Raw genomic sequence first — 57671 nt, 5'->3', positions numbered from 1 at the left:
GTCAGATGAACGAATACGACTCTCAGAAAATGGCTGAACTTTTAGATGCCACCAACGGCTACCAGCTAACTGAAGATGCAACAGATGCCGACGTAATCTTACTTAACACCTGTTCAATTCGTGAGAAAGCACAAGAAAAAGTATTTCACCAATTAGGTCGCTGGAAGTTATTAAAAGACGACAAGCCAGATTTAATCATTGGTGTAGGTGGTTGTGTTGCCTCACAAGAAGGTGACTCTATTCGCCAACGTGCGCCATTTGTAGATGTTATTTTTGGACCGCAAACGCTACACCGTTTACCAGAAATGATTAAACAAGTGCAAGGCGACAAAGGCTCATCGGTTGTTGATATTTCATTCCCAGAGATTGAAAAATTTGACCGCCTGCCAGAGCCAAAAGCAGATGGCCCATCTGCGTTTGTATCAATTATGGAAGGCTGTTCTAAGTACTGTACTTTTTGTGTTGTACCTTATACCCGCGGTGAAGAAGTTAGTCGCCCAGTAGATGACGTACTACTTGAAGTTGCACAACTTGCAGAGCAAGGCGTACGTGAAGTAAATCTTTTAGGTCAAAACGTAAACGCATACCGCGGCGATACGCACGATGGCGAAATTTGTTACTTCTCTGATTTAATTCGTCTTATTGCAGCTATTGATGGTATTGACCGTATTCGTTACACCACATCGCACCCGGTAGAATTTACCCCAGATATAATCGACGTTTACGCCGATGTACCAGAGCTTGTAGATCACTTACATTTACCAGTACAAAGTGGTTCAGACCGTATATTAAACCTAATGAAACGTGGTCATACGGCAATTGAATACAAATCGACAATTCGTAAGTTACGTAAAATTCGTCCTAACTTAAGCATGTCGTCAGATTTCATTATTGGTTTCCCAGGCGAAAGCAAAGAAGACTTTGAAGCAACCATGAAGCTTATTAGCGACATAGGTTTTGATATGAGCTTTAGCTTTATTTACAGCGCACGCCCAGGTACGCCAGCGGCAGATTTGCCGGATGACGTAACAGAGCAAGAGAAAAAAGAACGCTTATACTTACTACAAAACCGTATTACACAAATGGCGCAGCAAATTAGTCGTCAAATGTTCGATACAGAGCAACGTATACTTGTTGAAGGTCCTTCTAAGAAGAACCCTATGGAATTACGTGGCCGTACCGAAAACAACCGTGTAGTAAACTTTGTTGGCCCGCACACAGTGATCGGACAGTTTGTTGATGTACGTATTACCGAAGCATTACCTAACTCTTTACGTGGTGACTTAATTCGTACAGAATCAGAAATGAATTTACGACGTGAAGTCGCTCCTTCAGCTATTTTAACTAAAGCTGCAGCTGCAGAGCCAAAACCAGACACTGTTAACGAAATTGGCGTAGCTACTTTCGTTCCTTAGTCACACAATTAGCGCCAGTTAACGCTGGCGCAGTACTATAGGAAGCAATTTTGAGTAATCAGTTAAAAACATTAGAGATTTATTTAGAACCTGCCGATAACAAACGCCTATCTTCTTTATGTGGCCCGTTTGACGAAAACATCAAACAAATTGAACGCCACCTGGCTGTTGAAATAATTCACCGTGACAACTTTTTTAAAGTAACCGGTAAACTACACAACTGCGCCGGCGCTGTAGAAATCTTAAAAAACCTTTATGTTGATACTCAGCCAGTTCGTGGTGTTTTAGGCGAAATAGAACCCGACGCCGTTCATTTAGCTATTACCGAATCAAAAGCCTTAGAGCAAGATGCATCCAGCAGCGCTTATGGCAAAGAAATGGTTATTAAAACCCGCCGTGGTGTTATTAAACCACGTAACGACAACCAAGGTGTTTATGTGGCTAATATTTTAAACCACGACATTACCTTTGGTATTGGCCCTGCAGGTACTGGTAAAACTTACCTTGCAGTTGCTGCCGCCGTCGACGCTCTTGAGCGCCAAGAAATACGCCGTATATTACTAACGCGCCCTGCTGTAGAAGCTGGCGAAAAGCTTGGCTTTTTACCTGGCGATTTAAGTCAAAAAATAGACCCATACCTGCGCCCTCTTTACGATGCTCTTTTTGAAATGCTAGGTTTTGAAAAAGTAGAAAAGCTCATCGAAAAAAATATCATCGAAGTCGCACCGCTTGCTTACATGCGCGGACGTACTTTAAACGATGCCTTTATTATTTTAGATGAAAGCCAAAATACCACCGCCGAGCAAATGAAAATGTTTTTAACCCGTATAGGGTTTAACTCAAAAGCGGTGATTACAGGCGATATTACACAGGTCGATTTACCTCGTGGCACACGCTCAGGCCTTCGCCATGCAATTGAAGTACTTGATGGCGTAAACGAAATTAGCTTTAACTACTTCAAAGCCCACGACGTAGTACGTCACCCTGTTGTAGCACGCATAGTTGAAGCCTACGAGCGTAACGACGAAAGCGAGCGACTTAAGCGCATTGAAAAGCAAAATGCAAAAGACGCACTCGCTGCTCTTCAACAGCCTACTACTAAAGAGTAATACTTTGACAACCGAACTTGATTTACAAATAGCCTGTGAGTTTGACAACCTCCCAAGCGAAGAACAATTTGCACTATGGGCCGACAAAGCCCTTAGCCAATACCGTGACGAGTCCGAACTCAGTATCGTTATTAGCGACGAAGCGCAATCGCAACAACTTAATAACGACTATCGCGGTAAAAATAAACCGACCAACGTACTGTCGTTCGAATTTGAAGCACCACCAGGAATAGATATTCCTTTGGTTGGTGATTTAATTATTTGCCCAGCCATTGTATTAGCTGAAGCAATTGAGCAAGAGAAGTCATTTCATGACCACTTTGCTCACATGGTTATTCACGGATGCTTGCATTTGCTTGGATTTGACCATATAAAGAGTGACGATGCTTTAGAGATGGAAAGCATCGAAAAGCAATTACTTGCAGAGCTAAACATAGCAGACCCATACCGGGACGATATTTAAATTAACGGAGCAATTAGACGCAATGAGCGACGGTAACTCGCAATCTAGCCAGGGTTCTTCTGGCAAAACGTGGTTGGGCAGAATAGCCCAAATGTTGCAAGGGGAACCCCAGAATAGAGAAGAGCTGGTCGAAGTTATTGCCGATGCGCAAGAACGAGACGTAATCGATCCAGAAACAAAAGAGATGATAGAAGGTGTGCTTGGCGTGTCTGAGCTTAAAGTGCGAGACATAATGGTTCCGCGCTCACAAATGATCACTCTTGAGATCGACAGCCCGCTTGAAGAACTAATTCCAATGATGGTTGACTCAACTCACTCACGTTTTCCAGTGGTGATTGAAGACAAAGATCATGTAGAAGGTTTTTTACTCGCTAAAGATTTATTGCCACTGATCTTAAATAAAGACGAGCATTTACCATCAATACGCGATTATTTACGCCCAGCAATGGTAGTACCTGAAAGCAAACGTGTTGATACATTGCTAAACGAATTCCGTCAGCAACGCTACCATATGGCTGTTGTTATTGACGAATACGGCGGCGTATCGGGCTTAGTAACGATTGAAGATATTCTTGAAATAATTGTTGGCGAAATCGAAGATGAGCACGACGAAGAAGAAGAACATCAAGATATTCGTCAACTTGCTAAACATGTCCACGTAGTGCAAGCACTCACTCCTGTAGATGACTTTAACGAGCATTTTAAAACAGGCTACAGCACAGACGAAGCCGATACTATTGGCGGAACTGTACTGCACGCATTTGGCCATATGCCAAGCCGTGGTGAAACGATTGACATAGAAGGTTACCAATTTAAAGTAACCAACGCCGACAATCGTCGTATTTTGCAACTGCAAGTCACCGTTCCTAAGGCTGATGATAACGACAGTGAAGAAACTGCTAACTAGACTTACCCTATTAGCAAAAGATAAAAAAGCATGGCTCGCACTCGTTGCGGGCCTTGTTTTAACTTTTGGCTATGCCCCTTTTGAAATTTGGCCCATCGTATTTATTAGTCTTGGCGCCATAATTTTTTGCATTAATCCCAATAATACAGGTAAAGCACACGCAAAAACCGCCGCTAAATATGGCTTTATATTTGGCCTAGGCTGGTTTGGTGCAGGTATAAGCTGGGTACATGTTTCTATTGCCACCTTTGGCGGTATGCCGCTTGTAGCGTCGCTCTCGTTAATGGCTTTTTTGTGCTCATACTTAGCATTATTTCCCGCACTTGCCTTTTGGGCAACTACACGCTTTGCCAGTGGCCCTAAAAGCTTTGGCGCATTATTAATTGCCTGCTTTGCAATTAGTGAGTATTTACGTGGCACCGTACTTACCGGTTTCCCGTGGTTAAGTTTTGGCTACACACAAACCGACGGACCTTTAAGGCTGCTTGCCCCTTATATTGGCGAGTTTGGCTTAACACTAACGTGTGTGGCTATTGGCTTTGCACTATATAGACTTACCCAAAAAGATTTTAAAACCCCGGCGGTTACTGCGACAGCTGTTGCGCTTATTTTTACAGGCGCAAATACCACAGGCAGCATTCATTACACAGATAAAAACATGTCAGTATTGCTCGTACAAGGTAACATACAGCAACACCTGCGCTTTGAGCCAAGTGAGTTTTGGACCACAATGAGCAAATACCAAGACATGACACGTCCACATTGGGATGCCGACTTAATAGTATGGCCAGAAGCCGCAGTGCCTGAAATAGAAATGCTTGCCGATTCCTACCTAGCCAATTTAGACAGTGCCGCCTCGTTTAATCAAACCGCCCTTGTAACCGGTATTGTTGACTACCAGCGAGATACCAAAAATATATTTAACACACTTATTGTGGTCGGTAATAAAGAACGCGGCGACGAGCATGGGCATTACCATTACCTTGATAAAAACCGCTATCAAAAACATCAGCTACTACCTATTGGCGAATTTGTACCGTTTCAGGACTTTTTGCGCCCTATTGCCCCATTATTCGATTTGCCTATGTCATCGTTTACCCGTGGCGACAAAGTGCAAAACAACTTGCGCGCCAATGGCTATAACTTACTCCCTGCTATTTGCTACGAAATTGTTTTTGCCGACTTAGTGCGCGGTAATTACAAAAGCAATTCCGACCTACTCTTTACTGTAAGTAACGATGCCTGGTTTGGCGACTCTATTGGGCCTTTGCAACACATGCAAATAGCCCGTATGCGCGCGCTCGAACTACAACGCCCTCTAGTGCGTGTTACTAACAATGGTGTAAGCGCCGTATACGACCCTATAAGCCACACTCAACAAACCATGCCTCAGTTTGAAGCTACCATATTGAAAGCCAAAATTAAGCTTATAAAAGGCGACAGCGTGTACAGCCAATACGGCAATGTGTTTGTGTGGGGATTTGTGTTGTTGATGGGAGTTGTTGGGTTTGGGGTTAGGTTGAGAAAGTGAATTAAAATTAATAGCTGTCGGTGGACAGCTATTTAAAAAAGTGTTTATTGTTGGGTTTCGCTTCGCTCTACCCAACCTACGCAAATTTACTTTTTAATCTAGCCTATGCTAAAAATATAACGAGCTTTGTTCTATTTTTAATGCTTGGTGTTGCTCAATATCAGGTTTAAAAAGTTAAACTCGACTGTAATTTATAATTGGATTTTCACAGATAAACTCACCACCTTTAACGGCATACATCAATACAATATTGAGATTGAGCCTAAATGCCGACCGACTTTAACTTTATCGGTATGCGACTTTATTTCACTTACTTGCGGGAGTTTAATTAAGTATCAAATTTAAATGAAGTTAGCATACAGCATAGTAACATTTTATCGTAACCCGACTATTGGCGTCCTCGCTCCCAACTAAATAACTTTTTAGTCATAACTACTCGTTATGCTTTTTGCTTTCTATGGGGGTAGTTTACAGCAACTATCAAAACCACTTAAACTTTAGCTTTGCTGAGTGTACTCTGCTCACCTGTGGCCTCAGTAGATTACAATGAATATCAATATAGCTACTTTTATTTGGTTCTATAAAAATGTCATCACTTTTACCTAAACAATTACCAACAAACTTTCCGTTTTTATCGAATGTAGATGCTATAACACCACCTGCATATATGCTTTCATTGGTGATATTTTTTAACTCGGCAGTTATTCTTACTCGCCCATTTTCTTTAAAGATATCAGAAAGGGTAAGTTTATAATCACTATTTAAGTCGTCAGTGCCCTCCAATGCTTTATTTGATACCTGCTCTTTAAAGCCACTATCAACTTCTGCAGCTATTGTTAGCGCGTACACACTGATACCACCGAGTGTTGCTATTACAAACCCTATCCCCCAAAAAAAGCCCTTTATAGCCTCATTAAAATTATTACTCATTTAATTCCCTTTTAATTTTTCACTACTAAATTTCGTTAACAATATACCCAAAATCACTCCTTTCACTAACCTAGTATATAAATTAAAACTTATTTTTGTAATAAGCTTTTTAAACCATAGTACCAACTAAGCGCTGCCACCGTGCCATGAGTTTCTTCTTCAAAGTAACGTTGATTTATATATAAACTATTACTCGGGTGCGCTTTTAGTTTTTTAGCAAGCTCTAAGCCCCATTTATAATTAGTCTCTCCAATTTCACCAAAAGCTGCATTATTAGCAAAAGTAAAATATACATTGCCTTTAAGTTGCTTATTTATAAGTTGTTGTTCGTCAAAATAACGATTGAGATAATTATTATCCCAAAGGTAGGTTGCATCAATAATTAAGTAATCAGTAAATAAAGAGTGATTTGTAAGTAAAACATAACTTGCGAACAAGCCGCCGAAAGATTCCCCAATTAATACCCGCTTATTTGATGTACGGTAATTTTTATTAATGAAGGGAATAAGTTCTTTTTCAAAGAAAGCGGTGTAGTTTGCGGCATTGCCAATGTTTTCAAATTTTTCTAGTAGCTTGCCGTTAAAAGTCCAATCGACATTGGTAGGGGTAAAGTCGCGCTCTCTTATCGCATTTTTACTGTTTGGAACAGCGACAATAATTGCTTGTTGAATTTGTTTTTCTAGCCGCTCAGTACTGAGTGCTTCAACAAGCCCCGCTAAGGCTTTTAAATGGGTTGGGTCGCCATCAAGCAGGTAAATAACAGGATATACTCGCTCGAGGTTTTGCTTGTAGCTTGGCGGTAAATAAACACTATAACTGCGCTGCTCACCTAAAATAATAGACTTAAGCTGATGTTTTTTTGCTAACACAATATTTTCTGACGCATACGAAGCTGTAATAAAATACAGATAACTAAACGCCATTAATAAAGCTTTCATAACCATCCTTGTAATTAATAAGAGCAAACTTAACTTTTTACAGTCTCTTCTACCGTTTCAACATTTACAACTTGATTCAAGTTACCTTTAATAACCACAGTCGCTGATATTTTATCTTGAATGGCTTGTCTATTTGGGTCCCAATATATTTGTAAAAACCCTAACAAGCCTGTGGCAAAGCCTGCGCCGTAGCCGCCGTAGCGACCAAAGCAATCTAATAAACCTAATGGCTCGCCGCTTAGGGCTACAACACGGATATTACAAACCTTTTTACCCGGTGTTTGGCCGCGCCAAAGTAACGAGAACAAGGTAAAGTAAACAGCAGCCCAGCCAAAACCTAAGCCCAAGTCTTGAATAATGCCTTTGCTCCACTGCAAAATACTATTTGTGCTTGTTTGTGCAGGTTTTTCTTCTATTAACTGTGCAGGCTTTATTTCGTTATTTTCACTGAGCACCAATAGCTGTAAAAGTACGGTAGCAAGTTGTGGGTTTTGCAGGTCATCCATTTCTGCTAATTTGGGAACTTGCCCAATTAAATTATCAAACGCGTTTTGTTGGCAAGGTTGCTCACAGCTTTCATCAGCTGTTTGCGCTAAATAAGTATTTACCTGTTGTTTTTCTGTGGCGGTAAGCTGAATTTCATCTTGTATTTTTACGCCCTGAACAGCTAAACCTTGATCAGCGTTATCGTCTTCTAGGTAATCTATGCCAATTGAAAGCACAGTCAGTGCGCTTACAAATAAAATACTTGCTGCCGTTATTTTTAAGATTCTTCGCCACACATTCGACATTTTTGGAAGGTATTGCTGTGCCGTACCTTTATAAAAAGCCATTGCAGCAACAAACGCTATTAAAGCCGCGCTGAGTTTGGCTGCTAAAAATATCAGTGCAACATCAATAATAATCGCTAGTGCACGCCGAATTGGCGTAGCTAAAGGCAAGCCCAGTAAAGCACTGTCAATTTTAAAAGCGTAGGGTGTAATAACTTCTCGGGTTTCAGAATTTGATAATTCTAATTGTTCTATTTCTGTGGCTTTCATTTATTTTCTTGTTATTAAAATAGGTAACCCGGTTAACTTACGCGTTTTTTATTTTTTGCTCAAGATAAAGCTAATAGAATCAGTGCACAAAAAAGGGCTGCATAAAATGCAGCCCTTCATGTTTTTACTCAATGTTTATTACTTACTAGCAATTATACCGTTGGATAATCGGTATAGCCTTGCTCTGCACCACCAAACAAAGTGTCGGGGTTGTGGCTGTTAAGAGGCTTGCCTTGCTTTAAGCGTGCTGGTAAGTCTGGGTTTGATACAAACGGGCGACCAAAACCAATCATGTCGGCCCAGCCTTCGCTAAGTGCTTTGTCTGCGCGCTCTTTTGTGTACTTGCCTGCGTAAATTAATACACCACTGTAGGCTTTGCGAATCGATTTTTTAAATTCAACACTCATTAAAGGTGCGTCATCCCAATCGGCTTCGGCTATATGCATGTAACCTACACCGGCTTTATTTAATGCCTCAGAAACCGCTAAGTAAGTTTCCTCAGGGTTTTCGTCTACTGTGCCATTAAGAGTTGTTAACGGGGCAAGTCTTACGCCTACTTTGCTGCTACCAATTTCGTCGCTAACAGCATGTACCACTTCAATTAAAAAGCGCATTCGGTTTTGCACACTGCCACCATATTCATCGGTGCGAGCATTTGACTCTGAGTCTAAAAATTGATTAATAAGGTAACCATTTGCAGCATGAAGCTCTATGCCATCAAACCCTGCATTAACTGCATTTTTAGCTGCTTGGCGAAATTCGCCTATGACATGCGCAATATCTTGTTTGCTCATTTCGCGTGGGAGTTGGGTGTCTACAAACGCCGGTGCGCCGTTTGTATCTACAAATACTTTTACGTCTTTTGCAGCAATGGCCGATGCTGAAATAGGCTGCACGCCACCGGTGTTGTCACTGTGGGTAACACGGCCAACATGCCAAAGCTGAGCAAACATAACTCCACCAGCGCTATGTACTGCGCTTGTTACTTTACTCCAGCCTGCAACTTGCTCATTTGAATAAATACCCGGAGTCCAAGCGTAACCTTTACCAAGCTCACTAATTTGTGTGCCTTCGCTTACAATTAGTCCGGCACTTGCGCGCTGTGCGTAATATGTTGCCATTAAGTCGTTAGCTATATCGCCAGGCTGCGTTGAACGCGAGCGAGTCATTGGGGGCATAACAATACGGTTTTTTAATGTTTTACCTGCAAGTTCTATTGGTTCAAAAAGTAATGTCATAATGCCTCCTAAGTTTGATTGCGCTCATAATAACGTAACCAAGCACATGCAAAAACAACAAAAACTGCAAAATAGTTTTGTTGTATCTGCAATAAAGCCACAAAGTAAAACACATTAACTTTAGGTGAACTAAATGTATTTTATTGACTCTTAACAGCACTATTAAGTTGAGGGTTTGATGTGAATAAAGGGAATGCATGGCCGTGGGTTAGCTCGTTGTGTATACACGCTATTGTGTTGTACTTTTTGTTTTCGCAATCTATTAAAGTTGCACCGCCAAAGGAGGAAAAAAACGCAATAATACAGGCCTATGTTACGGTTAATTTAGCAAGCCTACCTAAGCCAAGCTCAGTTGTTACAACAACCAATGCGCCTGATATAAAACCTGTAAACACTAAAACTGATGCACCAAATTCAGCGACTTCTAACACTACACCTATAAAAAAAGATTCTACAAAAGCCAAAGTAAGGGTAACTAAAAAAACGCAAGCCAAAACCATCACGTTACCAAAGGCACAAACAGAGCTTAAAAAAGACCCTGTAAAACCTGTTGCTCCCCAGGTAGCCGAGCCTTCAGAGCCTACAACAAAAGCCTCTCAAACATTTAAAAAGCTAAATCCATACGCGCCGCTATTTGGCTCTCCTGTAAATAATATGACTCATAAAAAAATGGTCTCCTTTGGTGAAGATAAAAACTCTGAAAATGAAGAGATAAACAATAAGCCTACAGTTAAAACACCAGTAAAATCTGATAATTCAGAAGTTATTAGCCAAAATACAACAGGCACACGACGATTAGAAAAATTTAACGGTAAATGCTATTTAATTGATACTTCCACCGTATTTGGTAGTAATGGCATGCCTCAAGGTAGCGGTAAACCATGCCCTGAGGATAAAACTGATAAAGAAATTATGTTTGAAAAAATCATGAAAAAATGGAGCCGTAAAAATAATTAGCTTTAAATAAGTGAACAAATAATATGTTTATCCATATTGATAAGCTTAAAGTACTTAGGAGTAAGCCATGATCACCAAACAACTATCATCACTTTTTGTATTTAATTTATTAGTTGTAAGTGCACAAGCGAATGCAAACCAGCGCTGGTACGTTGTTAACGACTCAGTAATGGGCGGTGTATCTAATAGCCAAGTAACACAAACTCAAGAAAGTTTGCTTTTTACAGGCAATGTTTCGCTTGATAATAACGGCGGTTTTGCATCAATACGTACAGAGCTAAATACACAAAGCCAAAACACTAAAGCTATAGCACTGCGTGTTAAAGGCGATGGACAAACCTATCAGCTTAGACTCAGAACTACCAATTACCTTGATGGCGCAGCGTACACCCACTCATTTAAAACAGTAAAAAATGAATGGGTAGATATAAACTTTGCTCCGAGTGATTTTACTTTAACGTATCGCGGTCGCGTGCTTGAGCAACAACCGATTATTGATTTTGATGATATAAAGCACCTAGGCTTTATGATTGCAGGCAAGCAAGAAGGTAAGTTTAAACTTGAAGTGGGTAAAATTGAGTTTAAAAGCTAGCCCACCAGCATGTTGGTGGCGCTAAATAGTATAGTCGTCGCCCCGCCTCTTTAGTTCACTAATAACCAGCTCAACCATTTGTTGTTTTATTGCTGCTTGCTCTGACTTTAACTCCCCTAATTGCAGCTCTAACATATCTATCTGCTCTTGTTGCTGCGTGCTTTTATATTTTTTAGAGCCTAGGTGCTCTGCATCTAAAGTTAAACTCGCATCACTTTTATTTAGCTCATTTGCAGAAGTATTTATAGTTAAACTACGTTGTACGGGGCTTTGTTTAAGTTTATTAATTTGCTCTTGCAGCGCAATAACTCGCCCAGTGAAGTGCTTGTATACTTTTTCTAGGTTTTTATACTGATTGCTAAACGTTGCGTTATCTTCACTGTATTCTTGTGCTTTGGTATCTAAAAACTTTGATAACACATATTTTGGCTCTTCCTCATTCTCTTCCTCGCTCTTTTCTTCACTCGCTTTTTCAACAGTTAGTTTATCTGATTGCGCTAAAGGTTGAGTATTTGAGCTGTGTACTTGGTATGGAATGGAAGCCGCTAAAATCTTCATTATTTTATCCCTAAAATAGCTTTGTAACTATTATGGGTATCGACCTCGTATTAAAATCCTTGAGTAAATTTTATTGTTAGCTAAAAGCAAAAAACCCCACTTTAGTAAAGTAGGGCTTATACCAATTTATTAAACTAACTCGTTGCTTACTTAGTGCTTTGGTTATCTTGTGAGAGCGCAATAAGAGCAAGGGCTGCATTTAGACGAGTATTTAAATTATTATAAATAGTCATTCCAAACACACCGATAATACAAACTATTAAACCCATTTGTAGGTTAACGCTCATCTCTAGTAAAAAAACAGCTGCAACGAGTAAGCACAGCGCTAATGCATAAATAATAGATTGAAAGGTAAAGTTAATATCACCTTTGGCTATTTTAAGTAATTCATCTTTATTCATAATTTACTTCCTTGTTATTTAATCACTAAGACTCAATTGCCAGTAGCTCTACTTCAAAAATAAGTACTGAAGCAGGAGGAATACTTCCTACACGTTTTTCGCCGTACGCTAATTGGTGCGGTACATAAAAAGTGTATTTATCGCCTGGGCTCATCAGTTGTAAGCCCTCAGTCCAGCCTTTAATCACTTGGTGCAAGCCAAAGCTAATCGGTGTTTTACGCTCTACTGAGCTGTCAAACACCGTGCCGTCGATTAGTGTGCCGTGGTAATGCACGTTAACCATACTTGTTGGGCTTGGTGTGTTTTCACTCTCACCTTTGTGTACTATTTTGTACTGCAAGCCAGAAGCTGTTTCTACTACACCTTCTACTTTTGCGTTAGCGGCTAAGTAATCTGCCCCTATTTGTGCATTTATGCCTGCTTGTTGTTTTGCTTTTTTACTATTTTGAAATATTAAAAAACAAAAAATGGCGATAACCACCGCCAAAATTATATTGATCATTATTAACCTTTTTCGTTATCTAGTTCTTCGTCTTTTTCGTCATCGTTATCGCCATTAACTATGTCGGCAATTTCTTTAAGGCGAGCAAGCGCAATTCCGTTTACTGAGTTTTCTGGATACTGGCCATCAATAATATCGCCAGCTTCTATATCCATTAACAGGTTAAGCGCTTGGTCTACGGTTTCAACTGCGTAAATATTAAATTTACCCGCTTCAACTGCATTAAGTATTTCATCATCAAGCACTAAGTTAACTTGGTTTGATTTAGGAATGATAACGCCTTGCGAACCTGTTAAGCCACGCATTTTACACAGTTTAAAAAAGCCTTCTATTTTTTCGTTTACGCCACCAATAGCCTGTACATCACCATGTTGGTTAATAGAGCCTGTCAGTGCAATTGATTGGCTAATAGGTAGGCTTGTAATAGACGAAATAAGCGCACACAACTCTGCCAAAGATGCACTATCGCCATCTATATAACCGTAGCTTTGCTCAATAGCGATATTAGCGCTAAGCGTTAAGCTAAAGTGCTGCGCGTATTTATTACCTAAATAACCGGTAAGTAGCATTACCCCTTTTGAGTGAATTGCTTTACCAAGCTCGGCTTCACGTTCAACATCTATTACGCCATCGGCGCCAGCATAAACCGTTGCCGTAATACGCGCAGGGGTACCAAAAGAGGTATCGCCAATGTGTAATACGGTTAAGCCATTTACTTTACCAATGGCTTGGCCGTCGGTTGCAATAAGTGTGTGACCTTCTTTTATATCACTTAGCATGTTTTCACTAATTTGGCCGGTACGGTATTGCTTACCTTCAATGGCTTCATCAATATGATGCGCATCTATAACAGTTAATTTATCTTGTTTTGCGTAGTAACTTGCCTCTGCAACTAATTCAAGTACATCAGCAAAGCGCGCAGAAAGCTTATTGTGATGCTCTGCTTGGCGGTAGCTAAACTTAAGTAAACGCACCATAGCAGCTTGCGTGGTAGTGCACTTTAATGTTTGCTCGCAGTACTCGGTTACTTTAGTTATAAATTGGTACTGTAATTTATCGCTACTTGGTAAGTAGTAATCAAAGTCAGCTAATACTCTAAATAACTCTGCAAACTCTTCATCGTATTCACCTATGGTGTAATACAGTTCGCGCGAGCCTAATAAAATAATTTTCACGTCAAGCGGTATAAGCTGCGGGCGAAGTGTAAAACTACTGCCTACTGAGCTATCTTGATACGGTAAGTCGTTTTTAATTTGATGCGTTTTAAGCGAAAGTTTTAAACCATCCCACACTTGAGGGTTAGCCATTACCTTTTCAGCATCCATAATTAAATAACCGCCATTAGCACGGTGCAATGCGCCCGGCTGAATAGAACGATAACTGGTAATTAAAGACCCTTGCGATGTGGAATACTCAATTTTACCAAATATATTACCAAATGTTGGATTGGGCTCGTACACAACGGGTGCTGCATCGTCTTCTTTAAACTCAACTAAAATATTAGGTGCAAAAAAGTCGGTAAGCATCCCTTTACGATCAAAGTCTTCTTTGCTTTCTTCGCTTTCGTCTTCGTCATCGAGCCATTCAAGTACCGCGTCTATAATTTCAACGCGTATATCTTTTAAATAACGCAGTACACCAATATGAGTTGCATATTTATGTTCTAAGTCTTTTAAAAGCGGTTTTGTGGCCTGCTCTGCAGTCGACTTTTTAAGATTACGCTGCTTTTCTTTTGATTCGCGCTTCCAGCGTGGCAGCTCAATTAACGCTTCTATTAATGCATCTTCTAGCTTTTCAATTTTTTCAAAAAACTCTTCGCGTAACGTTTCTTCAAGTTCGCCAAATTCGCTATCGCTTAATTGTTTACCATCTACAAGCGGTGCAAACCCAACTGAATTTTTTTCTTCGACTAATGCAACACTTTGCTCAAATGCCGCAATTTCTACTGCGGTAATAGCACTGTCGTAGGCGTCGTTAAATTCACGGTCGATTGATTTTTTTTTGCGTTGATATCCTGGGTTATCAAATGCAGCAGGAAATGTGTCGAGTACTTCATCTAAAAATGAATCTATGTCGTCACTAAGTTGCTTGCTTTGCCCTGCATGCATAAACAACGCGATAGGCTCTCTGTGGTCATCGTAATTATTTACGTATAACCATTCGTTTGGGGTTGGGCGGTCTTTTGCATGTTGCTTAAGTTTATCTTTAACAAGCGTAAAGCGCCCATGGGCAGCCTCGCCCATTACATAAACGTTATAACCCGGCAGTTCCATCCCTAAAGAGAAATCTAAGGCACTTTGGGCGCGTTGTTGGCCTATAAATGTTAGTTGCTCGGGGTATGGATTGCTCATACACGTATGTACGTGATTAGTAGAAATACTCGGTGCGAGCTTTGAAACAGATAGTGGCAGCAATTTTTTCGTCATTCTAACTTCTTTTTTTACCAACATATTCGCTGGCCTTTGGGCGTATTAAGTGGCCCGCAGCCACTTAATACTTATATTTAAGGGTGCAGCGCCTTACGACTAAAATAGATTCCATCACATTCAATACACGGTGTAATTTGTGTCGCGTGATAAACATCGTAACTATGAGTGCAATTCTTACATACTAATGTGCCCATGGCTATCCATTCGCCTGCGTGATACACACCATTGTGCTTAAAATCTTGACTAAGAGATTGCCACTCAAGCTGAGTTTTATCTTCTATGTGCGAAAGCTCAAACCATAAGGACTCTTTAAGCTCTTGCCATGCAAGCGAATTATAGTGCGATTCGTTTTCTTGGACATGTTCTATATCGCGCTGTAAATAGCTTTTATATAAAGCGTATCTTTCTTGCCCTAAATCTTTAAGTGCCTGCTCAGATTCAACAAATCGAGTAACTGCGTCTTTTACTTCATGATCTTTTACATCTTTTAGCCATTTGGTTAAATCGCCAAGCCATGCTTTATAATCTGCCATTTTTTACTCCTTCAAAATTGCTGTTAAATCACCCTATAACTTAGATAAGTATAGGTTAACCTGAACTGAAGGTTAGAATTTATCAAAACCGCGTTTTTGACGCTGTGAATAGCACTTTATTTGGGGTATCCTAATGGCAATTTTTTATTAGTTTGCAAGAAGTCTGGAACCATAGATGCAAGAGCAATATAACCCGCAAGATATAGAGTCAAAAGTACAAAGCTACTGGGAAGAAAACCAGGTATTTAAAGTCACTGAAGATGAGAGCAAAGAAAAGTATTATTGCCTTTCTATGTTTCCTTATCCGAGTGGTCGACTGCATATGGGTCATGTACGTAACTACACCATTGGTGATGTTGTTTCTCGTTTCCAGCGCCTGCAAGGCAAAAACGTAATGCAACCTATGGGTTGGGATGCGTTTGGTTTACCTGCAGAAAACGCTGCTATTAAAAACAAAACAGCACCTGCTAAGTGGACATACGAAAATATTGATTACATGCGTACACAGCTTAAGCAATTAGGTTTTGGTTATGACTGGGATCGCGAAATTGCGACGTGTCATCCAGAATACTACAAGTGGGAGCAGTGGTTTTTCACTAAGCTTTACGAAAAAGGCTTAGTGTATAAAAAAATGTCGACGGTTAACTGGGATCCAGTGGATCAAACAGTATTAGCTAACGAGCAAGTTATTGACGGTCGCGGTTGGCGTTCAGGCGCTGTGGTTGAGCAAAAAGAAATTCCACAGTGGTTTATTAAAATTACCGACTACGCACAAGAACTACTTGACGATTTAGACAAGTTGGAAGATTGGCCAGAGCAAGTTAAAACAATGCAGCGTAACTGGATTGGCCGCTCTGAAGGGTGTGATATTGAATTTAAACGCACCGATAACGACGAAACTTTTAGCGTATACACAACTCGTCCAGACACCTTTATGGGTGTTACGTATGTTGCTGTTGCTGGTGGTCACCCTATTGCACAAGAAGCCGCTAAAAATAGCGATGCTGTTGCAATGTTTGTTGAAGAATGCAAAAACACCAAAATTGCCGAAGCAGACATGGCAACAATGGAGAAAAAAGGCATAGCAACAGGCTTTTACGCAACTCACCCATTAACGGGCGAGCAAGTACCAATTTGGGTCGCTAACTTTGTATTAATGCATTACGGCTCAGGCGCTGTTATGGCGGTACCTGCACACGACCAACGCGATTTTGAATTTGCAACGGCTTACGGCCTAGATATTAAACAAGTAATTGCACCGGTTGAAGGCTCAGATCTTGAAGTAAACCTTGAGCAAGAAGCATTTACCGACAAAGGTGTGCTTGTAAATTCAGGTGAATTTGACGATCTTGATTTTGATGCCGCGTTTAAAGCCATTGCCGACAAGCTTGAAGCACTCGGTGTTGGGGAGCGTAAAGTAAACTTCCGTCTACGTGACTGGGGTGTGAGCCGTCAGCGTTATTGGGGTTCTCCAATCCCAATGCTTAGCGACGAAGAAGGCAAAGAACTTGCAGCAACAGAAGATATGCTACCAGTTCGCTTACCAGAAGATGTAGTAATGAACGGTGTAACGTCACCTCTTAAAGCAGACCCAGAATGGGCTAAAACAACAGTAAATGGCGCACCTGCGTTTCACGAAACTGACACGTTTGACACCTTTATGGAATCATCTTGGTACTACGCACGCTACTGTAGCCCACGCTACGACGAAGGCATGCTAGATCCAGCGGCTGCTAACTATTGGTTACCAGTAAATCAATACATTGGTGGTATTGAACACGCTATTTTACACTTATTGTACTCGCGATTTTTCCATAAATTATTACGTGACTTTGGTTTAGTAAATTCAGACGAGCCGTTCGACCGCTTACTTTGTCAAGGTATGGTGCTTGCTGAAACATTTTATCGTAAAGATGAAAAAGGCGGCGATGTATGGATTTCGCCAAGCGATGTAAATACCGAAACCGACGACAAAGGTCGCGTAACTAAAGCATGGCATAAAGAAGACGGTGAGCCGGTATTCTCATCTGGCATGAGTAAAATGTCGAAGTCTAAAAACAACGGTATAGACCCACAACAAGTAATTGCCCAATACGGTGCAGATACAGTGCGTTTATTTATGATGTTTACAGCACCACCAGAGCAAACGCTTGAGTGGTCAGACTCAGGTGTTGAAGGCGCACATCGCTTCTTAAAACGTGTATGGAAATACGCAGTAGACGTTAAAACAGTAGGTTACCAAGCACTTGATAAATCAGCGCTCACTAACCCGCAAAAAGTACTACGTCGCGACTTACACAAAGCAATTGCTAAAGTGACTGATGATGTTGAACGTCGTCAAACCTTTAACACCGCTATTGCAGCCATTATGGAGCTTTCTAATAAGTTATTAAAAGCACCACTGAGCGACAAACAAGATGTAGCGATTGCTAACGAAGCACTTGAAGCATTAGTTATTATGCTTGCACCTATTACTCCGCATTTATCACATGAGCTTTGGAAAGAGCTTGGTAAAGAAGGCGAAATTTTAGATGCAGCATGGCCAAAAGTTGACGAGTCGGCTCTTGTTGAAGATGAAAAACTAATCATCGTACAAGTAAACGGCAAGCTTCGCGCTAAGTTAACAGTTGCAGCTGATGCCACTCAAGAGCAAGTAGAAGCCCTTGCGTTTGCAGAATCTAACGTAACTAAATTTACGGATGGCGCAACTATTCGTAAAATCATTTACGTTCCAGGTAAACTACTTAACGTGGTAGCTAACTAATATGGCTGCATTTAACGCCATTAAAAATGGACTAGCCTTAGTGCTAGTCTGTTTTTTGTTATCAAGCTGTGGCTTTCATTTAAAAAAAGCCTCTAGCTTGCCTGATAACTTAAAACAGCTAACACTTGTAGGCGATGATGAAAAATCGACTTTATTTACTGAGCTTAAAAAAGAGCTTAAAGCGAGTAACGTAGAGCTAGTATCGTCAGCTAAAGATAAAGCCCAATTGTATTTACGCAAAGAAAGTATTGAACGCCAAACACTTTCGCTGTTTCAAAATGGTCAGGTTGCTGAATACGAACTTGCTTATGGCGTGTCGTATGTAGTTAAACTCCCAGGCGAAAAAGCGATAGAAAAACGTTTTGAGCTTTACCGTAATTACCAAGACGATCCGGATCATGCATTAGCAAAAGCAAAAGAGCTTGAGCTACTCATTAGCGAGATTCGTGAGCAAGCCAGTCGTCGTATTGTTAGAGAGCTGTCGCAACTATAATGCGCTGCTACGCTAATCAACTACCGAGTGAATTAAATAAAGGGCTAAAGCCCTTTTATTTAGTATTTGGTGAAGAGCCTTTTCAAGAAGCGCAATGCGTACAACAAATTCGCGACAGTGCTAAACAACAAGGTTTTGATGAAGTAATTAAGTTTACTTTAATGCAAGGATTCGATTGGCAAGAAATCATAGCCCAGTATCAGAGCATGTCGCTGTTTAGCGCCCGCACTATTATTGAGCTTGATTTAAACCAACAAAAGCCAGGCGTTATTGGCAGCAATACCTTTAAAAAAGTAGTTGAGCTGGTTAATCCCGATACTATTTTAATTGTTAAAGGCGCTAAAGCCAGTCAAGAAGTACAACGTGGTGCATGGTTTAAAGCCCTTGATAAACTAGGCGTGTTCGTACCTTGCTACCCACTCACGGGCTCTCATGTAAAACGATGGCTTGATGAGCAATGCCAACGTTTATCACTTAATATGCAAAGCGACGCCAAAGTAAGCTTAATAAATGCCACTGAAGGCAACTTATTAGCCTGTTTTCAGGAGCTTGAAAAGCTCTCGCTACTACACGGCAATGCATTAATTACTCAGCAACTAGTTATGCAAGGGCTGTTAAATCAAGCCAAGTTTGATATTTTTGATTTAAGCGATGCACTATTAAATGGCCACGCTAAACAAGCTATAAAAGTACTAAACAAACTTGCCAGCGATAACACCGAAGTGGTGAGTATTTTGTGGGCTATAACCAAAGAGCTTAATACACTTATAAGTGTGCAACTTGGTTTATTAAATGGCGAACCTATAGCAAATTTATTTAAACAAAAAGCAATTTGGAAAAACCAACAAGGTCCAGTTCAAAACGCAATTAACCGTTTAAATATGCACACACTAGAACAAATAAACAGTGATGTTGCGTTGTTTGATGCGAGTTACAAGCAAGGTAATTTAATTGCACCTTACCAAGCGCTTGCTCATATTTGTATTAAATTTTGCCAGCCGCTCAACATTCCTATGCCTTGCCACGCGGTTAATTAATAAATAATGGGTGTTAAATGATCGCAATTTTTGGTGGCACTTTCGACCCCGTCCATTTAGGCCATCTAAATATGGCGCAGCAATGCGTTAATGCGTTTAATTTAGATACGCTTTATTTTATGCCCTGTGCACTCCCTGCACATAAAGCAGCGCCGGGAATTAGTACTCAGCACCGTATTAATATGCTAAACGCAGCCATTGCACCTTATCCTCATTTTGAACTCGATTTAAGAGAGCTTAACCGAGCTGGTCCATCGTATTCGCTACTTAGTTTGCAAGAACTTCGTAAAGAGCACCCCACTACACCTATTTTATTTTTAATTGGTATGGACTCGTTTAACAATCTCGATAAGTGGTTTGAGTGGAAGGCAATAACACAGCTTTGCCATATTGTGGTGTACCAGCGCCCTGCTCAACATTGCACTGTAAAAGGTGAGCTCAAAAGCTATATGCAACACGCAAATGTTGGCGAAGTAGCGGCACTTAAACACTCACTTGCAGGTAAACTTTATTTTTTACCGGGTGAAATGCTCGATGCAGCCTCAAGTACAATTCGCAAGCAGCTAAAAAAAAGTAATAAAAAGAATGAACTATTGCCCGACGCAGTGAGTCATTACATAGAAGTGCATCAGCTCTATCAAATTGATGCTTAAAAACTCCTAGCGTGTTAAAATGCGCGCCATTAAATTTTTAAATTGAGACAAAACCTTGGATTCAAAACAACTACTCGCCTTTGCTATGGACAAAATTGACGATATGAAAGCGCGTGACATCGTTCATATTGACGTAACTGAAACATCAGATATTACAGATTACATGGTAATTTGTTCTGGTACTTCTAAACGCCACGTACAGTCAATTGCCGATCACTTAGCAAAAGAAGCGCGTCATGCAGATTCAGAGCCACTAGGTTATGAAGGTGAAGGCGACGGCGAATGGGCACTGGTTGATTTAGGTGATGTGGTTGTACACGTGATGCAAAACGAAGCACGTAGCTATTACGATCTAGAAAAACTGTGGGGCTAAACGCTCACTCATTTTAGACAATGCTTGGAAGTAATACGTGAAAATACAAATGATTGCTGTTGGTACTAAAATGCCAGCATGGGTAGAAACGGGATTTGCAGAATATCAGCGCCGTTTCCCTAAAGATATGGCGCTAGAGTTAATCGAAATTCCAGCCGGTAAACGTGGTAAAAATGCAGATATAAAGCGTATTTTACACATTGAAGGTGAAAAAACATTAGCGGCTATTCCAAAAGGCAATCGTATTGTAACGTTAGAGGTAACAGGGAAAGCACTGGATACTCACCAACTTGCTAAAAATATGGAAAAATGGCAACTCGATGGCCGCGATGTAAGTTTACTTATTGGTGGACCTGAAGGACTTGCTCCAGAGTGTATTGCAGCGTCTGAGCAAAAATGGTCGTTATCTAATTTAACATTGCCGCATCCTTTGGTGCGTATAATTGTTGCAGAGAGCCTTTACCGAGGCTGGAGCTTAAATAACAACCATCCTTATCATCGCGAGTAACCCCTTGCCATGCTGAAACATAGACCCACTATTCGTGACCACTCCGCAGAAGCAAACTTATTTGCTAGGCGAGCATTTGTGGGTTTTGTTTTTGTATTAGGATTAGTCGCAGTATTGCTTTCTAATCTTTATACTATTCAGGTCGAAGATCACCAAGACTACCAAACCCGCTCCAACGATAACCGCATTAAAGTTATTCCTATTGCACCCAACCGTGGTTTAATTTACGACCGTAACGGTGTGCTACTTGCTGAAAACAAACCTGTTTACAACCTTGAGGTCATCCCCGAAGAGGTAGACGACCTTGACGAATCGCTTGATCAAATAAGTAAAATAATTGCGATTACAGAGCAAGACAAACAAGACTTTTTAAAAGATATAAAACACACCCGTCGTTTTAAATCACAAGTATTAAAAGCCCGCTTAGACGAAACAGAAGTGGCGAAATTTTCGGTTAATCAACATAAATTCCCTGGTTTTAGCATTGAGGCACGCCTTGCACGCTACTACCCATTTGGCGACACACTAACGCATGCGCTCGGTTACGTTGCCAAGCTTAATAGAAAAGAGCTAAACCAATTAGAACAAGAAGACCGTGCAACCAATTACCGCGCCACACATGATATTGGCAAACTCGGCATAGAAAAATATTACGAAGAAACACTGCACGGTAAAGTAGGCTCACAACGGGTAGAAGTTAATAACCGTGGCCGTGTAATACGCACCCTGAGCATGACCCAACCGCAACCTGGTAGCGACTTAGTACTTACTTTAGACGTGGGCTTGCAACAAATAGCACAACATGCGCTTAAAGATATGCGTGGCGCTGTTGTAGTTATGGACGCCAAAGATGGCGGCGTGCTGGCACTTTATTCAAACCCAAGTTACGATCCAAACTTATTTGTACACGGCATTAGCAGCAAAAATTATAAAGCGCTGCTTAACCAAGACCGGCCATTAATAAACCGTACTACGCAAGGTCGTTATGCGCCGGCCTCTACTGTAAAGCCCTTAATGGCTGTATTAGCGCTTGAAGAAAATATAGTAAATGAGTCAACATCAATGTGGGATCCAGGCTTTTTTGAAATACGAAACGTAGAGCATAAATGGCGTGACTGGAAACGTTGGGGCCATGGTCATGTAGATGTATACAAAGCCATTGAAGAGTCGTGCGATACCTATTTTTACGATGCGGCTTATCGATTAGGCATTACTAAAATAAGCGATTTTATGGCCCGTTTTGGCTACGGTGATTTGTCAGGTATTGATATTCACGAAGAAACTACTGCTATTCTACCTTCAAAAGAATGGAAAGAAGGACGCTTTAAAGAGTCTTGGTGGCCTGGTGACACAATTTCTGTAGGCATTGGCCAAGGTTACTGGACTGCCACACCAATTCAAATTGCAAATGCAACTAACATATTAGTTAATCGTGGTATTAATCATCCCCCTCATTTGGTGCAAGTAATAAAAAAAGATAGCGACATAACGCAAATTAACAACGAAGAAAAACCTCCTGTTATTTTAAAAGATCCGCGCCATTGGCAAGTATCGTTAGATGCAATGCATAATACAGTACAAAAAATATCAGGCACAGCCCACAAAGCATTTAAAGGGACTAACTACGACTCGGCTGGTAAAACCGGTACCGCGCAAGTAGTTAGTATTGCCCAAGGTGAGCGTTACGATGCAGAATCTCTTAAAGAACGCCAACGCGATAATACAATTTATGTAGGCTTTGCACCTTATAGCGATCCTAAAATTGTGGTTTCTGTTGTATTAGAAAACAACCACGGCGGCATTCAAATAGCTCGCCAACTTATGGATTACTACTTTGCAGCCAACCCTGTTAATCTTGCAAGGAACGAGACACCATGACCGCTTTGCACGATAAACGCTCTATTTGGATGCGTATGCACCTCGACCTACCGCTGCTTATTGCACTACTTATAATGATGGCTGGCAGCATAATGGTTGTTTACAGCGCAAGCGGGCAAGAGTCTTCTATGATGATTAGGCATATGACCCGCATGGGCGGTGCGATTGTTGCTATGATTGTTTTAGCCCAGTTTTCGCCTGCCACGTTAAAGCGGTTAGTGATCCCACTTTATTGTGTTGGGTTATTAATGCTAGTCGGTGTACTTTTATTTGGAGTAAGCTCAAAAGGCGCGCAGCGTTGGCTCAATTTAGGGGTGACACGATTTCAACCTGCAGAATTAATGAAGTTGGCTGTCCCGATGATGGTAGCTTGGTATATAGGTAGAAACCACTTACCACCTCGCCCGCTACATTTAATTATTGGTTTTATGATTGTAATGCTCCCTACATTATTAATTAAAGAACAACCCGACTTAGGTACCGCTATACTTATTGCAAGCTCAGGTATATTTGTATTATTTTTGTCTGGTTTGAGTTGGCGTTTAATAGGCTTTTTAAGCTCGATTGTAGCGCTTGCTGCATGGCCATTTTGGCACTACGGTATGCACGATTATCAAAAACAACGTGTACTCACCTTTTTAGATCCTGAGAGCGATCCGCTTGGTTCGGGTTATCATATTATTCAATCGAAAATTGCTATTGGATCAGGCGGCATAGAAGGTAAAGGCTGGTTGCTTGGTACACAATCGCAATTAGAGTTTTTGCCAGAGCGCCACACCGACTTTATATTTTCGGTTTTAAGCGAAGAATTTGGCTTATTCGGCGTATGTGTTTTACTTAGCCTGTACTTATTTATTATTGGTCGTGGTTTATACATTGCTGTTAATGCACAAGATGCATTTGGTAAATTGCTCGCAGGCGCACTCACCCTCACCTTTTTTGTATATATCTTCGTAAACATAGGCATGGTATCGGGTTTATTACCTGTTGTAGGCGTACCTTTACCACTGATTAGTTATGGTGGTACATCGATGGTGACGTTAATGGCAGGCTTTGGCATTATTATGTCAATCGCGACAGATAAAAGGATGCTTTTAAAATAATGCGACACACAAATCAGCTTATATTTACCACGTTATTAATTTTGCTTTTAAGTGCTTGTAGTAGTGGGCCAAGTAGCCGTTATAGTATGCGTCATGATGCAGCGCCATTAAGAGCCCCAACTACACTTGAGATGCAAGACGCTATAGTTACCGAAACCACTAAAAGTGCTAGCGCTAGCCGCCCATACACAGTGCTTGGTAAAAGCTATTCGCCCATGCTTGATGAGACGGGTTATAGTGAGGAAGGTATTGCCTCTTGGTATGGTCGTAAATTTCATGGTTATCACACCTCAAATGGTGAAACGTATGATATGTTTGCCATGACCGCAGCGCATAAAACGCTGCCACTACCTAGCTTTGTTAAAGTAACCAATACAGCAAATGGTAAATCGGTAATCGTACGCGTGAACGACCGTGGCCCATTTCATGACGATAGAATAATTGATCTTTCGTACGCAGCCGCTTATAAGCTTGGCTACTACACCCATGGTACAGCAAAGGTTAAGCTAGAGGCCGTTACGCTTGCGGGCGCAACTGCGCGTCAAACCTATATTCAGGTAGCTGCAGGTAGTACACTTGCTAATATTGAAGCACTTGCCAGCACATTGCGAGAGCAATACAAATTACCAACAAATATTGTGCAAAAAGACGATATTTACAGACTGCATTTAGGGCCAATAAAAGATACCCCTCATGCAAACGAAGTATTAAAAAAATTAAAAGAAAATCAATTTCAAAACGCGTTCTTGCTTTACACTCAGTAAGACTAATACCCAAACTATCCCAGGATGCAGAATTCAGCGTTGCACTGGGGCTTAATATCTAGGCGTTACTTTGTAGAAATGGTAATCCCTTTTAAAAAGTAACAACACAGAGAGTAAGCTCCAGTGAAACGCCCTAAGGGTTGGTTTAAAAACGATTTATACTGCGTTATTGATTTGAACAATAGAGTAACTATTATTTGCAATCAATGCCTTGCCTAAATCGTTTTTAACTCCAACGACGCTCGCATCTCGGGGTAGTTTGGGTATAGAATGGCGTAACGCGAATCTTTAACTTTAACCATTAATGAGTATGATGAAATCTATTAAACATAAAATCCTCAAAGGTGTATGCGGCCTAGTTTGTACAGCCGCCGTATTCTCAGCCAGCGCCCAAATTATTCCGGCACCACCTCAAGTTAATGCGAAAGGTTATTTTTTAGTCGACTTTACAACTGGTAAAGTTATTGCTGAAGGTGAAGCCGATACACAGCTAGCACCTGCAAGTTTAACTAAAATGATGACCAGTTATGTAATTGGTACTGAAATTAAAGCAGGTAATATTGCCACTACCGATATGGTAACGGTAAGCGAAAAAGCATGGGCTAAAAACTTTCCAGAATCTTCAAAGATGTTTATTGAAGTAGGTAAACAAATTAGTGTTGATGAGCTTAACCACGGTATTATTATTCAATCAGGTAATGATGCATGTGTAGCAATGGCTGAGCATATTGCTGGAAGCGAAAGCGCATTTGCTGATTTAATGAATGCCCATGCTGCTAAATTAGGTATGAGCAACAGTCACTTTATCAACAGCCACGGCCTTGATACTGACGAGCACTTCACAACTCCACGCGATATGGCGACACTTGGTGCTGCTCTTATTCGTGATGTGCCAGATGAATATGCACTTTATAAGCAAAAATCGTTTACTTATAACGGCATTAAGCAATATAACCGTAACTCATTATTATGGGATGAAAGCTTAGATGTTGACGGCATTAAAACAGGGCATACATCAGAAGCTGGTTACAGCCTAGTTACCTCAGCAACTAAAAACGATATGCGTTTAATTGCTGTTGTTATGGGTACCTCAAGCGAACGAGCTCGTAAAGTAGAAAGTAAAAAGCTACTTAACTATGGTTTTCGTTTTTATGAAACAATTACTCCGTACAAAGCAGGCGATAGCTTTGCAGAACAACGTATTTGGATGGGTAACAAAGAGAACGTATCTTTAGGTATTTTAGAAGATACACCAATTACTATCCCACGTGGTCAGCATAAAAACCTTAAAGCTAACTTTGAGCTAGATAATACGCTTGAAGCACCACTTGCTAAAGGTACTAAAGTAGGTACGTTATTCTTACAACTAGAGGGCGAAGATATTGCTCAATACCCACTAGTAACACTTGAGGAAGTGGAAGAAGGCAGCTTCTTTAGCAAAATTTATGATTACTTACGTTTACAGATCATGCAGTAATTTATATCTCCCCTATTAACTAGGTAACTAATTTAAACGTCTCCGCTGTGAGGCGTTTTTTTTTGCTTGAAAAATGTTAGAATGCGCCCCATATAAGCAAGACTGCTAATTGCCTATCTGTATTAAGCTTCAAGCTTGCATAGAGTCCACACTTTTGTATGAGGAGTCACCGTCGTGGTTCAACCTGTTAAAGATACTAAATTTGATGAGTACCTAGAGTACCCTTGCCCATTTACATTCAGAATAATGGGTTTAGCTAACGTAAACTTAACTGATCAAATTTTAGCTAAGTTACAACCAATAGCACCTGGCGATTACGCCCCTAAAGTAAAACCAAGCAGCAAAGGTAATTATGAGTCAGTAAGCCTTGTAGCAACAGTTACTAGTGGCAAACACATTGAAGAAATTTACAACGTGATCAGCAATATTGATGACGTACGCCACATGCTTTAATCCATAGTTGAGATTTGTTGTGAACGAAAACACTTTGATCGTACGCCAACTGGGTCGTCAGCGTTATATGCCAATTTGGCAAAAAATGCAGGACTTTACCGACACCCGTGATGAAAATACGCCAGATGAAATTTGGCTTGTAGAGCACGAGAGTGTATTCACCCAAGGTCAGGCTGGTAAGGACGAACACTTACTAGCTCCTGGCGACATTGAGGTGATTAAAGTTGACCGTGGCGGGCAAGTAACTTACCACGGCCCTGGCCAGCAAATGATGTATGTATTATTTAATCTACGTCGTTTAAAGATTGGTGTACGTGAACTGGTTACGTGGCTTGAAGAGTGCATTATTGAATCACTCGCCGAGTATGGTATTGAAGCTTATGCTAAAGCTGATGCACCAGGTGTATACGTTAATGACAGTAAAATTGCATCCCTTGGTTTAAGGGTTCGTCGTGGTTGCTCGTTTCATGGCTTAGCATTAAATGTTAACATGGACCTAAGTCCATTTTTACGCATTAACCCATGTGGTTATGCGGGCATGAATATGGTGCAAACTAAAGAATTAGATGGTCCTCAAAACCTAGAAAGTGCGGGTGAAGGATTGGTGAAACACATGATCAAGAAGCTTAATGCAACACAGGTTAAGCATACTGAAGGGTTTGAAAACGAATGAATAAACCAGTCAAAATGGAACCAGGTGTAAAACTACGCGACGCAGAAAAAATGGCGTTGATCCCAGTAAAAGTTTTACCTACAGAAAAAACTGAAATGTTGCGTAAGCCAGAATGGTTAAAAATTCGCTTACCTAAATCAACCGATCGTATTGACGGTATTAAAAAAGCGCTACGTAAGCATGGCTTACACTCGGTATGTGAAGAAGCTTCGTGCCCTAACCTATCTGAATGTTTTAACCACGGTACAGCTACCTTTATGATTTTAGGTGCTATTTGTACTCGTCGTTGCCCATTTTGTGATGTTGCTCATGGTCGCCCATTAAAACCTGATGCCACTGAACCTGAAAAGCTAGCACTTACTATTAAAGATATGAAGCTAAGCTACGTTGTAATCACTTCAGTTGACCGTGATGATTTACGTGATGGTGGTGCACAGCATTTTGCAGATTGTATTCGCGAGATTCGTAAACATAATCCAACTATCACTATCGAAATTTTAGTACCTGATTTTCGTGGTCGTATGGACCGCGCACTAGAGATATTAATCGAGACGCCACCAGATGTGTTTAACCACAATCTTGAAACTGCGCCACGTTTATACAAACTAGCTCGTCCAGGTGCTGACTACAAATGGTCATTAGAGTTACTTCGTCGCTTTAAAGAAGCTCACCCAGAAGTAAAAACTAAATCAGGCTTAATGGTTGGTTTAGGTGAAGAAATTAGCGAAATTGAAGAAGTACTTCGCGATTTACGTGCTCACAACGTTGACATGCTAACTGTAGGCCAATACCTACAACCTTCTAAGCATCACTTACCGGTTAAGCGCTACGTGCCACCAGTAGAGTTTGACGGCTTAAAAGCGTATGCAGACGAAATTGGCTTTACTCACGCGGCTTCTGGCCCGTTTGTACGTTCAAGCTACCATGCTGATCAACAAGCAGCGGGTAAAGAAGTGAAGTAATCACTTTCTCAAAAAATTAAAAAAGCCGTTAATGATGCATAATTATTAACGGCTTTTTCATGCTAATTGATAAAATAGCTTACTGCGCTATCTTACCTTTTGTAATAGATAAATCAGCAAACCTAACACGTTCTTCATCAGCGCGAAGGCTGTCGGTTTCAACAATTGAGCGGTAAATTCCCCACTTAGGACGAGCAAAATCATCATCACTAAAGCCGCGCCACATATCTATGTTTTGCTCGCTTATATTAAATATCTCTGCATTATCGCTTAAGCGCGTTAACGTCATATCAAACTTGCCATTTTCACTAAATGTAGCTTGTACAAATACCTCGACCCATTCATCTGTAATGAGTGACCAGTCGGTTTCAATGAGGTTTTTATCAAGCCCTGTGCTGTTACCGTTTTCATCAAAGCCTGCACTATATCGCACTTGCAACTGATTACCTGTGCTGTTTTTTTGAGCCCCAGAGAGCGTGATAATAGGCTGGTCGTCATTACCATTGGTGTTGTCGTTGCTATCATTTCGGGCTTTTATTTGAAAAAAATGGCTAAACTTACTCGTAAGCTCAAGCTCGCTGCTTACTTTAAATTTCCAGCTATATTGAAATGTCTCACCCTCAAACGCCAGTGTTTCTTGTGGTGATTTATCGTAGGTCTTTATTTCGTTACGTTGTCTATCACTTACGCCTTTGTCTTTATCTTGGTCATCATCTCGGTGAGCTAAAAAGACAAAATGGTTACCAATTATCGTATCGGTATCTTCAAGAATATGGACAACACTTTCATGATTGCCAGCATATAGGTCTGGAGATTCAATTGACCCTTCGCCGAAGGCATTTTCAATAAGTGTGTATGCGTCAAGCCCCGAATTAACGCCATCTGAACGCAATAAAACGTGTGATATTTTCTCAAAGCCATCAGCTTGAGCTATTGGTGCACCTACAATTGTTATGATAATTTGTGCGCTAGTACCATCTACAGAGTTTACTGTTATTGTATCTTGTAGTGTTTCACCTTCACTTAAAGATGTTATTGATGCGTTTAAATCGTCAAGTGTGTATGACCAATCTCCACCAGCATTTAAGCTAAAAAAACCATAGCTTGTAGCGCTATTTTCTTGTGCTACAAAAGCAGCTTCACCTGATTGTTGATCCGTAATAGTTAATGAGCCTGTTATTGCATCATTACTATCACTAATAACTTCACCTAGAGTGTTACCACCAATTGTTGCAGGAGTTTGTGAAGAAATCGCTTCATTATTTTGCACCGTAGGATCAGAGCCTGAGCTGCCACAACCAGTAACTAAACAAGATAGAAGTATAGCTGTAACTGTATTACAGGGTTTAAGGGTATATTTAGACATGAGTAGTTCTGCGGTTAATAGTAAGCTAATTAAATGTGAATTTACCAATTTATTGTACAAATAACCACAATTCAATTACCAATTAACATTACCAATTTACTGATATTTTAAATTTAATTATAAAATCTATTATTTTCATAGTGATACAAAAAATTATTTCTATAGAGTGTTTATTTATATTTGTTTTAAAATAAAATTAGGTTAAACCTGAGTTACTTGAGATAATTAATACTGACATAATTATTTAGGTTCATTATGAAACTATTAGTTCGTAACTTGTCTCGTGCTACCACTGAGCATGAGCTTCGTACTTTATTTGCAGAGCACGGTAAAGTGACTACTTGTAACTTGGTACTTGATAAAGAAACTGGCCAATCTAAAGGTTTTGCCTTTGTAGAAATGCCAAACGACATAGAAAGTAAAAGCGCAATTACTGCACTTAACCAATCTACTGTTGATAAAAGTAAGATCCGCGTAAAACTTGCAGACGCATAAAGCTAACTGCAACCTATGCAAAAAAACCAGCTAATGCTGGTTTTTTGCTTTTAGTGCCAAGTATTGTATTTAAGCTTTATATTTAGCTAAAAAAACTAAGCGGTTATTAAATCGCTTTTTTTATACTTATAGTGCCCAATATTATAAAAGAAGCAGACAGCACAAAAAATGTCTCCTGCTCAGCTAATATTGCAGCAGCAAAAAATGCAATGCCACTAGCTATAAATAAATACCCACTTTTTTTACATTGGCCCATTATGTGCTCCTTTAGATTGTTCGTTATTTATACACCTTATAAAATCAATCTGCAATTGAATGAAAAGTTCTCTATAAAAATTCGACATCGCTGCGGTGCTTCCTTTATATTGAAAGCCTAATTAAATAACAATATGAAGACTATGGCATCTACTCTTATAAAAAGCGCTAGCCTAAGCTTGCTAGTTGCCCTCTTTGGCTGCTCAGAGCCTGCAAGCGAACAAACTCCATTAGAAAATACAGCAGGTGTAAGCCTTAGCAATATTAAACAGCATATTAGAACGCTAGCCTCTGATGACTTTGAAGGCCGAGGCCCACTTACTCATGGTGAAGTAAAAACCGTAGGCTACTTAAGCGAGCAATATAAAGCGCTGGGTTTAACCGGTGCTTATAAAGGTAAATACTTACAGCCTGTAAAAATGGCAATGGTGACAGCTAATCAGGATATGCAGTTAAAGGTAGGTGATTTAAGCTTTGAATCAGGTAAAGACTTTACCGCACGTACCGAGCAACTTCAGCCATTAATTGATGTACGCAATTCTGACATTGTATTTGTTGGCTATGGTATTAATGCACCAGAATATAACTGGAATGACTATAAAAATATTGATGTAACTGGTAAAACTGTGGTTGTGCTAGTTAACGATCCAGGCTTTGCTACTCAAAACGACGCCCTTTTTACTGGTAATGCAATGACCTACTATGGTCGTTGGACTTATAAATATGAAGAAGCCGCTCGCCAAGGTGCAAAGGCTGTATTTATTGTTCATGAAACAGCACCTGCGGCATATCCTTGGGGCGTAGTTGAAAGTTCAAACACCGGCACTAAATACACGTTAATGGATAACAATTTAAACGCGTCTAAATTACCGGTTATGGGCTGGCTAACACTTGATGCGACTGAGAAAATGTTTAACGCCGCAAAGCTTAACTACCAAGATTTAAAACAAGCAGCATTAAATGATGACTTTAAAGCGACGCCACTTAACTTAAAAGCAAACCTTGCCTTTAAAAACGAAGTATCACATGCAAAATCGCATAACGTAGTTGCACAAATTACAGGTAGCGAATCACCTGACGAATACGTTGTTATTAGCGCTCACTGGGACCACTTTGGTACTAAACAAACTGATACCGGCCCTAAGATTTATAACGGCGCGGTAGATAACGCTTCAGGCACTGCAGCCACGCTTGAAATAGCACGCATCATGAGCAAAATGAACAAGCAAAAACCATTTAAACGCTCAATTATTTTTGCTAACTTTACAGCAGAAGAAACGGGGTTAATTGGCTCTGAAGAATTTGCATCGGGTGCGGTTGTACCTACAAAACAAATGGTCGGTTTATTAAATATTGATGGCATGAACGTGCTTGATGGCACTGACTATATTTTACAATACGGTAAAAATTTATCGACAATGGAAAACTATTTAGCAAAGGCTGCAAAATCACAAGGCCGTGTTGTTAAAATGGATCCTCGCCCGCAAAATGGCTTGTTTTTTAGATCAGATCATTTCTCACTTTCTAAGCAAGGCGTGCCTAGTTTATTATTTATGAGCCTGGGCGATACCGATCCTGAGTACATTGCGCATAAATACCATAAAGAAGCAGACGACTACTCAGCTGATTGGTCGTTAGGTGGCGTTAAGCAAGATATAGATCTTATTGTTGATATAGCCACTCAACTTGCAAACAATGGCGATTGGCCAAAGTGGACGAGCGAGTCTGACTTTAAAGCCAAACGCGCGCAAGATAAGCAATAAATAGCTATTAAATAGAGTTATGTAATATAAAAATCCTCCTACTTGGAGGATTTTTGTTTTAAACGAGCCCGCATTAATAGCGTTTCAGCCTTTGCCCCTAAGTAAACATAAATAGCCAGTGCAATTAAAAGCCCTACCACTGCCAGCATCATCGCTATGGCAGGCATTAAATATTCCGATTGCCCCAACGCCGCTTTAAACATAGTTAACAGCGCCTCAATTGATATAGCAATCAACACAGTAGAGATAAACCGTGTAATAGTGCGCCGCGTAGACGAGTGCCTAAAAATATCCTTATGCATAAGGATTTCTTCTTCGAGTATTGTTTTACCTAAGTCAAATACTGCTAATGCCAAGGTGATGTAAATAATGATACTAAAGGGTTCAAGTGGGTCTGATGAGGTATCTACATGAGTTAATAGCGCGTATATATCACTAAAAACGATATTTAGTAAAAATAATACTAAGCAAAATAAGCACGCCACAATAATACCGTAACCCGCCTTGAAGTAAGGCGACATATTAGCGCGCGCAGTATCACCCATTACAAACTCAATAAGCTGCGTTAAGCTCACATCAACGACCAAGTAATGCTGATTATTAATTGGTTTTTTTAGCTCTTTAATCGCCGATATACATAAATGGTTAGTCGCTATAGAAATATAGGGATCAGTAAAGCACACTTTATCACTTGCTTTAGCGTTCAAAAAATAGGGTCGCTCGCTTAAATCCTGTTGATTACCACTTTCACCTAATTTTTTGCTATATGCGCGTTTAAAGCAGACATTATTACCCTGCTGCAAACCTTCTGCATTCAAACAATATTGTAATTCTAAAAATGGGTACTGCTTAATCAGATAGCGGGTATCACGCTCTTTAGTTAATCCGTCCTCAATACTCATTAAAATAGATTCAAGTAAACTGTGTATTACATGCTCATATTCGTGGTAGCGCTCAACACTACTGATATAACTCATTCGCGCCATTTTAAATACTCATTAACCTAAGTTATAAATAGATTTGCAAGTTTAAAACCAACAATAAAATAACTTAATAATCAGTAACTTGACACTATTCAAACTCAAGTTTTGCACTACTTTGGTGACTAAAAAGTAATATATTAAATTAAATGCACAAAAAAGCAGCTAAGTATTAATTACTTAGCTGCTTTGTGAGTATTACTGGTAAGGTTCTACATAGAGCTTATTACTGAACCTTCGAAAACTCTTCTTTAGATAACTCGCCATTTCCATCTGTATCTAATTGATCAAAAAGCTGTACTAGTTGCGAGTTTACTTGGGCTTCTGTTTTGCTAATTACGCCGTCGCCATCTGTATCAAAAGAATCAAAATCTACCGCAGCAAACGCCGCTGAAGAAGAAGCTAGGGCTACAAGTGCTAAAGTTTTGTGTAATGTTTTCATAATCGTTTCCTTAGGCTTTGAGCCTGATTAGGGGTAAGAAGTCCTTTTCAAAGATCCTTTAGGAGTAAAGTGTTTATAAATTAATATTCAAAAAAATCATTTTCTGTCGGGCCACCGCTACTTTGAACATTCAGCTCGTCAAATTGCTCTATAACTTGCACCGATTCTTCAGAGCGACTAATTGAAGCGTTGTCGTCTGCATCGAGTGTTTCAAAGTCTGTGTTTGCAAAAACTACTGACGAAGAAACAATAGCCATAAGTACAAATGTTGATTGTAGCTTTTTCATAATTTAATCCTTCAAAAGTATGCGGTGTCCTAAATAAATTTGCTCTATAGTGCTCTCTAGTCACTTCCTGGTTATTCTTTTTAGTAGGCTCCCTTGCCTACTTAGGTTGTCTTTGGCAACTCAGAATTTAGATAACATCACAGAGCATTAACTGCTTAAGGCTTTAATTTTAGGCCTTAGAAAACTCATCTTCAGATAGCTCACCATCTTGGTTTGTATCGAGTTCATTAAACTTGCTTAAAAGCTCAGCATCTACTGAAGCTTCGGCTTGGCTGATTGCGCCATTACCATCTACGTCTAGCGTATCAAAATCTGTTGCTGCAAAAGCCGCTGATGAAGAAGCTAGCGCCATTAGTACTAATGTTGATTGAAATGTTTTCATAATAGTATTCCTTCATTGGGTTGTTGCGATTAAGGCCTTTGGCTTTCATCACGTTTTGCTTAATACACTCTAGGTATTACAACTTCGGTGCCACTTTTTATTTATTATTTAAAAACAATGAGTTAAATGATATAAAGCGAGAAAAGCTTAATTTGAGGAGGTGTTATTGTTGCTATTTAGCAACAGTCATTTAACTAAAAATAATAAACCATTACAAATCAATTGGTTAAGTTTAATTAAAAAGACACACTTTTGCTAAAAAGCCAATAAGGGGGCGTTTAGGTTAGCCTTCAAGATAAACTGAATATGAACATGGAAATTACATCGGATTTATTTGCGGCTATTAAATAATTAATTTACTTATAATCAGTAAGTTACATTGTTTTTGAAATTTATTATAAAAATTTTGGAAAGATATTTTGAAATTAACTGTTTTGTTGCCAAATGGCGAATTTATTTAGGAAGGTTTCAATGCTAAAGCTAAGTTGTAGCATTAAACTCATAATTTAATGCGCTGTAAAACATAGGTTCGCTTGAGTTAAGCAAACCTACACCGTGTGCCAGCTATTGGAGTGAAGTAAATTATATAGATTTAAACTACTTCCACCCTTGTAGCCACTTTTGGTTATCTTTTAAATCTCGCCAACTAATTGGATATTGATTTTTTGACATAACAGCCTCAGTAATACATTCAATTACATTGCCGTCTTCATCAAATTCCACCTCAACAATAATGAAGTGTTTTTCTTTATTTATAGCAGGTGTTGCGGTCCATTTACTATTCAATAATTTTTTAGGGTTTAGTTTATTCATTTAGTATAACGACTCCTACTCATCTATTTATACAGCTTATATAAGGCAATTATACGACCCCAACACCTACTTAGCTCAGATTACTGAGCAACTAGCTTGCCCTTATACATTTGCATTTGGCAATGAAAGTCATACTCACCGGCTTCAAGCGCGGGTAGTTTAACCGTATTGCCATCACCCATTGCCAGCGTTTTACTTATATCAAGCTGTGGAAATACCACTGTTTCGGCGCACGGCGCGCTGTCTTTTCTATCAAAGGTAAGTACAACCTCTTTGTTGGCTGCCACTTTAATGTGTCCTGGCTTATAAACACCGTTATCAACGACTATCATTACTTTGTTGTCATCACTTTGTGTTTGCTCTGGTTTGTATAGCCAAAACCAATAAATAATTGCGGCTATTAACAGTGCACCACCTATATTAATCATCAACATAATGTACTCCTTAGCTTAAATTACGATTTATTTGGTTTGAAAAAACGTAAGCGATTAGCGTTACTTACCACTGTAAGCGATGAAAGTGCCATAGCTGCACCTGCAACAACAGGGTTAAGTAGTATGCCAAAAAATGGATACAACACGCCGGCTGCAATCGGAATACCCGCCACGTTATAAATAAAGGCACCAAATAGGTTTTGTTTAATATTTGAAATAGTTGCATTACTCACTGCAATTGCATCAGCAAGGCCATGTAACGAACCACGCATTAAGGTAATGTCTGCACTTTCTATTGCAACATCGGTACCTGTACCAATTGCAAATCCTACGTCGGCTTGCGCAAGTGCGGGGGCATCGTTAATACCATCACCTGTCATACCCACTATTTCACCATTTGCTTGGCGTTTTGTTACTTCGTTTACTTTGTCATCGGGCATTACTTCTGCAATAAAGTCATCAATACCGACTTGCTTAGCAACGGCTTGTGCAGTGGCTTTGTTGTCACCTGTTAGCATAACTAGGTGGATACCTTTATCTTGCAGGCGTTTAATAGCTTCAACTGAATCCTCCTTAATAGGATCGGCTACTGCAATAATAGCGTGGAGCTTATTATTACTTGCAAAATACATGGGTGTTTTAGCATCACTGGCAAGTGTTTGAGCTTGCTCGGTTGCATCATCAACGGCCACGTTGTATTTATCCATTAGCGCTTTATTGCCAAACAACAATGTTTGCCCGTCAACACTGCCTGTGACACCTTTACCTGTAATTGCGTTAAAGTCGGCTACTTTACTTAAAGCTAAGCCCTGCTTTTTAGCGTGTGCCGTAATTGCTTGGGCCAGTGGATGCTCTGAGCTACTTTCAAGGCTTGCAACAAGTTGCATTACTGTATTTTCATCACTGTTATTAAAGGTAACTACATCGGTAACTTGCGGTGTGCCTTGAGTAATAGTGCCTGTTTTATCTAAAATCATGGTGGTGATTTTAGATGTTGTTTGCAGCGACTCACCATTTCGAATTAATATTCCTGACTCTGCAGCTTTACCAATACCCACCATAACCGACATAGGGGTTGCGAGTCCTAGCGCACAAGGACAAGCAATAATAAGTACAGTGGTAACCGCAACAACGGCATAAGCAATTGATGGCTCAGGTCCGAAGTTTAACCATGCAAGGCCTGCAAGCACCGCAATAATCATGACTGTTGGTACAAATATTCCTGATATAACATCAGCTAAGCGCCCTATTGATGGCTTTGAGTTTTGTGCACGCTTTACCATATTGATAATATTGGCAAGTGTGGTTTCGCTACCAATGTGCGTGGCTTTAAATAATAAAGTGCCACTTTTATTGATACTTCCGGCAACGACTTTATCGCCCGTTTTTTTGCTTACAGCCATTGGCTCACCAGTAAGCATTGACTCATCAACCGTACTGCTGCCTTCAATAACATCGCCATCCACAGGGATTTTTTCACCCGGGCGTACGCGTACTTCATCATTTTTTACAACATCACTAATGTCGATGTCTTGCTCTTGACCATCGCGAATTACGCGTGCAGTTTTTGGTTGCAGGCCAATTAAGCGTTTAATTGCTTGTGAGGTGCGCCCACGTGCTTTTACTTCAAAAGCGAGCCCTAAACTAATTAAACCGATGATCATCGATGATGCTTCAAAATATACGTGTCTTGCAACTTGTGGTAATAAGTTTGGTGCTATTACCACAAACATTGAATACAGCCACGCAGTACCTGTACCAAGCGCTATTAATGTATCCATATTGGCAGCATGGTTTTTGAATGCCTGCCATGCACCGTTGTAAAATTGTTTACCTGATATAGCCATAACCACAAGCGTGACTATACCCACTAAAAACCAGGCTATTCGTTGTGTGTCGGTGGTCACACTCATGTCAAAAATAAGCCCGTATATCATTAACGGCGCACCGACCCCTAACGCTAATATCATATTACGCATTAGCTTTTTATAATGTGCCTCATCCGACTTTGCTTTTTCATCAAGTGCATCTTGATCAGACTCGTTACTCATTGGCTTAGCTGAATAACCAATGTTTTCGACTGCTTTAATAAGCGTGCTTTCGCGGGCTTTACCTTCTACACGGACAGTACGCTCAGCAAAGTTCATTTCCACGTTTTGCGCGCCTTGCACGCTATTAAGAGCTTTTTCAATTTTAGCCACACAACTGCCGCAATTAGCACCCTCAATAATAAAGTTTTGCGCGGTGTCTTTTGTATTAGTCGTCATTACGCTGCTCCTTATTTGCAGAATCGTTTATTGGATCAACAAAAGATTCTATTAAACTACATACGTCACTGGCATTTGCACCATCGGCTGATGTATCCCATTGCGCCAGAGCTGCATGCATTCTGTTTCGTAATTTTAATGTTTCTTGAAATAGTGCTTCGGTTTCTTCTAGGCGTTTAGTAATGAGTTTACGCGTTAACGGACAAGGACAATTCCCCTGCTCTGACTCGCCTATAATGTGTTGAATATCTTTAAGTGAAAAACCTAGTTGACGAGAGCTAATAATAAACTTTAAACGCTGCTGGTCTTGCTTTGTATACTCTTGGTAGCCATTTTCTTCACTGCGTATTGGGTTAAGTAACCCAATACGTGTGTAATGACGAACAGTATCGGCAGTCACGCCCATTAACTTAGCGAGTTGTTTAACATACATAATTTAGCTCCGTCGTGTTTCAGTAGCTTCATAATAAACCTAGGTGCAACACATAGGTCAATGACTATTTTAAAACTAATAAAATAATACCAATTCGCTTAATTAAGTAACCTATTTAAGACAAGAAAATAGTGTTGATAACAAGGCAAAGGTTTCGTTATTTAGTTCTTATCACTAATTGCCTCTGCATCCATGCAGTGTATATCAAAATGTTTAACGCAGTTAACGCCGAATTTAATCCCTCAAATTGATTAAGTATTGTTGCTCATTGGTATAATGACACAAACATAATTAACTTAAGCTGATATCGGGCGTGTATTATCTGGAGGGGGCGTAATTTAGCACAGAAGCGCCTAAGTAAGGCGCGTATTAATCTAAGGGCGTGTTGATCATTGGTGATTTAATTTATGCAGACTGTTTGGTCTTTAGGCAAGGCAGAGCCTATGTAGTGTGGTTATTCTCCATAAATAGGCGATAACGCAGCATAAATACCAAACATGCGCTGCCCTAGTTTGATTCGCTACGGCTTTGCTCTAATTCGTCGCTTAGTTGCTGCGCTAAAGTTTGTATTTTAGGCATAGCATCTTTCATTAAGCTTTGTGACATTTGCATAGACTCTTGCATTACAACAGGCATTTTTTCAAGTATTTTTTGCCCTGTATCTGTTTTATAAAACGCTAGCATATCGGCAATTTCTTGCTCACTAAAATGTTTGTCGTACACGCTAATCATCATTGGCTGCATTTTAGCCCAACTCATCTCAGTTTTTAATACCGTCGTCATGTCGCCGTAGTACTTATCAAAAATTGCTTGCTCAGAAGGCTTAACACCCATTTGGTCTGACATGCCTTTCATCATACCTTCAACCTGGCCGTACATAGAATCGACCATTGAATCTAAATTCATTACTTTAATGAGTTCATCTATTTTTTGCTGCTTAGTATTTTGTTCAGCATATAAACTACTAGAAAAAATTAGCAATGATAAAAGTAGTACCTTACCCATAATAATATCCTTTCATATAAATAATGGATTTATAGTCACATGAATAATTTGTATTGTAAAGGGTACAAGCAATCATTAAAAAGGCCGAATAAAATGAACTTATTCGGCCTTTTATAAATTAATTTTTGCGTTAGTCGTCTTCTACATTATCTAGGCCTTTAGTGCCTTCTTTGGCTTTTAACTTATGATGAATAGCTGACTTTATTAGCATGTAACCACTAATCGGTGCCGTAATTAGTAAAAATATAGTAATGAGTATTTCTTTAACACTTAGGCCATGCCCTGAATTTGCAAAATAAACCATAGCAGCAATTAACATACTCGCCATGCCCAACGTGGTTGCTTTAGTTGGTCCATGTAAACGCATAAAAAAGTCAGGTAGTTTAATTAAACCTATTGAGCCAATTAAAATAAACGTACCACCAAATAACAATAATATTGATACAACCCATTCGCTGATCATGTTTTCACCTTATTCAATTATATCGCCACGTAGTAAATACTTACACACTGCAACCGTACTTATAAAACCTAGCATGGCAATAAGCAGTGCAGCTTCAAAATAAAGCCCTGTATCCATACTAATGCTGTATAAAATAATCAGTGCGATGACGTTAATGTACATAGTATCGAGCGCTAAAACACGGTCAGGCACTGACGGACCGATGATCAATCGCCATAAATTAAGCAATAATGATAAGCCAATCATCGAAAAAACAATGAGTAATACAGTATCTAACATTGAAATATCTCCTTTAGTGGAGCTTCGTAGCGTTGTTTTATTTGTTTGATAAGTGCTTCTTCATCTTTAAGGTCAAGCACATGTATCAGTAAGTAGCGTTGCGTTGGCTCTTCACCTTCAGGTAGCGACTCAGCAATTGGATAAACCTCTGCACTCACAGTACCAGGTGTAAGCGATACACAACTAGCCAATATAGTAATTGGCATGTCGTGTGTTAAATCTATAGGAACTTTTATAAAGGCCGGACGCAATTTTTTTGATGGTCCAAGTATAAGTAAAGCCACTTGTAAATTTGCAACAACAATATCGTATAGCACTATAAGTAACTGCTTAAGCGCCAAGCCTGGCTTTAAAATCAGTGGCTGAGGGTCTCGAAACGAAAAACTTAATATAGGGATAAGTATCGCAAAAATAGTCGCTAATACTAAGTGCCCTACCGATACGCTATTGTTTAACAATAACCAAACCATAAACAAAAATAAGCTACGAAATGGCGTTGGTAACCAACGAAAACGGGCTTGTAATCTCATCACATGCCTCCTTTAAGTACAGCATTAATACCGCCGCTTAGATCATGTAACTGAGTAGCAGCATTTAGCATATATTCACTTATTGGTCCGCCCAAAATAACGAGCAATGGCGAACATGCAAGTAAAGCTATGATTACAGTTACCTGCAACGGGTGTGCACTTGCACAATCGGCATTTTCGCTACTTTTGCTTCTATGCTCCCAGAACAAAGTTGTGCCAGCGCGCGAAAGCGCTACTAACAACGCAAAACTTGTTACTAAATATACTGGCCAAAATAGTAAAGCTTGCTCACTGTTTAATGTCGCTTTAAGTATCCAAATTTTACCTACAAAGCCTGATAGTGGTGGCATACCAACTACCGTCAAAGACGCAATAATAAAGCACACACCTAATAAAAATGGCTGTTTTACAGAGCGACCTGCTACTAGTCTATCGCCAACTTTACCGCGCTGGATTGAAACTAAGTCTGCTAGTAAAAATAGTGCGGCACTAACAAGTGTTGAATGCACTAAATAATATAAAAGTGCAGCAGTGGCATTTACATTTTGCAATGCTATTAGCGCAACCAGCGTACCTACCGATACTAATACTAAGTTAGAGGTGAGTTTACGTAAGTCTTGTGCTGCCATCACACCAATTGCACCTACTATAATGGTCGCAATTGCTAAGCCCCAAAGCCAAGGCTGCGCCATGTGTTCAAGCGCTCCTGCTTGTTCGCCAAATATCACCGTATAAACACGAAGCATAGCGTAAACGCCTACTTTAGTCATAATCGCAAACAATGCAGCAACCACAGGTTTAGCACTTGCGTAAGTATTTGGAAGCCATAAATGCAGAGGTAATAGTGCGCCTTTTAAAGCAAATACTATTAATAGTAGTAAGCCGCCTGCTTTTGCTAGATATACATCATCACCTGTAAGTAGTGATACCTTTTGCGTCATATCTGCAATATTAAGCGTACCAAGCACACCGTACAAAATCCCCAAACCGATTAAAAATACACTTGAGCCAACTAAATTCAATATTACATATTGCAATGCCGCGCGAGTATTTTGTTTATCACCTGCGTGCATTAACAATGCATAAGATGCAATCAGTAGCACTTCAAAAAATACAAATAGGTTAAATAAATCGCCAGTTAAAAACGCGCCATTTACACCTAATATCAAAAAGTGAACAAGTGGGTGATAAAAGCTGCCTTTTTCATCATCACCAGCACTACCATATAAAATAGCGCCCAAACCTAAAAATGAAGTTAACGTAACCAATAAGGTAGACAACATATCGGCTACTAAGACTATTCCAAATGGTGCAGACCAATTACCAATAGCGTAAACGTTAATACCTGTATTATTAACATGTACAAGTAAAAGCACACTAATGGCAAAAGTAGCTATTGCCATTACAATTGAAACTAAGCGGCGAATTTTAACGCTTTTACCACATGGTGGCAGCAGTAAAATAACGGCCGTCAGCATAGGTAATAAAATAGGGAGCGAAGCTAAATGTTGGATCATTTTTGCTCCTTATTATCTGCAGAGGTGTTAGGCACATAACCATCAACATGATCGCTACCTAAATCGGCGCGTCCACGTATTGCCAAAATAACCACGAATGCGGTCATCGCAAAACCAATAACAATAGCTGTAAGCACTAAAGCTTGAGGTAATGGGTCGGCGTATTCTGTACCAGTACCAAGCACTACCGCTTTATTAATAGTAAGACGACCTGCTGAAAATAAAAATAAGTTAACAGCATATGAAATCATAGTAAGCCCAAGTACTACAGGGAACGTACGAGCTCTTAGCAGTAAAAACACACCGCAACTGACCAATACTCCAACGCAAGATGCGTACAATAATTCCATTAAATATTTACCTCTTTTTTCTGGGTATCTGCCGTCATATTACCTAAGCTTGCCAAAATCATTAGCGTAGCGCCTACAACCGTTAAGTAAACACCTAGGTCAAATGCAATCGCGCTGGCAAGCTCTGTTTTACCGACAAACGGAATATCAAAGTAGTCAAACCAAGTTGTTAAAAATGGCTTATCAAAGAACCAGCTACCCACACCAGTGAACAGTGAAATACCAATGCCTGAAGCTATGATTTTACGATAATTAACATCAAAACGTCCGTTTATCCATGCTGTACCATGCGCCATGTATTGCAAAATAAACGCGATTGACGTTACCAGTCCTGCAATAAAGCCACCGCCAGGTAAGTTATGTCCGCGTAAGAAAATATATGCAGAAACCAATAACGCAAGCGGTAATAAACTTTGTGAAATACTCGCCAGTAATATTGGATGGCGCTCTCGTGCCCATGGGCGCCCTTCGCTGTCACTTGCTGGCATAAATAATGGGATTCGAGAAAGTACTTTAAATATACCTAATGCGGCAATGCCTAATACGGTAATTTCACCAAGCGTATCAAAGCCCCTAAAGTCGACTAAAATAACGTTAACTACATTAGTACCACCGCCACCAATTTTAGCGTTAGCAATAAAGAAGTCTGAGATTGAATCTAATGGACGTGTAAGTAATGCATAACAGATACTCGCTATAACTACACCTAACGTAGAGGCAATTCCTAAATCTCGAAGTACGCGTAATGAACTTGATTCTTTTGGCGTATGCTGGGGCAAGAAAAACAATGCCAGCATAAGTAAAATAATAGTAACAACCTCAACAGTTAACTGTGTAAGCGCTAAATCTGGAGCAGAAAAACGTGTGAACACAACCGATACCATTAACCCTACGATTGAGAGCATTAACAACGATACCATTCGAGAGCGATGCCAAATAACGGTAGCAAGAGCACCAATAATCAATAAGCCCGCACCAATTGCATTGTGCACATCAACAGGGGTAAGTGGCATGCTGCCAGCAAGTTGTTGCATTTCAAATAATGGCCAACCGGCACACAGTAAGACTACCGCTAACATAATTACTAGGTAGCGCTGCAGCGATCCATTTTCGATACTGCTTACCTTTGACTGACACCAAGCAACAACACTTAAAATTACACGTTCAAAGGTTTTTTTAGCATTTAAAGGTGGTAATGATGCTTGAAACTGAAATAGATATTTACGATTAATATAAATAAATAAACCGCCAGCAATCGCCATTGCACTCATTAATAGAGGCAAGTTAAACCCGTGCCAAATAGCCAATTCGTAAACTGGCATTTCTTTTCCAAGTACAGCTAAAGAGGCCGCAGATAAAATGCCATCAATTGTAAAGTGTGGGAACATACCCACTAGCAAACAAATCACAACTAATATTTCTATTGGTACTCGCATATAACGTGGCGGTTCGTGCGGCGTGCGAGGTAAATCGATTGGCTCACCATTAAAGAACACGTCATGAATAAAGCGTGCGGAGTACGCAACAGCTAATGCGCCTGCAACCGTTGCCAGTACTGGAATTAACCACGACATAGAACCAAGCACTTGCTGATGCAGCGTTTCTGCAAAAAACATCTCTTTAGACAAGAAGCCATTAAGTAATGGAACCCCTGCCATTGCAGCCGCCGCGACCATTGCAAGCGTTGCAGTGTATGGTAAGTATCGCCACATACCATTTAATTTACGCATATCGCGCGTGCCTGTTTCATGATCGATAATACCAACGGCCATAAATAACGACGCTTTAAACGTTGCATGGTTAATTATATGAAATATAGCAGCAACAGTCGCAAGCTCAGTATCAAGCCCTAGTAATAGCGTTATTAAACCCAAATGGCTTATTGTTGAGTAGGCTAACAATCCTTTTAAATCGTGTTTGAATAATGCTATATAAGCACCAAACAACAGCGTAGCTAAACCTGTTAATCCAACAAGTAAGAACCACGTATCGGTGCCAGCTAAAGCCGGATGAAAACGTGCTAACAAAAATATACCGGCTTTTACCATGGTTGCAGAATGTAAATACGCGCTCACTGGCGTAGGCGCTGCCATTGCATGAGGAAGCCAAAAATGAAATGGAAATTGTGCCGATTTAGTAAACGCACCCAATAGCACCAATACTAATGCTACTTCGTATAAATCGTGAGATTGAATTATCGCTTTACTCGCTAGGATAACATCTAGGTCATAACTACCAACAATATCACCTAATAGCATTAAGCCTGCAAGTAACGCTAAGCCGCCCGCGCCTGTTACAGCAAGAGCCATACGAGCCCCCTTTCGCGCTTCAGACTTATGCCACCAAAAACTAATTAATAAAAATGAGCTGATGCTCGTTAATTCCCAAAACAACCACAGCTGAATAACATTGTTAGACATAACAATGCCAAGCATTGCGGTCATAAACAGCATTAAATAACTATATAACTTAGCCATTGAGTCGTTGGCACTGAGGTAGTAACGCGTGTAGAGAATAACGAGCAAGCCTATGCCTAAAATCATAAACATAAACAATAAACTGAGGCCGTCTAACCGCAGAGATAGGTCGAGCCCTATTGACGGGATCCAAGCGAAAGAGTAACGAATGGTTTCGCCCGCTAAAACTGCAGGTGCATGGTATAAAGTTATTCCCAAAGCCGTTAGAGGCGCAAGAGCCGTTAAACTAGTGCTTAAATTGCGGGATAACTTACCTGTGCATGCAGAAATAACACTGCCAATTAAGGATAACAAGGGTATCCAGAGCAAAGTCATAATGTAGGGCCTTTTATAATCATAAGTTTATCAGGGCATCTCTTTTTAATACTAAGGGATGCTTTTACTGCCTGTTTTTAAACGACATTAATGACTATAGTTATACTGAAAAACACTGATTTTGTCTATAAAAAGCGGTTCTGTATGGGTGTTTTTTAAACATGAACTAACAATTTATTAAGCCTACAAAAACAATTAATTAATACTGATAATTGTTAATTTAATATGGCCTTATTTGCAAATGTAAGCGCGCTGGAGTGGCGATAAGAATTACCATTGGTCATATCTAAATGCTTCAACCAAATCTCTCTATACTGCGCCGAGAGCCCTAACTGCTGATATTGCATAATAGACCAATTTTCACTAGGTTTATATGCAACACCACCTATCTGGCAACTCTTTGCTTTATGCCAGCCTATTGGGGGCGACTCATCATGAGAAATAAATAAATTAGGTGCCACAAAACCCGTTTTTGCACACAACCATGCTTGTTTAGCTTTAGGTAACGCATATTCATCTTCAAAACCGTTAAAATGCATCAACTCATGCAAAAACACACTGTATTTTGCTTTTGAGTTTATTAGCATTGTTCCTTTAGTAACATTAGCCGTTCCATCTTTTGGCATCATTACTATAAAATCAAAATTGTTAGGAAGCTGGTTATTGAGTTTAGCTGATTGCCAGTCACACTTTGCTATTTGATTAATGCTACTTTTACACTCAAGCATACCTGCAACGTAAACTGGTTTTGAAAAGCAAAAAATATTTTCACGGGGCTCTGGCTGTTTATTATAAGCATTAATAAACTCGGTGAGTTTATATAAGCCACTACGATGATCGCTCATAGCCAGCACGTTAAACATACATTGCTTATTAGGTTTGCTTATATTTCTTAAAGATGAAAAACCGAGAGCGTGGATAAACTCACTAGATACTTTACTCTGTGGTGTTTTTAACTGAAGTTTTAGATGATTTAGCACATCCCCTGCTGGTAATTTGTTTTTACTAGCGAGTAACTTTAAATCGCTCCAACGTGAGTGCTCAAGTAACTTTGTTGCTAATATTTTACGCTCTGGGATTGTTAAGTCATTTATAGCGGAGAGCCAAAATTGTTTTGCAGTATCGCTCTGACTGTTTTTAATAAGCTTAAGAGAATACATATATTGGGCTGAAGAAATTTTACTGCGGGCGAGTATAGCTAAAGAGGTATTTGGTAACTGCTCTAAGTGATCAGAAAAATAACCAGGTGATTTCCAATAACTTTGTAGCACATTAGCTTTTGCGTTTAAAACATGCCAAAAGCCAATAGCGCCTAGGTGATTACTCGAGCCTGTAATTAACAAACAACATAGTAATACACCTATTAATTTAAAACGCTTAACTTGCGTCAACACCTTGCATCAACTCAAGCTCTAAACGCGCATATTTGTACTCAATAAACTCGTGTACATTAGTTGCTAGCGCAAGCCTAAAGTAGTCTGATGCTAAATACAGCTCACCTGCTGCTTGATGCATTTTAGCTAAATAAAAATAAGCTTCGCATAAACGCTGCGCATATTCTTGCTCAGTTCTAACACCATCACTAATGCCAGATAAAAATGCATGTTCACTCATATCCCCCGTATAAAGAGAAATTAACTGGTACGCCCATTGTGATTCATCAAGCGCAGTGGCATTTTGTTTAAGTGCATCAAGCGCAACGGCTTTATCCTCTTGTGCTTGTGCTAAATAAACCCATAAAACTCGGTACGGATCTTTTGGAGAGCGAGCTAAAAATTCATTAAAATCATTTTTAGCAAGGCCTGCTCTGTCGCCGTAATACAGTGCGATACCTCGATTTAAATAGGCGTATTCATGCTCTTCATCAAGTTCAAGGGCAGAATCGAAAAACTCATAGGCTTTTTCATACTGCTGCATAAGCGTATGTTGAATACCTAAAAAATTATACACTTCAGCTAAATCAGGCTTAAGCTTTACTGCGCGATTAAAATCAATACGCGAAAGAGTTGTCATACCTAGACTATCAAAAAGTACACCACGGTCGTAATAAAGCTTAGCTTGTTGCTCTTCGCTTAAGTCGGCTCTATTTAATAGCTCTGAGTAGCGTGCAATAGCAATTTCACTTCTAAAGTCAGAAGCTAAAGGTGCAGTAAATGGCACATTAACAATCGGGGTTGGTTCTGATTCTGTTGTAGTTTGGCAAGCGCTTAAAGACAAAATAGCAAAAGATGCCAAAGCTAAATGTTTGAGTATCATTAAAATCCTTAATACCAAGATATATCGCGATTAATATAAGACAGACCTTGTCCAATAAGGTTTCATTAAAGCATAAAAAAAGGGGCTAAACAGCCCCTTTTTTACTATCTAGCTAATATAACTAGATTAATAAGTTAGCAATTACGCGTCAGTTGGCGCGTCAGCTGCAGGTGCTGCTGATTCCATTGCTTCTTTAATACTTAGACGTACACGGCCTTGGCGATCTACTTCTAGTACTTTAACTTTAACTTCTTGACCTTCAGAAAGGTGATCAGCCACGTTATTAACGCGCTCAGTACTAATTTGAGAAATATGTACTAGACCATCTTTACCAGGAAGAATGTTTACAAACGCACCGAAGTCTACGATACGTACAACTTTACCTTCGTAGATAGTACCTACTTCAAGTTCAGCTGTTAATTGCTCAATACGGCTAATTGCATTAGCTGCACTTTCGCCATCTGTAGCGGCAATTTTAATTGTACCGTCGTCACCGATTTCAATCGTTGTACCAGTTTCTTCAGTAAGCTGACGAATAGTTGCGCCACCTTTACCAATAACTTCAGCGATTTTCTTCTGTGGGATTTTCATTGTGTATATGCGAGGAGCAAACATTGATAGCTCTTCAGAAGGAGCAGAAATCGCTTCATCCATCACTTCTAAGATATGTAAACGTGCAGCTTTTGCTTGTTTAAGCGCAATTTGCATGATTTCTTGAGTGATACCTTCGATTTTGATATCCATTTGAAGTGCAGTAATACCTGCAGCAGTACCAGCAACTTTAAAGTCCATGTCACCTAAGTGATCTTCATCACCTAAAATGTCAGAAAGAACAACGAATTTATCGTCTTCTTTAACTAGACCCATCGCAATACCAGCAACAGATGCTTTAATTGGTACACCCGCGTTCATAAGTGCTAGAGAAGTACCACAAACAGACGCCATTGAAGAAGAACCGTTTGATTCAGTAATTTCAGATACTACACGGATTGAGTAAGGGAACTCAGTAAGTGTAGGCATTACAGCTGAAATACCACGCTTAGCAAGGTTACCATGGCCGATTTCACGACGCTTAGGAGAACCAACAAAACCAGTTTCACCTACACAGAATGGAGGGAAGTTGTAGTTAAGCATAAAGTGGTTTTTATGAGTACCAGTTAAATCGTCGATTAACTGTGAATCACGTTCTGTACCAAGTGTCGCTGTTACTAACGCTTGAGTTTCACCACGTGTAAAGATAGCAGAACCGTGAGTACGCGGTAATACGCCAGTCATTACGTCTAGTGCACGAATCATATCTGGTTCACGACCATCGATACGTTTTTCGCCAGCAGCGATACGGCCACGAACGATTTTCTTCTCAAGTGAACCGAAGATTTTGCCAATTTCTTGCTTGTCTAAAGACTCGCCTTCAGCAAGTTCAGCTGTTAATACTGCAACAACTTCATCTTTAGCTTCACCAAGAGCTTCTTTACGCGCTACTTTATCAGTGATTAAGTAAGCTGCGCCTACTTTTTCAGCAGCAATAGTTGCTACTTTATCTTCTAATGCAACATTTTTCTCAGGTGCAGTCCAATCCCAAGTAGGCTTGCCTGCTTGCGCTTTAAATTCTTCGATTGCAGTAATGATCGCTTGAGATTGCTCATGACCATATACAACAGCGCCAAGCATTACATCTTCTGCAAGTACGTTAGCTTCTGATTCAACCATAAGTACCGCTTTATCAGTACCGGCTACCACTAAATCAAGTTGGCTTTCTTCAAGCTCTTTTAATGTAGGGTTAAGTACGTATTCGCCGTTGATGTAACCAACGCGAGATGCACCAATTGGACCACTGAACGGGATACCAGAGATAGCAAGTGCTGCTGAAGTACCAATCATCGCAACCATATCAGGTTGGATTTCAGGGTTAACAGAAACAACAGTAGCAATAACTTGTACTTCGTTTACAAAGCCGCTTGGGAAAAGTGGACGAATTGGACGGTCAATAAGACGTGCAATAAGAGTTTCGCCATCGTTAGGACGGCCTTCACGCTTTAAGAAACCACCAGGGATACGACCAGCAGCGTACATACGCTCTTGGTAGTTAACTGTTAGTGGGAAAAAGTCTTGACCAGGTTGTGCTTCACGCTTACCAACAACAGTTACTAAAACTGAAGTGTCGCCAATGCTTGCAAGTACAGCGCCGTCTGCTTGACGAGCGATTGCACCAGTTTCTAGAGTCACTGTATGTTGACCTAGTTTGAATTCTTTAATAATTGCTTGCACTTAAAATATTCCTTAAATGTATTCTAATAAGTTGTCATCAAAGTACCAATTACAGTACATAATTGTATTCAGTTGGAAATCAATTAAGTACTACAATTGGCAATGATGTGAATAATTGCAGATAAACCTTTTTACCTACGCGCATAGTATATACCAAAGCTACTTCAAAATGCGAGTCTAGGGTGTGTTGATCTTTGTGGATTGAAATTTGTTCAATCTAGGGGCGATTTAATCACGGCGCGAGATTTGTAACCTAGTGGGCTAAGTAAAAATCGAGCAACAAAGAGTTAATCGCCCCTAGGATGAACCCGCAGGGCAGCGCATGTTTGGCATTTATGCTGCGTTATCGCCTATTTATGGGGGAATAACCACACTACATAGGCGCTGCCTTGCCTAAAGACCAAACATACAGCTGCAAAATTAATCACGAAAGGTCAACACACACTAGCTACTAGATTTAAGCTGGGCTAATGAGCGGGTAAATACAACGATGCTTGATAAGCTATGAAATAGGAGTTTTACAATATAATTCAATAAGTTTATAAATTTGTTTTATTTTCAAACACAAATTTTAGGCACAAAAAAAGGAGCTAAAAAGCTCCCATTTCTATAATCTAGTTCTTAACGACGTAGGCCAAGTTCTTTGATTAGTGCAGTATAACTAGTGATATCTTTACCTTTAAGGTAATCAAGTAGTTTACGGCGAGTGCTTACTTTACGAAGCAGACCACGGCGTGAGTGGAAGTCATGCTTGTGATCAGCAAAGTGACCTTGAAGCTTGTTGATATCATAAGTAAGTAATGCTACTTGTACTTCTGATGAACCTGTATCGCCTTCTGCACGTGCAAATTTAGCAATGATATCGATTTTTTCTTGATTGCTTAGTGACATAGTAACTCCAAAAATTAAATTTAAAAGGTGTCTTAGCCGATCACTAATTCAGCCAAAACGATTAAGCCGGCGTATTCTACCAACTGTGGGAATAACTACAAGTTAATTATTCCCATCTACAACTAATAAGCCACTGCTGGGCACACTAATTGCTTATTCAGGCTTTACGTAATCATCTTGCTGGCTAGCAAGACCACGTTTAACCTTTAAATGGCCACTTGAGTTGCGCTCGCCAGTACCAATAAACACACCATCCGCAACAACTTTAATTGCCCCCTCAGGTAAAGCTTCTGGTAACTCGACTGCTTGCCCATGACTAAATACTTTGCCCTGCTCTTTCGAAATTTCAATAACAGGTAAATCAGTTAAAGCAGTGTCTATAGGTAATAACAACGAGTCTAAATAAGTAGAAGGCGCAAGCTCTTCTGCTTTCGCTTTAGCAAGCAACGCTTCAATTTCATCAAGCGAAACCATTTTATCTGCCGGGTACTGACCAACAGCAGTTCTGTGAAGCATTATAACGTGTGCGCCACACCCTAGGTTTTCGCCCAAATCATCAACGATTGTACGAATATACGTCCCTTTTGATACATGAGCCGTCATTTGTAATACGTTGTTTTGTTCATCAAATTCGTCAAACGATAAGCTAAACACATTTATTTTTCTGCATTTACGAGGGACTTCAATACCCTCTCGTGCGTACTTATATAATGGTCTACCTTGATACTTAAGTGCTGAGTACATTGATGGATATTGATCTGACTCACCAACAAAAGCTGCAATTTCTTTTGTTAACTGCTCACGCGTCACATTCACATCTTTCGTGCTTACGATTTCGCCATCAGAATCTGATGTCGTTGTACGCTCACCCAGTTTTGCACGAACAATATAGGTTTTATCTGTATCGAGTAAAAACTGCGTAAACTTAGTCGCCTCACCAAAACAAATTGGCAGCATACCTGTAGCAAGCGGGTCTAAAGCCCCAGTGTGGCCAGCTTTTTGTGCAAAATAAACACCTTTCGCTTGCTGCAGAGCTTTATTTGATGAAATGCCTTGCGGTTTGTTTAACAACAAAATACCGTCAACTGCACGGCCTTTACTGCGCTTTGCCATCTGTATCAGTGCCTTCTTCGCTATCTGTATCTTCTACGTGCTTAGTACTTTGTTCACTATCTGAAATATCAGCATCAACACTTTCTACATCTTCATCGACATGCTTTGCGTTATCTTCGCGGATAATAGAATCCACTAAATTAGAAATACGCATACCTTCCATCAGTGAATTATCAACTACAAACTTTAACTCAGGCATTATACGAGCACGAATACGCTTACCAAGTAACGAGCGAATATAACCCGTTGCTTCATTAAGTACTTTAGCGCTTTGCTTAGCTGCATCTTCATCTTGTGTGTTAAACACAGTGATGAAAATTTTGGCATAAGATAAATCACGCGATACTTCTACCGCTGACACTGTCACCATACCTAAGCGTGGATCTTTAATTTCGCGTTGTAAAATTACAGCAATTTCTTTTTGGATTTGCTGTGCAACACGATCAGTGCGAGAAAATTCTCTCATTGCATTTGTCCTAAAATCATAACTTATTGAAATTTAATAATAAGCTAATTAAATAATGGATACACAAATGGGGGCTAAGCCCCCATTTATTAGTTTAGCGAGCTAACAATTAAAGAGTACGTTGTACTTCAACTGTTTCAAATACTTCGATTTGGTCACCAACACGTACGTCATTGTAGTTCTTAACGCCGATACCACATTCCATGCCGTTACGAACATCAGCAACATCGTCTTTAAAGCGACGAAGTGACTCAAGTTCACCTTCATAGATAACCACGTTTTCACGTAGTACACGGATTGGAGCGCTACGTTTAATAACACCTTCAGTAACCATACAACCAGCAATTGCGCCAATTTTTGGAGACTTGAATACGTCACGAACTTGCGCAAGACCAATGATTTCTTGTTTAAACTCAGGTGCTAGCATGCCTGACATTGCTTGCTTAACTTCTTCGATTAAGGCATAAATTACGCTGTAATAACGAAGGTCTAAGTTTTCAGTATCAATCACTTTACGAGCAGAAGCATCAGCACGAACGTTAAAGCCAACTACAATTGCGTTAGACGCTGCAGCTAGTGTCGCATCAGTCTCAGTAATACCACCAACACCAGAGCCTACAATCTTCACTTTTACTTCATCAGTAGAAAGTTTAGTTAGTGAATCAGAGATTGCTTCGATAGAACCTTGAACATCTGCTTTAAGTACCACGTTAACTTCAGAAACATCACCTTCAGTCATGTTAGTAAACATGTTTTCAAGCTTAGCTTTTTGTTGACGTGCTAGTTTAACATCGCGGAACTTACCTTGACGGTATAAAGCAACTTCACGCGCTTTACGCTCATCTTTAACTACAGTTGCTTCGTCGCCCGCAGCTGGAATACCAGAAAGACCTAAAATCTCTACTGGAATCGATGGACCTGCCGACTTGATGTCTTTACCGTTTTCATCGCGCATTGCACGAACACGGCCATACTCAAGACCACATAATACGATGTCACCTTGGTTAAGCGTACCAGATTGAACAAGTACTGATGCAACTGGACCACGGCCTTTATCAAGACGAGATTCAATAACAACACCTGCAGCCATACCTTCGGTAGGGGCAGAAAGCTCTAAAAGCTCAGATTGCATAAGTACGGCTTCAAGAAGGTCATCAATACCTAGACCAGTTTTAGCTGAGATATGAACGTACTGCGTATCGCCGCCCCATTCTTCAGGGATAACGTCTAGCTGAGCTAGTTCGTTTTTAACGCGATCTGGATCTGCGCCTTCTTTATCCATTTTGTTTACAGCAATGATTAAAGGAACGCCAGCTGCACGTGCGTGCTGTACCGCTTCTTTAGTTTGTGGCATAACACCATCATCTGCTGCAACCACTAAGATTACGATATCTGTCGCTTTAGCACCACGAGCACGCATTGATGTAAATGCAGCATGTCCTGGAGTATCTAAGAAGGTAATCATATTGCCGTTTACATCAACATGGTATGCACCGATATGCTGTGTAATACCACCGGCTTCGCCAGAAGCAACCTTCGCAGAACGAATGTAATCTAGAGTCGATGTTTTACCATGGTCAACGTGACCCATTACAGTTACTACTGGAGCACGAGGCTCTGACTTACCATCTTCATGGCGGTCGTTAAGTACTGTTTGCTCTAATTCGTTTTCTTTAACAATGATAACCTTGTGACCCATTTCTTCTGCAACTAGTTGTGCAGCTTCTTGGTCGATCACTTGGTTAATAGTAACCATGTCACCCATTTTCATCATTGTTTTAACAACTTCAGCGCCTTTAACAGCCATGCGTGATGCAAGCTCAGCTACTGTAATTGTTTCGCTAATACGCACTTCATTTTTAACATCAACAGTTGGTTTTTGGAAACCATGCTGCAGCGATGCTGGTGCTTTTAATTTAGACTTGTTACGGCCTCTTGACGCTGCAAATTTATCTTTTGCTGGCGCTTTTTTCTTTTTCTTAGCACGGCGAGTGCCTTGCTCATCACGAGCATCGGCAACATCTTCTGCTTCACGTGCATAAGTCGAAGTCGTAAGATGGTGATCCGCTGTTTCTTCGCGTTTCTTACGTTCTTCTTCTTCTTTCTTCCAGCGTGCTGAATTCTCTTCAGCTAGCTTTCTTGCCTCTTCTGCTTGACGTTTCGCTTCTTCTTCAGCTTTCTTCAATGCGGCCTCTTCTGCTTCTTTTTGCAGACGCTCAGCTTCTATGCGATCTTTCTCAGACTTAGCACTTTGCTCTGGGGTCATCTGCTTTTGTTTCGCTTTACGCTCTGCATCAGCTTTGCGTTTAGCTTCTTCTTTGGCTTTACGGTCAGCTTCTTCTTTCGCTTTACGTTCTGCCTCTTGTTTCGCTTTTAATTCTGCGGCTTCTTGTTCAGCTTTTTGTTGCTGTTCAAGACGGGCTTTTTCTTCAGCGGCTAAGCGTGCTTGCTCTTGTTCTTGTTCCATTGCGCTTTTCTTCACGTAGGTACGTGTTTTGCGAACTTCAACTTGAACATCTTTAGCTTTACCCGTAGAACCAGTCACACTTAATGTGCTTTTGCTCTTACGTTGTAAAGTCATACGCGCTGGGCCATCTGAACCTGTACCACCATGATGCTTGCTTAAATGATCAAGTAACGTTGCTTTTTCAGCTTCTGTTACGTTATCAGTTGCTTGCTTAGTGATACCTGCTTGTGAAAACTGCTGTAGCAATTTATCAACAGTTGTACCTATATCGCCGGCTAGTTTTTCAACATTTACTTCTGCCATAGTGTGTAATACCTCCGTTAATAAATTACTCGTCTGCAAACCAACAAATGTTTCGTGCAGCCATAATCAGTTCACCCGCTTTTTCAGATGAAAGTTCTGTGATATCAACTAATTCGTCAATACCTTGCTCTGCCAAGTCTTCAAGTGTAACAACACCTTTGCTTGCCATAACAAATGCTAAGTGACGCTCTAAGCCTTCAAGCGCAAGTAAGTCTTCAGCTGGCTCTGCGCCATCTAAGCTTTCTTCCGTTTTAAGTGCTTTAGTTGTCAATGCATCTTTTGCGCGTGAACGCAATAAATCTACAGTCTCTTCATCAAGACCATCAATTTCTAAAAATTCAGACGCAGGTACATACGCCACTTCTTCAAGTGTCGAGAAACCTTCGTTAATAAGTAATGATGCAAACTCATCATCTATATCTAAATTTTCAGTGAATAAGTTAAGTAACTTATCAGATTCAGCTTCATTTTTAGTACGCATGTCTTCAACAGTCATTACGTTTAGTTCCCAGCCAGTTAATTGGCTTGCTAAACGAACATTCTGACCATTACGACCAATTGCTTGCGCTAGGTTATCGGCTTCTACAGCGATATCCATTGAGTGAGTGTCTTCATCCATTACGATTGAAGCAACTTCTGCTGGCGCCATTGCATTGATAACAAATTGTGCTGGGTTGTCATCGTAAAGTACGATGTCAACACGTTCGCCACCAAGCTCAGACGATACAGCTTGAACTCGTGCGCCACGCATACCAACACATGCACCAATTGGATCAATGCGTTTGTCGTTAGATTTAACAGCAATTTTAGCGCGTGAACCTGGATCACGTGCAGCTGCACGTAACTCAATCATCTCTTCGCCAATTTCTGGCACCTCAATGCGGAATAATTCCATTAGCATTTCAGGTTTAGAGCGCGTTACAAATAATTGTGCACCGCGTGCTTCAGGTTTAACTTCATATAAAAGACCACGGATTCGATCACCCGGGCGGAAGTTTTCACGTGGCAACATATCATCACGGTAAATTACCGCTTCTGCGTTGTTACCTAAATCAAGTACGATTGCATCGCGAGTTGCTTTTTTAACAACACCCGTTACCAGCTCGCCTTCTTGATCTTTGTATGCTTCAACAACTAAAGCGCGCTCAGCTTCACGTACTTTTTGTACGATAACTTGCTTAGCCATTTGTGTTGTAATACGGTCAAATTTGATTGAGTCAATTTGCTCTTCAACATAATCACCCATTTGCAAATCAGGTTCTTCAACCTGTGCTGCTTCTAGAGTGATTTCGCTGTATGGGTTCTCTAATGAACCATCTTCTAATACAGCGGCAATTTGCCAGCGACGGAACGTATCGTAATCACCGGTTTTACGGTCAATGGCTACACGTACTTCAATTTCGCCATCGTGTTTTTTCTTTGTCGCTGTCGCTAGAGCGAACTCTAGAGCTTCAAAAATCTTTTCTTTTGGAACCGCTTTCTCATTGGAAACGGCTTCAGCAACCAATAATATCTCTTTTGCCATGGGTAATGCCTCGCTTGCCCTATTCCTTCGCACTCGAATTTAAAACTTCGCGATTAAATTCGCACGTTCGATGTTACTAAGCATGATCAGATGCTCTGCACCATCGCTAGATAGTGTGATCATATCGCTGCTAACTGCTACTAAGTCGCCTTTAAAATTACGACGACCATCCTGTGGAAGTTTAGTACGCACGCGTACTTCCTCTCCTTGCGCCTGCTCGTAGTGATCTTGTTTGAATAATAGACGATCAACACCAGGAGACGATACTTCCAAATCATATTCATTTGTAATTGGGTCTTCGACGTCTAAAATCGCACTAATTTGGCGACTGGCATCCGCACAGTTATCAACTGAGATCCCATCCTCATGAGCAATATATACTCTTAAGGTAGAATGGCGACCCGCTTGTACAAATTCAAGACCATGCAACTCAAAGCCTAACATTTCTACCGCAGGCGTTAACATGGTTACTAAATCTTGTTCAAGTTTTGTCACGAAAATCCTCCATACAAACAAAAAAAGGGCTTATAGCCCTAAAATACTGAGTTTAAATTTTAATTTGATAGCAATTGCCACAAATCGTAAGGTGCAGATACAACAACGCCCCGAACCAAGCGGGGCGTCACACCAATAAAGCATAAAACTGTGTGGCCGAGGGCCAAGCTTGGTTGCGAGTCAGTAAACTGACCTAATTAAACTACATAGCCTAAAACGCAAAACGCGCATTACTTAGAATGCGCGATATAAATTAGTAAGGTAATACCTACTAGTAGAATTGGTTGCGGGAGCCGGATTTGAACCGACGACCTTCGGGTTATGAGCCCGACGAGCTACCAGACTGCTCCATC

At 40.2% G+C, this 57671-nt stretch carries 57 protein-coding genes (1 of these 57 running past the window's edge); 22 read left to right on the top strand and 35 right to left on the bottom strand.

Annotation, left to right across the window (positions count from 1 at the left end; all coding sequences use genetic code 11):
• The 5 genes in view from miaB to lnt are tightly spaced (at most 50 nt apart) and all read left to right on the top strand, a layout consistent with a single transcriptional unit that may run on beyond the window.
• Nucleotides 1-1415, top strand: the 3' portion of a protein-coding gene (miaB, locus tag I6E69_RS18520) for a tRNA (N6-isopentenyl adenosine(37)-C2)-methylthiotransferase MiaB (protein WP_002958544.1). The gene continues 34 nt to the left of window position 1, outside the view; only the last 1415 of its 1449 coding nucleotides appear in the window; the start codon falls outside the window, past its left edge; the stop codon is at nucleotides 1413-1415.
• A gap of 50 nt (nucleotides 1416-1465) precedes the next feature.
• Nucleotides 1466-2524: a PhoH family protein gene (locus tag I6E69_RS18515; RefSeq protein ID WP_002958543.1), complete on the top strand. Its 1059-nt coding sequence runs from the start codon at nucleotides 1466-1468 to the stop codon at nucleotides 2522-2524.
• Nucleotides 2525-2528: 4 nt separating this feature from the next.
• Entirely contained in the window at nucleotides 2529-2987 is a 459-nt protein-coding gene (ybeY, locus tag I6E69_RS18510) for an rRNA maturation RNase YbeY (RefSeq protein WP_002958542.1), read from the top strand.
• 22 nt (nucleotides 2988-3009) lie between these two features.
• Entirely contained in the window at nucleotides 3010-3894 is an 885-nt protein-coding gene (corC, locus tag I6E69_RS18505; protein ID WP_002958541.1) for a CNNM family magnesium/cobalt transport protein CorC, read from the top strand.
• Nucleotides 3875-5425 carry an apolipoprotein N-acyltransferase gene (gene lnt / locus I6E69_RS18500; RefSeq protein ID WP_197121869.1) on the top strand — a complete coding sequence of 517 codons (1551 nt, stop codon included), beginning with the start codon at nucleotides 3875-3877 and terminating at the stop codon, nucleotides 5423-5425. Before corC ends, lnt begins: the two co-directional genes overlap by 20 nt.
• 480 nt (nucleotides 5426-5905) lie before the next feature.
• Here the strand turns inward: lnt and I6E69_RS18495 are convergent, their stop codons facing one another.
• The 4 genes from I6E69_RS18495 to I6E69_RS18480 all read right to left on the bottom strand — a co-directional run bounded on the left by I6E69_RS18495 (nucleotide 5906) and on the right by I6E69_RS18480 (nucleotide 9571).
• Complete coding sequence (locus I6E69_RS18495; protein WP_039489341.1) at nucleotides 5906-6355, bottom strand: hypothetical protein; 450 nt, start codon at nucleotides 6353-6355, stop codon at nucleotides 5906-5908.
• Between the two features lie 89 nt (nucleotides 6356-6444).
• Nucleotides 6445-7293 (bottom strand): alpha/beta hydrolase, encoded by an 849-nt coding sequence (locus I6E69_RS18490; RefSeq protein WP_197121867.1) that lies wholly within the window; start codon nucleotides 7291-7293, stop codon nucleotides 6445-6447.
• A gap of 29 nt (nucleotides 7294-7322) precedes the next feature.
• The gene (locus tag I6E69_RS18485) at nucleotides 7323-8333 is read right to left on the bottom strand and encodes an RDD family protein (RefSeq protein WP_197121865.1); all 1011 of its coding nucleotides are present in this window, start codon (nucleotides 8331-8333) and stop codon (nucleotides 7323-7325) included.
• A 152-nt stretch (nucleotides 8334-8485) separates the two neighbouring features.
• A complete protein-coding gene (locus I6E69_RS18480; protein ID WP_197121863.1) occupies nucleotides 8486-9571 on the bottom strand; it encodes an alkene reductase in 1086 nt (361 codons plus the stop codon).
• Nucleotides 9572-9751: 180 nt separating this feature from the next.
• On the opposite strand from I6E69_RS18480, the gene I6E69_RS18475 reads away from it, so the two are divergent.
• Both I6E69_RS18475 and I6E69_RS18470 read left to right on the top strand, forming a co-directional pair.
• Nucleotides 9752-10528: a hypothetical protein gene (locus I6E69_RS18475; RefSeq protein WP_197121861.1), complete on the top strand. Its 777-nt coding sequence runs from the start codon at nucleotides 9752-9754 to the stop codon at nucleotides 10526-10528.
• Between the two features lie 67 nt (nucleotides 10529-10595).
• Entirely contained in the window at nucleotides 10596-11120 is a 525-nt protein-coding gene (locus I6E69_RS18470) for a CIA30 family protein (RefSeq protein WP_197121859.1), read from the top strand.
• 21 nt (nucleotides 11121-11141) lie between these two features.
• On the opposite strand, the gene I6E69_RS18465 is transcribed toward I6E69_RS18470, so the two are convergent.
• The 5 genes from I6E69_RS18465 to I6E69_RS18445 form a co-directional block, all read right to left on the bottom strand.
• Complete coding sequence (locus I6E69_RS18465; protein WP_197121858.1) at nucleotides 11142-11678, bottom strand: hypothetical protein; 537 nt, start codon at nucleotides 11676-11678, stop codon at nucleotides 11142-11144.
• Between the two features lie 146 nt (nucleotides 11679-11824).
• Nucleotides 11825-12079 carry a hypothetical protein gene (locus I6E69_RS18460; protein ID WP_002958531.1) on the bottom strand — a complete coding sequence of 85 codons (255 nt, stop codon included), beginning with the start codon at nucleotides 12077-12079 and terminating at the stop codon, nucleotides 11825-11827.
• A gap of 25 nt (nucleotides 12080-12104) precedes the next feature.
• On the bottom strand, nucleotides 12105-12581 hold the full coding sequence (locus I6E69_RS18455; protein ID WP_039489326.1) for an FKBP-type peptidyl-prolyl cis-trans isomerase: 477 nt from the start codon (nucleotides 12579-12581) through the stop codon (nucleotides 12105-12107).
• Nucleotides 12582-12583: 2 nt separating this feature from the next.
• Nucleotides 12584-15007 (bottom strand): Lon protease family protein, encoded by a 2424-nt coding sequence (locus I6E69_RS18450; RefSeq protein WP_231619819.1) that lies wholly within the window; start codon nucleotides 15005-15007, stop codon nucleotides 12584-12586.
• 77 nt (nucleotides 15008-15084) lie between these two features.
• On the bottom strand, nucleotides 15085-15543 hold the full coding sequence (locus I6E69_RS18445; protein ID WP_002958528.1) for a hypothetical protein: 459 nt from the start codon (nucleotides 15541-15543) through the stop codon (nucleotides 15085-15087).
• Between the two features lie 175 nt (nucleotides 15544-15718).
• Here I6E69_RS18445 and leuS point away from each other — a divergent pair, with 175 nt between their 5' ends.
• From leuS to lipA, 13 genes are all read left to right on the top strand, one after another.
• Entirely contained in the window at nucleotides 15719-18307 is a 2589-nt protein-coding gene (leuS, locus tag I6E69_RS18440; protein WP_197121853.1) for a leucine--tRNA ligase, read from the top strand.
• 1 nt (nucleotide 18308) lies between these two features.
• Complete coding sequence (gene lptE / locus I6E69_RS18435; RefSeq protein ID WP_024594704.1) at nucleotides 18309-18800, top strand: LPS assembly lipoprotein LptE; 492 nt, start codon at nucleotides 18309-18311, stop codon at nucleotides 18798-18800.
• Nucleotides 18800-19837, top strand: coding sequence for a DNA polymerase III subunit delta (gene holA, locus I6E69_RS18430; protein WP_197121851.1), 1038 nt, complete (start codon nucleotides 18800-18802; stop codon nucleotides 19835-19837). Before lptE ends, holA begins: the two co-directional genes overlap by 1 nt.
• A gap of 17 nt (nucleotides 19838-19854) precedes the next feature.
• Nucleotides 19855-20490, top strand: a complete 636-nt coding sequence (gene nadD, locus I6E69_RS18425; protein WP_197121849.1) for a nicotinate-nucleotide adenylyltransferase — start codon at nucleotides 19855-19857, stop codon at nucleotides 20488-20490.
• A 55-nt stretch (nucleotides 20491-20545) separates the two neighbouring features.
• Entirely contained in the window at nucleotides 20546-20863 is a 318-nt protein-coding gene (gene rsfS, locus I6E69_RS18420; protein ID WP_002958523.1) for a ribosome silencing factor, read from the top strand.
• Nucleotides 20864-20900: 37 nt separating this feature from the next.
• Nucleotides 20901-21371 (top strand): 23S rRNA (pseudouridine(1915)-N(3))-methyltransferase RlmH, encoded by a 471-nt coding sequence (gene rlmH, locus I6E69_RS18415; RefSeq protein ID WP_002958522.1) that lies wholly within the window; start codon nucleotides 20901-20903, stop codon nucleotides 21369-21371.
• A 9-nt stretch (nucleotides 21372-21380) separates the two neighbouring features.
• A complete protein-coding gene (mrdA, locus tag I6E69_RS18410; RefSeq protein WP_149602962.1) occupies nucleotides 21381-23249 on the top strand; it encodes a penicillin-binding protein 2 in 1869 nt (622 codons plus the stop codon).
• Nucleotides 23246-24352, top strand: coding sequence for a rod shape-determining protein RodA (gene rodA, locus I6E69_RS18405; protein WP_197121848.1), 1107 nt, complete (start codon nucleotides 23246-23248; stop codon nucleotides 24350-24352). The genes mrdA and rodA overlap by 4 nt, the downstream gene beginning before the upstream one ends.
• A complete protein-coding gene (locus tag I6E69_RS18400; protein WP_039489313.1) occupies nucleotides 24352-25116 on the top strand; it encodes a septal ring lytic transglycosylase RlpA family protein in 765 nt (254 codons plus the stop codon). The genes rodA and I6E69_RS18400 overlap by 1 nt, the downstream gene beginning before the upstream one ends.
• A 313-nt stretch (nucleotides 25117-25429) precedes the next feature.
• Nucleotides 25430-26593 carry a serine hydrolase gene (locus I6E69_RS18395; protein WP_002958518.1) on the top strand — a complete coding sequence of 388 codons (1164 nt, stop codon included), beginning with the start codon at nucleotides 25430-25432 and terminating at the stop codon, nucleotides 26591-26593.
• A 174-nt stretch (nucleotides 26594-26767) separates the two neighbouring features.
• Nucleotides 26768-27046 carry a DUF493 family protein YbeD gene (gene ybeD / locus I6E69_RS18390; protein ID WP_002958517.1) on the top strand — a complete coding sequence of 93 codons (279 nt, stop codon included), beginning with the start codon at nucleotides 26768-26770 and terminating at the stop codon, nucleotides 27044-27046.
• Between the two features lie 19 nt (nucleotides 27047-27065).
• The gene (lipB, locus tag I6E69_RS18385) at nucleotides 27066-27719 is read left to right on the top strand and encodes a lipoyl(octanoyl) transferase LipB (protein ID WP_010554695.1); all 654 of its coding nucleotides are present in this window, start codon (nucleotides 27066-27068) and stop codon (nucleotides 27717-27719) included.
• Nucleotides 27716-28681 (top strand): lipoyl synthase, encoded by a 966-nt coding sequence (gene lipA, locus I6E69_RS18380; protein ID WP_002958515.1) that lies wholly within the window; start codon nucleotides 27716-27718, stop codon nucleotides 28679-28681. Before lipB ends, lipA begins: the two co-directional genes overlap by 4 nt.
• A 79-nt stretch (nucleotides 28682-28760) precedes the next feature.
• Here lipA and I6E69_RS18375 read toward each other — a convergent pair whose 3' ends face one another.
• Nucleotides 28761-30047 carry a VCBS domain-containing protein gene (locus I6E69_RS18375; protein WP_197121846.1) on the bottom strand — a complete coding sequence of 429 codons (1287 nt, stop codon included), beginning with the start codon at nucleotides 30045-30047 and terminating at the stop codon, nucleotides 28761-28763.
• Nucleotides 30048-30302: 255 nt separating this feature from the next.
• Between I6E69_RS18375 and I6E69_RS18370 the strand changes: the two genes are divergently transcribed.
• Nucleotides 30303-30542 carry an RNA-binding protein gene (locus tag I6E69_RS18370; protein WP_002958513.1) on the top strand — a complete coding sequence of 80 codons (240 nt, stop codon included), beginning with the start codon at nucleotides 30303-30305 and terminating at the stop codon, nucleotides 30540-30542.
• A gap of 106 nt (nucleotides 30543-30648) precedes the next feature.
• Here I6E69_RS18370 and I6E69_RS18365 read toward each other — a convergent pair whose 3' ends face one another.
• Nucleotides 30649-30798 carry a hypothetical protein gene (locus I6E69_RS18365; RefSeq protein WP_002958512.1) on the bottom strand — a complete coding sequence of 50 codons (150 nt, stop codon included), beginning with the start codon at nucleotides 30796-30798 and terminating at the stop codon, nucleotides 30649-30651.
• Nucleotides 30799-30940: 142 nt separating this feature from the next.
• On the opposite strand from I6E69_RS18365, the gene I6E69_RS18360 reads away from it, so the two are divergent.
• On the top strand, nucleotides 30941-32560 hold the full coding sequence (locus tag I6E69_RS18360; protein ID WP_197121844.1) for a M28 family metallopeptidase: 1620 nt from the start codon (nucleotides 30941-30943) through the stop codon (nucleotides 32558-32560).
• A gap of 38 nt (nucleotides 32561-32598) precedes the next feature.
• Here the strand turns inward: I6E69_RS18360 and I6E69_RS18355 are convergent, their stop codons facing one another.
• The 24 genes from I6E69_RS18355 to rimP all read right to left on the bottom strand — a co-directional run bounded on the left by I6E69_RS18355 (nucleotide 32599) and on the right by rimP (nucleotide 57318).
• Nucleotides 32599-33546: a PDC sensor domain-containing protein gene (locus I6E69_RS18355; RefSeq protein WP_024603579.1), complete on the bottom strand. Its 948-nt coding sequence runs from the start codon at nucleotides 33544-33546 to the stop codon at nucleotides 32599-32601.
• A 220-nt stretch (nucleotides 33547-33766) separates the two neighbouring features.
• Complete coding sequence (locus I6E69_RS18350) at nucleotides 33767-33982, bottom strand: EF-hand domain-containing protein (RefSeq protein WP_024597051.1); 216 nt, start codon at nucleotides 33980-33982, stop codon at nucleotides 33767-33769.
• 80 nt (nucleotides 33983-34062) lie between these two features.
• On the bottom strand, nucleotides 34063-34269 hold the full coding sequence (locus I6E69_RS18345; RefSeq protein ID WP_010554691.1) for a hypothetical protein: 207 nt from the start codon (nucleotides 34267-34269) through the stop codon (nucleotides 34063-34065).
• A gap of 169 nt (nucleotides 34270-34438) precedes the next feature.
• A complete protein-coding gene (locus I6E69_RS18340; RefSeq protein ID WP_002958507.1) occupies nucleotides 34439-34651 on the bottom strand; it encodes an EF-hand domain-containing protein in 213 nt (70 codons plus the stop codon).
• A 597-nt stretch (nucleotides 34652-35248) separates the two neighbouring features.
• Nucleotides 35249-35464: a TIGR02450 family Trp-rich protein gene (locus tag I6E69_RS18335; RefSeq protein WP_002958506.1), complete on the bottom strand. Its 216-nt coding sequence runs from the start codon at nucleotides 35462-35464 to the stop codon at nucleotides 35249-35251.
• Between the two features lie 80 nt (nucleotides 35465-35544).
• Entirely contained in the window at nucleotides 35545-35898 is a 354-nt protein-coding gene (locus I6E69_RS18330) for a cupredoxin domain-containing protein (protein WP_039489305.1), read from the bottom strand.
• Between the two features lie 20 nt (nucleotides 35899-35918).
• Complete coding sequence (locus I6E69_RS18325) at nucleotides 35919-38165, bottom strand: heavy metal translocating P-type ATPase (protein ID WP_197121842.1); 2247 nt, start codon at nucleotides 38163-38165, stop codon at nucleotides 35919-35921.
• A complete protein-coding gene (locus I6E69_RS18320) occupies nucleotides 38155-38598 on the bottom strand; it encodes a MerR family transcriptional regulator (RefSeq protein WP_002958503.1) in 444 nt (147 codons plus the stop codon). Before I6E69_RS18320 ends, I6E69_RS18325 begins: the two co-directional genes overlap by 11 nt.
• A 507-nt stretch (nucleotides 38599-39105) precedes the next feature.
• Nucleotides 39106-39603 carry a DUF2059 domain-containing protein gene (locus tag I6E69_RS18315; protein WP_197121840.1) on the bottom strand — a complete coding sequence of 166 codons (498 nt, stop codon included), beginning with the start codon at nucleotides 39601-39603 and terminating at the stop codon, nucleotides 39106-39108.
• Nucleotides 39604-39733: 130 nt separating this feature from the next.
• Nucleotides 39734-40066, bottom strand: a complete 333-nt coding sequence (locus tag I6E69_RS18310; protein ID WP_007378492.1) for a Na+/H+ antiporter subunit G — start codon at nucleotides 40064-40066, stop codon at nucleotides 39734-39736.
• Nucleotides 40067-40075: 9 nt separating this feature from the next.
• Complete coding sequence (locus I6E69_RS18305) at nucleotides 40076-40345, bottom strand: K+/H+ antiporter subunit F (protein ID WP_007378493.1); 270 nt, start codon at nucleotides 40343-40345, stop codon at nucleotides 40076-40078.
• Nucleotides 40339-40875 (bottom strand): Na+/H+ antiporter subunit E, encoded by a 537-nt coding sequence (locus I6E69_RS18300; protein WP_002958499.1) that lies wholly within the window; start codon nucleotides 40873-40875, stop codon nucleotides 40339-40341. Before I6E69_RS18300 ends, I6E69_RS18305 begins: the two co-directional genes overlap by 7 nt.
• Entirely contained in the window at nucleotides 40875-42392 is a 1518-nt protein-coding gene (locus I6E69_RS18295) for a monovalent cation/H+ antiporter subunit D (protein ID WP_024595965.1), read from the bottom strand. The genes I6E69_RS18300 and I6E69_RS18295 overlap by 1 nt, the downstream gene beginning before the upstream one ends.
• A complete protein-coding gene (locus tag I6E69_RS18290) occupies nucleotides 42389-42742 on the bottom strand; it encodes a Na+/H+ antiporter subunit C (protein ID WP_010554685.1) in 354 nt (117 codons plus the stop codon). The genes I6E69_RS18295 and I6E69_RS18290 overlap by 4 nt, the downstream gene beginning before the upstream one ends.
• Nucleotides 42742-45534 (bottom strand): monovalent cation/H+ antiporter subunit A, encoded by a 2793-nt coding sequence (locus tag I6E69_RS18285; protein WP_024603510.1) that lies wholly within the window; start codon nucleotides 45532-45534, stop codon nucleotides 42742-42744. Before I6E69_RS18285 ends, I6E69_RS18290 begins: the two co-directional genes overlap by 1 nt.
• Nucleotides 45535-45749: 215 nt before the next feature.
• Nucleotides 45750-46925: a hypothetical protein gene (locus I6E69_RS18280; protein ID WP_197121873.1), complete on the bottom strand. Its 1176-nt coding sequence runs from the start codon at nucleotides 46923-46925 to the stop codon at nucleotides 45750-45752.
• Nucleotides 46912-47790: a lipoprotein NlpI gene (nlpI, locus tag I6E69_RS18275; RefSeq protein ID WP_002958493.1), complete on the bottom strand. Its 879-nt coding sequence runs from the start codon at nucleotides 47788-47790 to the stop codon at nucleotides 46912-46914. Before nlpI ends, I6E69_RS18280 begins: the two co-directional genes overlap by 14 nt.
• Before the next feature lie 141 nt (nucleotides 47791-47931).
• Complete coding sequence (pnp, locus tag I6E69_RS18270; RefSeq protein WP_002958491.1) at nucleotides 47932-50058, bottom strand: polyribonucleotide nucleotidyltransferase; 2127 nt, start codon at nucleotides 50056-50058, stop codon at nucleotides 47932-47934.
• A 621-nt stretch (nucleotides 50059-50679) separates the two neighbouring features.
• Nucleotides 50680-50949 (bottom strand): 30S ribosomal protein S15, encoded by a 270-nt coding sequence (gene rpsO / locus I6E69_RS18265; protein ID WP_002958490.1) that lies wholly within the window; start codon nucleotides 50947-50949, stop codon nucleotides 50680-50682.
• Between the two features lie 153 nt (nucleotides 50950-51102).
• Nucleotides 51103-52062 carry a tRNA pseudouridine(55) synthase TruB gene (truB, locus tag I6E69_RS18260; protein ID WP_002958489.1) on the bottom strand — a complete coding sequence of 320 codons (960 nt, stop codon included), beginning with the start codon at nucleotides 52060-52062 and terminating at the stop codon, nucleotides 51103-51105.
• Nucleotides 52046-52528, bottom strand: coding sequence for a 30S ribosome-binding factor RbfA (gene rbfA, locus I6E69_RS18255; RefSeq protein ID WP_002958487.1), 483 nt, complete (start codon nucleotides 52526-52528; stop codon nucleotides 52046-52048). The genes truB and rbfA overlap by 17 nt, the downstream gene beginning before the upstream one ends.
• 109 nt (nucleotides 52529-52637) lie before the next feature.
• Nucleotides 52638-55298 (bottom strand): translation initiation factor IF-2, encoded by a 2661-nt coding sequence (gene infB, locus I6E69_RS18250; protein WP_002958484.1) that lies wholly within the window; start codon nucleotides 55296-55298, stop codon nucleotides 52638-52640.
• A 25-nt stretch (nucleotides 55299-55323) separates the two neighbouring features.
• A complete protein-coding gene (gene nusA / locus I6E69_RS18245; protein ID WP_002958483.1) occupies nucleotides 55324-56823 on the bottom strand; it encodes a transcription termination factor NusA in 1500 nt (499 codons plus the stop codon).
• A 39-nt stretch (nucleotides 56824-56862) separates the two neighbouring features.
• Nucleotides 56863-57318 carry a ribosome maturation factor RimP gene (gene rimP / locus I6E69_RS18240; protein WP_002958482.1) on the bottom strand — a complete coding sequence of 152 codons (456 nt, stop codon included), beginning with the start codon at nucleotides 57316-57318 and terminating at the stop codon, nucleotides 56863-56865.
• Nucleotides 57319-57671 lie beyond the last annotated feature (353 nt).

The sequence above is a fragment of the Pseudoalteromonas sp. NZS100 genome, from assembly GCF_015864815.1.
GTDB classification, from domain to species: Bacteria; Pseudomonadota; Gammaproteobacteria; order Enterobacterales; family Alteromonadaceae; genus Pseudoalteromonas; species Pseudoalteromonas distincta.
The sequence above is the reverse complement of the archived record's forward strand: the minus strand, read 5'-3'. Positions and strand labels throughout refer to the sequence as shown.

Excerpts from the sequence above, each read along its gene's own strand:
- I6E69_RS18360 (WP_197121844.1), top strand. The coding sequence starts at position 30,941 with ATGGCATCTACTCTTATAAAAAGCGCTAGCCTAAGCTTGCTAGTTGCC.
- leuS (WP_197121853.1), top strand. The coding sequence starts at position 15,719 with ATGCAAGAGCAATATAACCCGCAAGATATAGAGTCAAAAGTACAAAGC.
- I6E69_RS18320 (WP_002958503.1), bottom strand. The coding sequence starts at position 38,598 with ATGTATGTTAAACAACTCGCTAAGTTAATGGGCGTGACTGCCGATACT.
- I6E69_RS18315 (WP_197121840.1), bottom strand. The coding sequence starts at position 39,603 with ATGGGTAAGGTACTACTTTTATCATTGCTAATTTTTTCTAGTAGTTTA.
- I6E69_RS18290 (WP_010554685.1), bottom strand. The coding sequence starts at position 42,742 with ATGGAATTATTGTACGCATCTTGCGTTGGAGTATTGGTCAGTTGCGGT.
- I6E69_RS18400 (WP_039489313.1), top strand. The coding sequence starts at position 24,352 with ATGCGACACACAAATCAGCTTATATTTACCACGTTATTAATTTTGCTT.
- I6E69_RS18335 (WP_002958506.1), bottom strand. The coding sequence starts at position 35,464 with ATGAATAAACTAAACCCTAAAAAATTATTGAATAGTAAATGGACCGCA.
- I6E69_RS18445 (WP_002958528.1), bottom strand. The coding sequence starts at position 15,543 with ATGGCAGATTATAAAGCATGGCTTGGCGATTTAACCAAATGGCTAAAA.
- I6E69_RS18450 (WP_231619819.1), bottom strand. The coding sequence starts at position 15,007 with ATGACGAAAAAATTGCTGCCACTATCTGTTTCAAAGCTCGCACCGAGT.
- I6E69_RS18305 (WP_007378493.1), bottom strand. The coding sequence starts at position 40,345 with ATGTTAGATACTGTATTACTCATTGTTTTTTCGATGATTGGCTTATCA.
- I6E69_RS18460 (WP_002958531.1), bottom strand. The coding sequence starts at position 12,079 with ATGAATAAAGATGAATTACTTAAAATAGCCAAAGGTGATATTAACTTT.
- I6E69_RS18355 (WP_024603579.1), bottom strand. The coding sequence starts at position 33,546 with ATGGCGCGAATGAGTTATATCAGTAGTGTTGAGCGCTACCACGAATAT.
- mrdA (WP_149602962.1), top strand. The coding sequence starts at position 21,381 with ATGCTGAAACATAGACCCACTATTCGTGACCACTCCGCAGAAGCAAAC.
- I6E69_RS18490 (WP_197121867.1), bottom strand. The coding sequence starts at position 7,293 with ATGAAAGCTTTATTAATGGCGTTTAGTTATCTGTATTTTATTACAGCT.
- I6E69_RS18300 (WP_002958499.1), bottom strand. The coding sequence starts at position 40,875 with ATGAGATTACAAGCCCGTTTTCGTTGGTTACCAACGCCATTTCGTAGC.
- corC (WP_002958541.1), top strand. The coding sequence starts at position 3,010 with ATGAGCGACGGTAACTCGCAATCTAGCCAGGGTTCTTCTGGCAAAACG.
- I6E69_RS18340 (WP_002958507.1), bottom strand. The coding sequence starts at position 34,651 with ATGAAAACATTTCAATCAACATTAGTACTAATGGCGCTAGCTTCTTCA.
- nlpI (WP_002958493.1), bottom strand. The coding sequence starts at position 47,790 with ATGATACTCAAACATTTAGCTTTGGCATCTTTTGCTATTTTGTCTTTA.
- I6E69_RS18285 (WP_024603510.1), bottom strand. The coding sequence starts at position 45,534 with ATGACTTTGCTCTGGATACCCTTGTTATCCTTAATTGGCAGTGTTATT.
- I6E69_RS18470 (WP_197121859.1), top strand. The coding sequence starts at position 10,596 with ATGATCACCAAACAACTATCATCACTTTTTGTATTTAATTTATTAGTT.
- I6E69_RS18485 (WP_197121865.1), bottom strand. The coding sequence starts at position 8,333 with ATGAAAGCCACAGAAATAGAACAATTAGAATTATCAAATTCTGAAACC.
- I6E69_RS18495 (WP_039489341.1), bottom strand. The coding sequence starts at position 6,355 with ATGAGTAATAATTTTAATGAGGCTATAAAGGGCTTTTTTTGGGGGATA.
- infB (WP_002958484.1), bottom strand. The coding sequence starts at position 55,298 with ATGGCAGAAGTAAATGTTGAAAAACTAGCCGGCGATATAGGTACAACT.
- I6E69_RS18310 (WP_007378492.1), bottom strand. The coding sequence starts at position 40,066 with ATGATCAGCGAATGGGTTGTATCAATATTATTGTTATTTGGTGGTACG.
- rpsO (WP_002958490.1), bottom strand. The coding sequence starts at position 50,949 with ATGTCACTAAGCAATCAAGAAAAAATCGATATCATTGCTAAATTTGCA.
- rodA (WP_197121848.1), top strand. The coding sequence starts at position 23,246 with ATGACCGCTTTGCACGATAAACGCTCTATTTGGATGCGTATGCACCTC.
- I6E69_RS18455 (WP_039489326.1), bottom strand. The coding sequence starts at position 12,581 with ATGATCAATATAATTTTGGCGGTGGTTATCGCCATTTTTTGTTTTTTA.
- rbfA (WP_002958487.1), bottom strand. The coding sequence starts at position 52,528 with ATGAGAGAATTTTCTCGCACTGATCGTGTTGCACAGCAAATCCAAAAA.
- holA (WP_197121851.1), top strand. The coding sequence starts at position 18,800 with ATGCGCTGCTACGCTAATCAACTACCGAGTGAATTAAATAAAGGGCTA.
- I6E69_RS18295 (WP_024595965.1), bottom strand. The coding sequence starts at position 42,392 with ATGATCCAACATTTAGCTTCGCTCCCTATTTTATTACCTATGCTGACG.
- nusA (WP_002958483.1), bottom strand. The coding sequence starts at position 56,823 with ATGGCAAAAGAGATATTATTGGTTGCTGAAGCCGTTTCCAATGAGAAA.
- I6E69_RS18350 (WP_024597051.1), bottom strand. The coding sequence starts at position 33,982 with ATGAAAACATTACACAAAACTTTAGCACTTGTAGCCCTAGCTTCTTCT.
- nadD (WP_197121849.1), top strand. The coding sequence starts at position 19,855 with ATGATCGCAATTTTTGGTGGCACTTTCGACCCCGTCCATTTAGGCCAT.
- I6E69_RS18395 (WP_002958518.1), top strand. The coding sequence starts at position 25,430 with ATGAAATCTATTAAACATAAAATCCTCAAAGGTGTATGCGGCCTAGTT.
- I6E69_RS18330 (WP_039489305.1), bottom strand. The coding sequence starts at position 35,898 with ATGTTGATGATTAATATAGGTGGTGCACTGTTAATAGCCGCAATTATT.
- lipA (WP_002958515.1), top strand. The coding sequence starts at position 27,716 with ATGAATAAACCAGTCAAAATGGAACCAGGTGTAAAACTACGCGACGCA.
- I6E69_RS18345 (WP_010554691.1), bottom strand. The coding sequence starts at position 34,269 with ATGAAAAAGCTACAATCAACATTTGTACTTATGGCTATTGTTTCTTCG.
- I6E69_RS18465 (WP_197121858.1), bottom strand. The coding sequence starts at position 11,678 with ATGAAGATTTTAGCGGCTTCCATTCCATACCAAGTACACAGCTCAAAT.
- I6E69_RS18325 (WP_197121842.1), bottom strand. The coding sequence starts at position 38,165 with ATGACGACTAATACAAAAGACACCGCGCAAAACTTTATTATTGAGGGT.
- truB (WP_002958489.1), bottom strand. The coding sequence starts at position 52,062 with ATGGCAAAGCGCAGTAAAGGCCGTGCAGTTGACGGTATTTTGTTGTTA.
- I6E69_RS18480 (WP_197121863.1), bottom strand. The coding sequence starts at position 9,571 with ATGACATTACTTTTTGAACCAATAGAACTTGCAGGTAAAACATTAAAA.
- I6E69_RS18370 (WP_002958513.1), top strand. The coding sequence starts at position 30,303 with ATGAAACTATTAGTTCGTAACTTGTCTCGTGCTACCACTGAGCATGAG.
- I6E69_RS18365 (WP_002958512.1), bottom strand. The coding sequence starts at position 30,798 with ATGGGCCAATGTAAAAAAAGTGGGTATTTATTTATAGCTAGTGGCATT.
- lptE (WP_024594704.1), top strand. The coding sequence starts at position 18,309 with ATGGCTGCATTTAACGCCATTAAAAATGGACTAGCCTTAGTGCTAGTC.
- I6E69_RS18375 (WP_197121846.1), bottom strand. The coding sequence starts at position 30,047 with ATGTCTAAATATACCCTTAAACCCTGTAATACAGTTACAGCTATACTT.